The sequence below is a fragment of the Nostoc sp. genome (genome assembly GCF_036917275.1).
Taxonomy (GTDB): Bacteria; Cyanobacteriota; Cyanobacteriia; order Cyanobacteriales; family Nostocaceae; genus Nostoc.
Genome location: NZ_JBALDF010000060.1, coordinates 115,343 through 171,949 on the forward strand (window position 1 = coordinate 115,343; position 56,607 = coordinate 171,949).

The window sequence follows — 56,607 nt, forward strand, 5'->3', positions numbered from 1 at the left end:
CTATTCCTACTTGGAGAGCTAAACTAGGCAAAGCACTCTCAACATCCCGTCCGGCAAGCACTTGGAAAAAAAAGACAAATGCGCCAATCGAGCCAGAAGCACCGAAAGCGATGTAGATAAATTGTCGGAAGCCGCGATAAGGAGCAGCTATTTCTGCTTTGAGGCTGGCATATTGTTCAGGATTAAGGCGATTTTTGGGATTTTTATCTACCATGATTAAATCATGTTATACTCTTAGATTGTGTACGCCGATGTGGCTCAGTGGTAGAGCAGCTGATTCGTAATCAGCAGGCCGTGGGTTCAAATCCCATCATCGGCTTTGATCAAAGTATTACTCAATACTCAAGTTTGACATAAATCAAGTGTACAGTGACTAATTATTTCTCGTCGGTGACAGATTACAGCTATTTTCAGGTAAATAGACCACACGGTAGGGGCACAGCATTGCTGTGCCCTTACGACAGATGTGGTTCAAATACATGAAAACTGCTCTAATGTCGTTGTGACAAATTATTGTCATCAAACCTAGTAATTTGCTTCCGTATGTATTGGTGACAAATTATCAAAACAGAATTCAGGAGTCAGGAGCCAGAATGGGCTAAACCTTAGCTATCCGCTAACAGAATTGAATTCTGTGATTTAACACCCCTACTCCCATTTTCAAGCTAGGTGGATTATTGCAGCAAAGGAGTTGTGCCATTACCGTTAGTTGAGGCATTCGCAATTGCAGCTTGGGTAGGTTGAGTAGTAAGAACCGCTACAACTGGAGTAACTTTTGAACTAGATTGTTTACTTCGTTTTCGATTAGAGCCGCCAGCCTTGGAATACTTTATACTGTTTCTGCCGTAGACAGTTGCAACTCCACTTAGCATTCGTTCAGACATTTCACAGAGAGCTTTAAATAACAAATGCGATCGCAAAAGCTATAAATGCGAACGCCGAAATAACAATTGCGTTCGCAAAAGCTATAAATGCGAACGCCGAAATAACAATTGCGATCGCAAAAGCTATAAATGCGAACGCCGAAATAACAATTGCGTTCGCAAAAGCTACAAATGCGAACCCCGAAATAACAATTGCGATCGCAAAAGCTATAAATGCGAACGCCAAAATAACAATTGCGTTCGCAAAAGCTATAAATGCGAACCCCGAAATAACAATTGCGATCGCAAAAGCTATAAATGCGAACCCCGAAATAACAATTGCGATCGCAAAAGCTATAAATGCGAACGCCAAAATAACAAACGCGATCGCAAAAGCTATAAATGCGAACAAGTTTTGTAGGGTGTCTTGTCGCCAAGCGCCGCACCACCAATTTGCGGTGCGTTAGGACTAATATCCATAATGCTACCGAACTCTTTGCGCCTGTGCGTCTGTGCGTGAAATCAATTTATCTCCTAATTTTTCAGAAATTGAGGATAATACTGTTGAAGCTTCATTAAGATGCGTCTAACTACACCTGCTCATGAATGAACAGCGTCCACAAGATTATTACCAGCTAATCGAAAGCCTGCTAAATTGCCCAAATGGGGAAGAATCAGAGATATTAGCGGCGAATACAGAATTGGTTGATGCTGGTTTTTTGCAGGTGTTGGCAGCAGTAGCAGATGATTTTGCACAGCAGGGAGAAGAAAATACAGCAAACTGGTTGAGAAACCTAGCAACATATCTCACCTCGGAAACTACCCCCATCACCCTAGAGGATATGGAGACTTACAGGCAATTTTTACTAAAAATACTGCAAGCAACGGCAGATAGCAACGGCGATGCTCAAGTAATTTATCCATTGCTGGCAGCAAATACCGATAAACTCAATGAGATTTTTGCAGAATTATTGCGCCGTTGGGCAACAAATACTCTAGCAGAAGCGGAAGTAGATGCAGCAACATCCATCGCCGTAGTGATTGTTAATTTGAGTAATCGGATTAGCAATTTTCCCTTGGGTAGCAAAGCCAACAACATGGAAATTGCTATTACTGGCTACGAAATCGCCCTCACTGTTTACACCCGCAGCGCCTTTCCAGTAGATTGGGCAATGACGCAAAATAATCTGGGGATTGCTTACCTTTACAGAATATTAGGAGAACGAGCCGAGAATATTGAATTAGCCATCGCTGCTTATAATCAAGCACTCGAAGTTACAACCTTAAGCGCCCTTCCAGTAAATTGGGCAACGACGCAAAATAATCTGGGGAATGCTTACGGTGACAGAATATTAGGAGAACGAGCCGAGAATATTGAATTAGCGATCACTGCTTATAATCAAGCACTCGAAGTTACAACCTTAAGCGCCTTTCCAGTCGATTGGGCAACGGTGCAAAATAATCTGGGGATTGCTTACGGTAACAGAATATTAGGAGAACGAGCCGAGAATATTAGAGCCAGTGCGTAAACGTATTTTGCAGCAAGGATAGCGTAGTTCTCTTTAACGTTTTGCAGGAAGGGGAATTACGCGATATTAAATAAATTCATATTCTCAAGTAATCACTTTGTTTACCTGAAGTTATTGCATTAATTTGTTTGTTGTATGGCTGCACTAGTAGAGTGACGTTTGTGCCTGAGTGCTGCAAATAAAGTTACAATAGCACCGAACGACAAAATAGGAATGCTTGAAGTTGGTTCAGCTACAGAGACAGATGAGGTTGGTGTCAGGAGGAATGCGTGTAATTCACCATTAACTGCACCACGACCAACAATTTGTCCATTATTATTAATAGCAGATGCTACTGTCAAAGTAAAGCCAGGGTCTGAACCAGGAGCAATCAGGTCATTCAGGTCGTACAGAGTGTTATCACTATAAAGAAAAGCCCGCAAACCATTGCCATCTGTTGTAAAAAAGTTATTGTTAGTGCCAGAAAACCCGACTACTTGACCTAAATTATTGATCCCCAAAGCAGCACTGAACAAATCTGTAGGACGTAACCTACCGAGGTTTTCGAGTCCCGTGCTGGAACTGTACAGAAAAGCATGACCATATATACCTTCTCCAGTGAGTCCAGAATTACCTACCACTTGTCCTGAGTCATTAATATCATTTGCTACACTGTACGCATCACCTGGCAAAGTTCCCAAATTAGTAATTTGGCCGTTTTCGTACAGAAAAGCTGTGTTTGAAGTGAGAATACCTACTACTTGTCCCAAGTTATTTAAACTGGTGGCAACATTAGCAGAAGTTCCTATACTGGTTGCTATCCCATTACTGTATAAAAAAGCCCCAACTTCGCTTGCTTCCCCTACTATTTGGGTGCGATCATTAATCGCATAAGGAAAAGCGTTTTGGATAGAGAGGGGTTGGGTGATGCCATTGCTGTATAGGAAAGGGTTATTTCCAGTAAAGTTATTGCTATTAGCCGAATTACCAACTACTTGCCCCAAGTTATTGATACCAGCTAGTCCAACTTGATTATCGCCAGGCAGGGGACTAATTTTTTTAAGTAAACCATTGCTGTAAAATAAAGGACTCGTCAAAGAATCAATGGCTACCTCACCTGAGTCATTAATGCCTGTAGCATAAGTGAAGGCTTGTCCGGTAAGAGCGCCTAAGTCAGTAACTGAGTATAGAGATACCGCCAATACCGACTTGGATGCAGTAAGACTGATTGCGGTCAATGTTAATGTTATTGCTGTTATACAGGATTTCCACTTAAGTAAAAGCATGTGGGGAGCATCTCACTTTTTGAAGAGGGTTAAACCGATAATAATCCATTGAGGTAAGCAGAGTGATGAGCCAGGACTTGAGGGACATTTTCTCGTTTCCATTGTGCCCCAGAAATCTTTGTTCGACGGTCAATCTGTTTAACGGCAGATTCAACCGAACCAGAACCAATTGAACATCTCGATTGGACAGTCGCTTTGTTTCTCCGTATCGCATTGGTGAAGCCAATTCATCTCAAAACTCTCTATCCTACCATAAAATAATTCTGCAAGAGGTCTATTTTATAAAAGCGCCAATATTGACGGAACACCAACAGATAAAAACTTTCTTTGGAACACTGGTGATGAAATAGTTGACATAACTTTACACCAAGATTTACATCTGTCCCAGCGGATTGATGTAAATAAAGAACCAAATAGCCCTCGTGTAGATTTACTCAAAGATACAGAAGTTATCGATGAAAACTACGCTGTCTCTTTTGACGGTATTACCCAAGACCAAAATCAAAACTTACTAATTAAAGGTTTTGCTCATCCTTTACGACTTTACGACAGCTACAGTTTATGGCTAAATCTACGTCGTCCAGAAAAAGAAAATAACAATCATACAGATGATGTAGATATCTCATTTCTACGTAAATTAAATCCAGACAACTGTCTTACTATTAAAAATAATCCTTTATTTATTGGTCAAACTCTGCTAATTACTGGTTGGTTAACAGGTGCAAAAGACAAAAAAATTATCCAACAAATAGCAAACGAGTGTTTAAAATCTGTATTTCCCGATCACTATCTTCTACCGCAATTTAATCGCCAAGGTGAATTATTTGGCAGTCCCATATTTGAATATGGTTTATTTAGTCAACTATCTAACTATCAGCACGTTTTAATTTGGTTATTTGCCAACAAACAAGCAGATGATAAATTTAATCAATGCTATCAAGAATTATTAGATTTATTTTTCTTCCGCGCTAAAGCCGTAAAAGCTTACAAAGATAGTAGAAAAATTTACAACCAACTAGATTTTGCCTATCGCGATATTGAAACAATCATTGAAAAAATACCTAAATTAGATAATACTCAATCTACCAAAACAGTAAATTTAACCTATTTAAAAGACCTACTAAAAGCTTTACCCCAATCATCATTAACATACACCCGTCTGCTGCGAAATATAGAAGAATATAAAAATACTATTGCGATTAATACCTATAACTACGCTGAGAGATTGCAGCAGATTCATGATATAACAGGTGAAAACATCAAGTTTCTAGAAATCTTCAGTCAAAGAAATTGCCTCTTCTTTCAACAACAAATTAATGCAGATTTAGGTTATTTCCGCCACGGTTCGGAATTATTGAGTAAAGCCATAGACTCAATTCGTGGCATAGTAGAAATAGAACAAGCCGAACGCGATCGCTCTTTAGAACGCACCATCCAAGTACTAGGTATAGCCTTTGGTGGCGGTGCAATAGTTTCTGGTGTTGTCATCCAACACATAGATAAACCCTTTGCACCACAGATAAATTTCAAGTACCCAGTTCACCCCTTGGTGTCATCTTTACTTTGGAGTGTTTTAGCTACGGCGATCTTTGGTATAGTGGCCTGGTGGGTTACTCAACCGAAAGCAAAGAGAAATAAACAGAAGTAGGCATTAGAGCAAGTTATCTTACTCACGCCACATCAATAGTAAGAATAATCTTGCTGTTCGATGTCTACGACGGGCTACGCCTACGCGCATTTTCGACAACCAGAAAAATTCACTCAAACTCAGTTTCGCAGAAAGCTTTTAACAAATCAATACAATTTGCGATCGCTCCTAAATGAGCAATTTCATATCCATGTGTATTTTGGGTAGGAAACGCCAAACATGCAGCACGCCCAACATGACCAAATTTCATCGCAATTGAAGCATCACTACCAAACTGACTCAGTATCGCTAGCTGCACTGATATATCAATTTGCTTGGCAGATTGGCGCAGTTGTCCATTTAACCCCTCATCATATATTCCATAAGCATCTTGAGATAAAAGTACAGGACTTTCCCCATCTTTAACAGGATATTCCTCAGATAATGGACAAATTTCTAAAGCAATTAAGGCATCCAAACGCTGATTTTGGGTGAAAAATAGCGCCCCAATTGCTCCTACTTCTTCTTTCGCCGACGCTACTAAATAAACATCAACAACTGGCTGCTTGAGATTTTCAGCCAAAGCTAGCAAAATCGCAACAGAAGCTTTGTTATCCAAAGTGTAACCAGCAATATGATCCTTTAACCGAATTGGACGCTTGCGATGTTTGCCAATCACCATTTTAGTTCCAGGCCGAATACCAGATGCTTCTAATTCAGCAGATGTGAGCTTGGTTTCGATCCAGGCATTTTCCCACTTAACAGTAGTATCTTCCTGCTGGACTTTTTGGGGTGATTCGTGGGAAACGTGGCGGGAACCAAAGCTGAGAATACCGTTGATGGTTTCGTTATCTCCCAGTAAATCTACAACGCCTTCGCCATAAACCCACGGGAAAGAACCGCCAAGTTTGCTGACTTTGACACGACCTTCATCACCAATACTCTTGACAATTGCGCCAATTTCGTCTTTGTGTGCTGTGATAGCGATCGCTCGGTCTGGATTTTTCCCTGGAATCTTCGCAATAATATTATCAGCGCGATCGCACCAGACTTCTACATCCAGCGCCGCAAATCGTTGCATCAACAACTGGTTAATCTCAGCTTCTGCACCACTAGGAGAATGGTGCATGACCAATTCTTCAATAATTTCAAATAAGCGATCGTAATCCCACATCAATACAGTTAGTTTAATTTTCAACTATTATTATGGGACAATTGTGCATCAACAACCCGACCTGCTAATATAAGTGCTGACCTTTTTTGTTGACGCTTCAGCACTCCTACCGCACCAAAAGCACCAAGCGCTAAAATTTATAAGTTTATTGAGGGTTCAGGAACAGACTTAGCATCAATCGCCACCAGTGCAGCATCTGCTTCTTAATAAAAAATAGGTGCATTAAAAAGAAATAACAAAGTTTGCATCCTAGATATAGAATTGCCCACTTTTATGCAGGCTGGCTATCAACCTAACCGCAAAAGAATTGCGTAACCCTTCGTAGACATCGCTTTAACTTCGCTTCAATTTCAAAGCCTCAGCAGCCGATACACCCTCACCCTGAGTGCCGAAATACCACAATACTGTAGCAGCTTCAGCCCGAGTTACTGGTTTTTTGGGTTGAAACAGAGTCGTATAACCAAATACCCGCCGAATATTTGATTGTTCGCCATTTTGGTAATCAACCAACACTGCTCTTAAAGCCTTAGGGTCAATTCGTGCTGCGTCTTGGAAACCCCACGTTTGTTTGACTGCATCTAAGTTAGCAGAGGGTAAAGCTTGGCGAGTATCTAGGGGCAATTTCCACAGCAGCAACGCCTCCCGCGTTAGGGGTGCATCAGGACGAAACAAAACTGCTGTAGAATCTCCAGACAAAGGACTGGGAATTAACCCAGCCTCGGCTAATCCCTGAATTGCTGTAAAATCAGGGTCTTTTGCGGGCACATCACTAAAAGCTGGTTGAGTACTTTCTGATGCCAAGCGAATTTGTTTAGCTGGATTGCTGGGATACATAGCATTGTTAGCAGCAATTAGCCAACGGGCATATTCCCGATGTGTAATGATTTTACTGGGTTCAAACTGCTTAGTTGTGGTAGTAGAGTTGCTCTTAGTTTCCTTTGGCTCTATCGATAAAACACCTAATGCAGCCAAGTCTTGGATGTGTTGCCGCCATTCTTGCGGTATCTTATTGAGATCGTTGAATTCCTGAGATTCGGGTGTGGCTGTAGGAGTTGTTTGGTTATTAGCCGTACTTGGTGGCTGTGCTGCCAAGTTTGCAAGTGGTATCGGCCCAATGAACTGTGACTCTCCGGGTTGGGGAATGGCGTTAGTAGTTTCGTTAAGATTTGTAGTTGGGGTAGGCTGTGCCGTAGCGGTACTATTCGGTACGTACTCAATCAGTAATTCAGTGGCTGTTTGGGGTTGATTAGGTGTGGCGTTAGTAACTGATTTAGGCTGAATAGAAACCTTCAACAGCAAATCGTTACGACGTGCCTCAAAGACATCTGCCGCATTATTTGTTGGCTGTTGCAAAATCTGCCAGTGATTTGTTTGAAACTGGCTGCTATAAAAGCTAGCAATAAAGTTGCTGGGATCAGAACTCAACCAACGAGTTGAGACTCTGTTTTCTGAGCCGCTAGCAGGTGTAACTTCCTGTAGTTTGGCATTGGAATATAGTGGGATATCTTTGGGAAAATTAGATGGTAACTGAACTGTTGATTGGTTTTGCTGTGCTTGTGGTTGGTTACCCTGAGATTCTCCAAAGACAACTGGATTGCTTTGCAGCTTAGGATCTGCCGCCAAAGATTGCTCAAAGTTTTTGGCGACTGGACTGTTAGCACAGGCTGTTAACGAAGTCAGTAGAACAGCCCAAATTAGAAATACAGCTGGACGTTTACAGGGAAGCACAGGAAATCACAAATTGAGTTTCAATTCCTACCCTAGCGCAGACTGTTCATTAAATGGGTATGGGGGATTAGGGACTGGAATATTGAAAAAACCCCATTTCCTCTGCCTCTGTGCCTCTGCGGTTAATTTATTTTTACAAATGATTTAGAACTGCTATAAGTTTGTTTATTTAAATGTCAACTAAGCCCTATCTCTAAAAATGAGTAAACGGTAGCAAAAGCTACCGTATTGTCTTTGTTTTACAGCCATTAGGTTTTGATAATTCCCATGCTTATTTATAGAGTTCCCTAAAATTCTGGCAAACTAACACTTTGGGAAAAAAAACATAAATAAACCTGAAATACTTGCTAGATAAGAGTTTTATAATTTTGCTCCTCAAAGTTAGTAGTTCACCACACCAAGTTGGATGGGTGAATCAGTTCGTAGTCGGGACTTTAGTCCTTGATTTGAGTGCTGAAATTGTTGCCTTACCAAAGCACTAGATTGAGAATCAATTTTTTAGATAGTTGTGGAAATATTCAGTTGACAGGGTGGATAACTGATTGAGAACTCGCCAAAGAACAGCATAGCTAGCAAAAGCTTTAAGCTCCTTCCAGATGCAGTAGTTGCAATGCGATGCCTACGGCGGGCAAAGCCTACGCCAAGCAACTGAAGTGATAGACTAGGACTAAAGCCCCCTTTAGCCTCACCCAAGAAATGGAAATAGATCAAGTTCGCTAACGTTCGCTTACAATCGATTTTGGAGATTATTCATCTGACGATGGTAAGCTGAATAAGGCAATAGATGGAAAATGCCAATGTTAAGCAATTCCAGGAACTTAGCGGCGTAAGTTTGTGGTTCTTGGCGACTGGGGTCATAGGCAAGGCAGTCAAGTGTCGCAGCAGTTTCCCTAATATCTATAAATTGATTTTCTAGGGAAAGTGCTACCTGTAATGTAGCCACGAGTTTATTGGCAGCCTCGAAAGCAGTGAGTGCTGACTCTAAAAGTGCGTAGTTTACCGCCGTAGGCATCGCCTCTATGTTATCTAAAGCTTTCTCTTGAGCAATCCATCTCCTGTTCTTCTGGGATAGGACAGGGGCTCTTTCAGGAAAGGCTGGGCACAGGGTGCGCTTTGCAAGTTATAGAGGCAGTACATAGTCAGCTATAGCTGTTTTCATAATCCTACTAATCATTGGGTAGAGGCAAAAAAGACACTTCATCGGATGCACTGGCGGTTGAGAAAACCCTCTACAAACTTGGTCTGAACAGTTAACAGCTTCCTGATAGATTTAGATACAATTAGCATCTGCGTTTGGTACAGTGATCACTAGTTCAAGGCGAATAATCAAATTGACATGCTGCTCAACTAGCCAATTTGACATAGTATTAAACCTTTCTACCTGTTGGTTCTGGCGAATATTTTTGATTAAGGGCAAATTAAGACTTATATTATTCAAGGGCAAAGGTGTTTCTTGGAGGTGAAGTTAGCCAAAAAGGGGCAAAAGGCTGAAAAAGATATGTCTGATGTCAAAAACGCAGATCTAATCGGAGTATGAATGAACAAAAAACAACGATCATCGACAACCGTCAGTCAATTTTACTTTCTGTAAAACGTCGCTAGGTTGTTACCAGTGCTGAAACACGATTACATGCAAGTCTCCCAGGATCAGCCTATTTATTCTGAGGCTCCACTCCAACTGTTACTATTTGTCGATGAACGCCCAAAGTCCCGACAACAGGTGCAGCGAATACGTGCTTACTTAAAAGAATTGCAGGCTGAGTATACTTTTGAAGTTCAAATTATCGATATTGGACAACAACCTTACTTAGCAGAACACTTTAAATTGATCGCAACGCCAGCTTTAATCAAAATTCATCCGGAACCACGACAGATCTTAGCTGGGAGTAATATAATAGCACAATTGAAAAACTGGTGGCCTCGCTGGCAAGCCGCTGTAGACGCTTACTTAAAATTACAGGAAGACTTGCAAGAACGTATAGAGGACAAAGCTAGGGCGACATTACCCAAATCCACTATCCATTCAGTTGCTGTTTCTGCCGAACTAATCAGACTCTCAGACGAAATTTTTCGTTTGAAACAGGAAAAAGATAACCTCCAAGAGCAGCTACAGTTTAAAGACCGGGTGATTGCTATGCTGGCACACGATCTTCGCAATCCCTTAACTGCTGTCGCGATCGCCATAGAAACTCTCCAATCTAATTACAATTTAGAGAAAGGGGAATTTCAGCGCCTCAAACCATCGATGACGGTACATTTATTAAAACAAGCCCGTAATCAAACTAAGATCATTGATCGGATGATTGCCGACCTTTTGCAGGTAGGTCATGGGAAAGATACAGAGTTTCCCATTATACCACAAAAGCTACAGTTAGGGAAACTGTGCTTAGATGTATTAGAAGAATTGTGCGATCGCTACACCGCCAAATGCCAAGAGCTAGAAACAGATATTCCCTATGACTTACCATATGTATATGCTGACCCAGAACGCATCCGCCAAGTGCTAGTAAATTTGTTGGATAATGCCATCAAATACACCCCAGAAGGTGGCAAGATTAGTGTTGCCGGATTGCACCGTACTACCCAAAAAGTTCAGTTCAGTATTGGCGATACTGGACCTGGTATTCCTGTAGAGAATCGCGATCGCATCTTTGAAAACCACTTCCGCCTGCAACGGGATGAAGGTACAGAAGGTTATGGCATTGGTCTTTGTTTATGCCAACGCATCATCCTGGCACATTATGGTCAAATTTGGGTAGACTCTGCCCCAAATAATGGAGCATGGTTCCACTTCACACTGCCAGTTTATCCTTCTTAGGGATTGGGCACTTGTACTGAGCATCTCGACTTCTCTACGAGACGCTACGCGAACGCTCGATGGAGCCGGCGTCTTAAAGCCTGCGGCATAGCTACGCTTAGGGCGCAGCCTTTCTAAGGGTTGTATTGGGCATTGGTCAAAGCAGAACTAAGAACTTGAGACAAAGCGATCGCGCCCCCCGGCTTTAGCTTCGTAGAGTGCTTTATCTGCCCGCACAATCAAATCTAAAGGTGATGATTCCCAAGTGGGGACAACAGTCGCCACGCCCATACTGAGGGTGACATACTGACTCATTACAGACCCGCCATGAACAATTTGCAAATCTTTGATTCCAGCTTGGATCATTTTGGCAACGTGAACTGCGCCAGATGCAGCGGTGTATGGCATAATCACAGCAAATTCTTCGCCACCATAACGCGCTACTAAATCCTGATGTTTTTGTACCTTAAAGCTTAAAACAGCACCCACCTTTTGTAAACAGATATCCCCAGCAGGATGGCCATATCTATCGTTATAAAATTTAAAAAAGTCGATATCACACAAAATCATTGACAAGGGAGACTCCTTTTGTGCGAGATTAATCCACTGAGTATTGAGATAATGGTCAAAGCGGCGACGATTAGCCAACTCAGTTAAGCCATCTACATTGGCGAGGTGATCCAAAGCTTGGTTTGTAGCCTCTAATTGCTTGTATACTTGCGCTTGCTTTAGCAGTCCACGCAACCGATGGCGCAATACAGGCCAGTGAATTGGCTTAGTGACATAATCTGTTGCCCCTGCTTCAAAAGCACGGTCTACGGATTCTTCATCGTCCAAGCATGTGATCATCAATATAGGAGTGTAATCCCACATTGGGATTACAGTATTGTTAAGGCTAGAGTCAGTATCAAAGGTTTCAACAGCTGATTTTAAATTATTTTTGGCAATTTGGAACAAGTACTTACAGCAGGTAAAGCCATCCATCACAGGCATTACAGCGTCTAGCAAAACTATATCTGGTTTAATAGTCTCGTAAGCATCTAAACATTGCTTACCATCATTGACCTCAACCACTCGATAACCTTCTTTTTCCATAGCTTTACGCAAGAATACTCGAACACTCTTGTCATCATCAACCACTAAAATCAGGGGTGGTTGCTGTGGTTGCTGCTTAGAATTAGAAAATGGGCTTATGCCTGACATGAGTTGCCTTCCACTTGCGGGACTATCCTGAAAAAGTCAGTGCAACTTGATCGCATGGCGGCGATCGCTCTTTTCATCAATGCCAGGATTTGCGGCAAAGGTGTGTCGGGCTTCACAATCAACTGTTTTTTGACACTAGACTGTTCAATATTAGTGAGCCAAGCAAGCGGTAGATAACTAAGTTGCATAGACAATCTATAATTGGAACACGAAGGCAATTATTACCTTTTTGTTCGGCTATGGTTATGGAAAGAAATGTTACTTTTATATTTCCCCATTCTTAAAGTCAAATTGCAATTTTATTGAAAATTGCAAATGCACACCTTAACTATTGAGTTCTGTAGTTAGTTTAGAAACCTAGTGAGACAGGGCAAAGCAATTGCCAAAGCGTGCTCAGAAGATAGCTAATAATAAAGACTAATATCACCTGGCTTAAATTTATTTAGTCTATTCACAAGGCTTGGAGAGATTTAGTATAATTACATAAGATTAAGGTTAAGCTTAGTGCAAAGCTTAATTCTCAAGTCTTTCTGAGTGAATAACTTAAGTAAGAATTCTCCTTGAATTCGATTCAATATATCTAGTGATATTAAAAAATAGTTTGTTTTTTTGGAAAAACAGCAATTAGTCATTAAGGTTATATTAAATATAATAAATAAAAATTAATATTTTTAACAAATAAACTCTATAATTGGTTCACAGACAGCAGATAAAACCGCCATCTTTTTGATGATAGAAACAAGAAGTTTTTATAAAAAAATCAAAATTTATTTACGGTTACTAAATCTTTAAAATGCCAGACTCATTAATGTATCAGCAGGATCATTTTGTTGTTCTAGAAACAAATCAGCCAGAACAATTTCTTACACAATCAGAGTTATTAGAAAAGCTCAAAAAAACTCTCCAACAACTCATAATTCAAGATTTGCCGCCTGACTTGCAAAAGTTTGATTCTGTGGAAGCTCAAGCACAATATTTACTCGATACCAGCTGCGAATTAGATATTGAGCCTGGGCAATATTTACAGTGGTATGCAGTTCGTTTAGAAAAGTAACTTTTTGGTCAGTTGTTTAGCAGAAAAGGAGTTAACGAAGAAGCAGCTTCCGATGCTCAATGACTCCCCAACGCTGCGTTATCCGTTGGTGTAGCCTGCACAACTCTTAGAGACGCTCTTGCTAGCAAGATTTTCGTAGGGGTACGGCATGGTTCGACTGCGCTCACTACTTAGTGACCACTACAGGCATCAGAACTTCTCCTGACGGAGACACTGCGCGAACACAGGAAGCAGGAGAGAAACCCTATACTTGAAAACCTTGTCATTACCAATATAGCAAGGGACTGGGGACTGGGTGAAAAGCCTTTTTGTGTCTAAGTTTTATCATCTGTTAATGTCCTAACCACCTTGGCTGTTGCTATATCAAATAAATCTTCCACTTCGTTGTTATCCCGCCTTGAAATAAATTCTGAGGCTAATAGCTTGTGTTCCTCTCAAAAGGAATAAATACAATATTTTAAGCGATGTATATGGACATTTTTTGTGAAAGTGAAAATTGAAGTTCACGCTTAGTAAATAGAAGCTACTAGTCTAGAATTTAAGTTATGGCTGGGATGTTAATTAGTGCAGCACTTTGACTGTTAGATAAATGTGGGTAACGACAAGCCATAAAGGCATGGCGTTTGGGTAAGGATAATTTTTGTTCTTGACTATTGACTACTGACTAGTGACTCTTTTTTAGTATTGATCAGCGCTAACTCAATTGTATTTTCAGATGGCTGCATTATTTGAATCTCCAATCCAGGGCCAAAATAGTTGGTCATTTTTTCATGCTTTTTTTGCCATACATCAATTGGTATTAGCGGAGAATCAAATTCCAAAATTAGGGCATAGTTGCCATTAACTTCTGTTTCTCGCAACCCTGTGACTGTTGGTCGTTCCTGGTCTGTGGGACTCAAACCTAGAAAAGAAAGTGTTGTATCTAGATGAGCATCTTGACCGTAGCAATATCGGGTGATGTCTTTGCGAATTTTATTTTGAGTATCAGTTGCTTGCTGCTGGCGCAGTATCAATGCTGACGGTGATGTAGTTTGGCTAAATGGTACTGGCTTAAGTTCATTAGCTTTCAGCGCTAGCCCTCCTAATAACAGAGGAATCCCATAAAAAAATCCAACAAGATTGAGTGTGGCATTATTACCAGCATAGGCAACGAAGCCAATGATGGTTAATATGCCACCGATAGTTAAACCGAGTGTTCCCAAAGAGATTTGGCGTAGCATGAGCTTAAATTAGTATAAAGTCTGAATACCTCAGTTTTATTATCATCGGTTATGAGTAACAAATTAGGGAAGAACATCGTCCCCAGGTGGTAATATTCAACCAACTCAAAATTCCCAGATTAGGACTGACACAAAGAGAAGTCAAGAGCTTCTGGCTTGATTTCTCCGATGAGAGACGCTCTTGTTAGCTGGCTTTTGAGTAGCGGTACACCAGACACGGAGAGTAATGGCGGAAAGTTAGTGTAGTGGACTACTAAGGGCGTATAGTGCCCCAGAATGTTGGATTTTGAGTTAACTTTAAATTTAAAGGTAGTTAAATAAGGGAAAAAATAATGGATGTACAGACTATAAAACAACGAATTGTCGCAGTTCAAAGCAAACGCGAGTACCTGTTAAGCTTACTGGAGCAACCTAACCTGGGAACTTTGAGAGTTGACGTAAATCAGGCTTTGGAAGAACTGGATGAATTAATTGATGAATTTAGACGTACCATTCCGGTAGAGTAGAAATTATCAAAAACTGCGTCGGTCTAACCGTTAACTTCAGGCTATACCGACGCTCCTTAGTAGGATCATTTCCTCAAATCCCCAGAATTGAACTAAGCCGGAGTTGACAAAGCAACATCGCTCATTATTTATCCGTCTACTGCACGTTGACCTAACTGCCTAACTAAGGCAATAAGTTCGCTTGTAGATACATCTTTCTTACAAACGTCATCAAAGCTAGAGATTGCCTTTGTCCCGTGAAAATTTACATCTTCCACTGAGGAGTAAGCAAGGATTTGGGTGTTTGGAGATATAGCTTTAATGTGACTAGACGCACTCCAGCCATCCATGACTGGCATCTGTAAATCTAGAACAATTACGTCTGGATGGCAACGTTTAACCATTTCTATAGCTTCTTCACCATTACTAGCTAAACCTACTACTTGAATATTTTCCTGGCAAGAAAAAACTAATTGTAAGGTTAAACGAGTCAGTTCGTGGTCATCAACTACTAGAACACGCAAGGTAGAAAGCTCACAAGATAACATTAACATTTAGAAAAAAGACAATTTTATTTAAAATAATGTCTCCAGTTTATGGGAACAAGTGCCAGCACTTACTCTATCCTATGGTTGAATAACTTGTGTGAACCCATGACAAACAACTTAGATAACTTCTCAAAAAACTAAAGTTTTCTAAAAAAAACTAAGTTGAGTTAGTTGTCAAGATAAAAGTAACTGATTTTTTAATCAATCAGGTTGAGGCTACACCAGTTGCACGTAATGCCATATTCATGAGAATTTTTTGTGAATTAGCTTCTGGAGAATCATCATAGGGACGGCGTTGAATGTAAGTGCCATCAGCTTGTAATTCCCAAGCTTGGCGATTATCTGCGAGCATAATTCCCATAATTTCTTGCAAATCTTTCGCAATATCAGGGTCTTTCACTGGGGTAATTACTTCCACTCGGCGATCTAAGTTGCGGCGCATCCAGTCGGCACTGCCAATATAGATTTCCTCCTGTGTATTGTTATGAAAATAAAAAATCCGAGAGTGTTCTAAAAAGCGACCGACAATGCTGATTATGTGAATGTTTTCACTAATGTCTTTGAGTCCTGGGCGCAAACAGCAAACACCCCTGATGATTAAATCGATTTGCACTCCAGCGCGGGAAGCTTCATATAAAGTGGCGATGATTTCTGGATCAACTAGGGCATTCATTTTGGCAACAATGCGCCCAGAAAATCCATTTTGAACATTTTCGATTTCGCGGTGAATTAGTGCCAAAAAGCGATCGCGCATATTCACAGGCGCAACCAGCAACTCTCGATAAGACTTTTGCAGGGAGTAGCCTGTCAAGAAATTAAATAAATCTGTGATGTCAGCAGCCAATTCTTCACGGCAACTAAACAATCCCAAATCTGTATACAGCCGTGCCGTTTTCTGGTTATAGTTACCTGTGCCAATATGCACATAGCGACGGATCCGGTCTTTTTCCCGCCGTACCACCATGACGGTTTTACTGTGGGTTTTCAGTCCCACTAAACCATAGACAACATGAACTCCAACTCTTTCTAGTCGTTTTGCCCAGTAAATATTATTTTCCTCATCAAACCGTGCCTTTAATTCCACCAGTACAGATACTTGCTTGCCATTTTCGGCAGCGGCAATTAAGGCGTTGACAATGGGCGAGTCGCCAGAAGTCCGGTAAAGAGTCATCTTGATGGCTAACACATTCGGATCATAGGCAGCATGGGTAATAAAGCGCACCACTGTAGCCGAAAAGGATTGATAGGGATGGTGTACTAGCAAATCCTTTTCCCGAATCACAGCAAAAAAGTCTTTTCCTTCGTCCGTCTCCAATGAATCTGGGTTTAAACTCGGTTCCCTCAACCTTTGCAGACGTAATGGTACAACAGATTGGCGTGGTGGATCTTTGAGTTCCGGCAGTGGTAATGCCATAAAATACATCAAATCTCGCAAGCCCAAAAGACCGTCTACTTCATAAAAATCACTTTCTGTTAATTCCAAATCATGCAATAATCGCGATCGCACTATTTCGGGAGTTTGGGACTGAATTTCTAGCCGGAGTGGACTCCCACCTAGCCGCCGTTTTCGCAATTCCTGTTCGATAGCTAACAACAAATCATCTGCTTCATCTTCTTCTAATACCAAATCGGCATCACGGGTAATGCGGAACGGATGATATTCTTGAATATTCATCCCTGGAAATAGAGATTCCAAGTTATGAGCGATCGCTTGTTCTAAAGGAACTCCAGTCCAGTGGGCAGGTTTTTCGTTGTTCTGATCTCCCAATTCAGGCGGTATCGGTAAAAATCGTGGTAGAACACTAGGGACTTTAACTCTGGCAAAGAATTCTTCTTCGGTGTCTGGGTTTTTGACCACAACAGCCAGATTTAGACTGAGATTGGAAATAAAAGGAAAGGGATGACTAGGATCAACAGCCAAGGGAGTCAAAACAGGAAAGACTTGTTCCTCAAAATAACTGTTGAGATGAGTTCGCTGTTTCTGATTTAAATCTATGTAATCCAGGATATGGATGCCTTGATTTACAAGTAAAGGACGAAGTACTTGCTCAAAATGTTGATGCTGTTTCTTTACATGAGGAATTAGGGTAGACCTAATATCATCTAGCTGTTGTTGTGGTGTCCGACCATCGGGAGTTAACAGGCTGACTTTTGCCTCTACTTGTTGCTTTAAAGCAGCAACACGCACCATGAAAAACTCATCCAAATTAGAGTTAAAGATTGCCAAAAACTTGAGGCGTTCGAGAAGGGGCGTGCGATCGTCACAGGCTTCATGTAACACCCTGCCATTAAATTCTAACCAGCTTAACTCTCGGTTAAGATAATATTGTGGATCGTTTAAATTGATGGGATTGGCGCTTTTCTTCGATTTTGCCATAACGATCTTAGGGTAGCCAGATGTAGCCTATACAGATGGATAACAATACATATAGTAAATTAAATCGGGCATCCAAGTGAAACGGTTTGTCCCTAATTATCACTTTTATCGGTTTAAAAAATTAAAATACCAAAATAGTTATTTTTCAGGAGTTTCTTTTTTCTCCTCAGTTTTCTTAGCTGCGGTGGCAATTGGCAATTGCAGATTTTAGTTGTAGACTAACTCTTTGTTAACTGCTACTTCTAAATTGCGTAAAGTATCGCTGTTAGTGATGCCATTTTAAATAGGAACCCGTTCAACAAGATAAACTCCTTGTGGCAAATTCCCTAACTCGCTTATTTAAAGCAGTTTCTTCTGCATTGTAATATGTTTCAAACTACTCGTCGCCGTCTTGCCGTCTGGTATACTGCTATCACCGCTGTATTACTACTATTATTCGCCAGTGGAGTATATTTATATGTCCGCAGTACATTAATCGAGCGGATTGACGATACCCTCAATCATGTAGTGGAAATTGTAGAGCGATCGCTTGTAGTTGAGCCGATCAATGATGATGTTGACAAATTTCGCATTAATTTAGAAGCCAGTTTTCGTGATAATGCTGATACTGTAGAAGATGACCATATTGACCTAGAATGGTTTAGTCGCACTGGCGAATTACTTTGGTCAACGCTATCCGAACCCTTAAATATTCCCATTCGTGCTAACCGTACTGGCGAAACTGTACGCGTAGTCAAGCAAGAGAGTGAGAATTCAAAATTCCTCACTCAAAATTCCTCACTCAAAACTCCTCACTCAAAACTCAAAACTGAAAACTCAACACTGTTATTACGACAAGTTACCCAACGGGTGGAGGTGGGACGGCAGGTATTAGGATATCTGCGTGTAAGCCATCCCTGGTTTGAAGTCACTAAACCCAGTCGCCAATTAATTTTTGATTTGGCGCTAGGTATTGGGTTAATGGTGCTTTGTGTAGGCGCAAGTGGTTGGTTTCTTTCGGGTAAAGCGATGGAACCTGTAGGTGAGTCCTACCAACGCCTTAAACAATTTACTGCTGATGCTTCACACGAACTTAGAAGTCCCATTACTTTGATTCAAACCAATGTACAAGTCGCCCTTGCTGACTTGGATTTAGCAGAGACAGAAGCAACAACTTCTATGCAGTATCGGCAACAGTTAAAGGTGGTGGAACGGTTAACGCAGCGTTTGGGAAAGTTAGTCAATGACTTACTGTTTCTAGCACGGCAGGATAGTGGTATTAGCAAAGATATTTTTTCACCTTGTCCGTTGGATGCCCTGCTGATGGAAGTGGTTGAAGAACAAGAATTGTTAGTCACTGAAAAAGAAATCACCTTTTCTCTAAATTTAGTTGACCCTCCCGCCTCAGAAACAAGCCCCGAATTACTGGAAAATTGGTTTACGCTTATGGGCAATTGGGATCAACTGGTGCGGCTATTCACAAATTTGATTGCTAACGCCTTGCATTACACTCCAGCAGGTGGACAGGTGAAAGTGGAATTGGCGCGGATAGAGGGAATAAATCGCGTTTCTGGACTACGTTACACGAGTGCCCAGTTACAAGTTAAAGTGAGTGATACCGGAGTTGGAATTCCAGCAGAAGCACTACCACGCTTGTTTGACCGCTTTTATCGGGTAGATCCGGCACGGACTCATTCAACTGGGAATACAGCTACAGCTAGCGCTACAGGTTCAGGATTGGGATTAGCGATCGCTCAAGCTATTGTCGAACATCATCAGGGTCATATTCAAGTTGAAAGTGTCCAAAGCATTGGCACTACGTTTACTGTCACTTTACCAATAACTCTTGAGTCTTAATTCGGCAATAAATATTTGTTTCCTGTGATAGATGTAGAAAAGTAAATAAATTAACTACTTTATATAATAACAATTGCAATATTTAGCCGCATTAAATTTGCTGTTTAAAAACTATTAAAAAAATAAGTGTTTTTCTAGGAGTCCACAAAGAATATGAAGTCTCAAAATTTTCGCAAGTCCGCTGAGTTATTTGGCGCTATTTGTGGGGGATTAGTGATTAGTCTGCCAGTAATTCCTCAAGTAGTAGCACAGCAGTCTCCTCCCAAGGTTAATCCTTGTCCAAGAATTTTCTACGAAGAACCACATAATAATCAGGTTGTGGTGCCGCCGGGATGTCCTCCTAATGCCCTAACTAAAAGACTAGCTGCTCAAGGGCTTCTTCCCGCGCCTGCTACCCCATCACCAGAGCAAACAAGATTGAGTGTCGGCGGTGAAGCTCCAGAATCAGGTGTCACAACACCACCCCCAGTTCCTAGCGAGCAAACTCAACAGCCCTTACCAGGGGCGGTTTCCAGCGACCAACCACAACTACTACAACCACGGCAAACCCCCAGCGCTACGATCGCCCTAACAAATGGTACAGTTAATATCAAGTTGAAAAATGAGACTGCGGCTAATGTAACTTTCCAAGTGATTGGCGATACAGCACCGCGATCGCTACAAGGTAAGTCAGATGTAACATTGCAAGGTCTAAAGGTACCAACAACGGTGACATTTGAACGAGAAGATCACGGACAGTTGATAGTGACTCCACAACCTTCTTCAGAGCCAGGAAGTTTGGAAGTTACATTTAAGGAAGCCACGGATGCAACTCAAGGCAGAAGTACTATGAGAATTGAACGAAACGGTTCTGTCTTCTTGAATTAGTAAAGGCAGGGCGTGGGTTAAGTTCTAGCTGTTCTCAATTCAGTCAACTTAAGCCCTGGGGAATAAAATTCGCGGCTACACAAACAGAGCTTTTCTCCGTGGGCTAAGAGAAAATAAAGCTTTTTGGAGGTAAAGTCTCGTGTAGACGCGGTTTCTAACCACCGATTTCACGTTAAGTTGACACCAATGTACAACTGTGCGCCCCTACTCTCAACGATGCAAAAGATTTCCGATGCCGTCCTCCTACTTCATCTGAAGCATTTCAGTTAGCTGATTTAGTAATTGCACTTCTTGTTTACTGTCTTCCAATGTCCGCGCCAGTATAATCGCCCTTTCGTAAAAATTGCGGGCAGTGAGGTAATTACCTTGCTGCTTGTATAATTGAGCATAAGACTCAAAAGATTTTAATTCTTCTCGCAAATTTTGCAATTCTTCAGCGAGTGCTAAACGTTGCTCTAGCAAGTCAAAGGCCCGTTCGTAGCGTCCTATAGCACTGTGAGCTTTCACTAAACCGTCAATTGCCCGTAATTCATTAGTGCGATCGCGGTTAGTTTTAGCAATCTGCATTGCTGTACCATAAGTGGCAATGGTATCCTGATAATTTCCAGATGCTAGGTAGGCATCACCTAAATTATTCAAGGTATTTGCTTCACCGATGGCATCGCCAGTCTGACGGCGGAAAATTAAAGCATTTTCATCCAATTTAATCGCCTTGTTATAATCTCCTAATCTGGCTGCTACCAGACCCAAATTACTCAAAGATAGTCCTTCTCCTTCAATATTTTTGACATCGTGAGCAATTGCGAGTGCATCTTCAACTGTTTTACTAGCAGCAGCAGATTCTCCTTGTTGCAGGAAAAATGTACCGATATTATTCAGCACAAAAATCTGAGCTTGGAAATCTTGAGTATCACGAGCGATTGCTAATCCTCGTCGGAAAGCATCTTCCACCTCTTTTAAACTACCAACCTGGACATAAGCCTTAGCAAGTAAATTGTAAGTTAGACCTTGTGCTTTTAGGTCGCCAATTAAGTGATATAGTTCCAGTGCCCGCAAGCAAGATACAATTGTTTTGTCGGCATATCCTGAGGCGTATTGTTGTTCACCGATACTCAGCAAGCTGTCTGCTTCATCTCTTGATTGTCGCCCAACGGAACTATTTATTGGGCGGTGGAGTTGTTGCGTAATATCAACCGCACCCGCAGCTATGGGACTCAGCAAAAAAGTAAACAGTAAAAAGCTGTGTAAAAGTATCTGAGTCCGAAAAATCGCACTTACCCAAACTAAGCCTACCTTTTGCCTTGGTAATACAAGTCCTTGTTTCATAAAACTTACCTGTAAAGTTGCAGGTTTAAGTAGAAGGTCTAAAAAGAAGTTTTAAATTATTAAATTAAAGACAATTAATCTACGCATTTATCCTTAAGTCAAGATTGCTCTAAATCTTCCCCAAAGTAAATAGTGCGAATATCTGTGGGTAATTTTTCCTCTAGCATACGATAGCCTTTCTGGAGAGAATTTGCTACTTCACTAGGGGCGATCGCTTCTCCTTCGGCTTGTAAATAGGCGGCGATTCTAGTTTCGCTCCAGTGGAAAGTTTGAGCCATTAACACCATCAATCGCAAAACAGGTGGTAATTGGTCTAATGCCTGTTGTACATAGCACCATAGTGGCGGCGAAGTTGTTTGAAGAGAATAATGAATTGCTTCTGTAGGTGGTAGCTTAATCTCGTTAATACAGAAAGCTGTCATATTAATTAACCAATTTTGCATGGTTAAAGCTTCCTTACCTGATTCAGAGTCAGTTAAATTTAGTCCACCGAGTTCGTAGTAAATATGCCGCCAAGTGAGGGCAAACAGATAATCTGCTTGCACAGGCGATCGCGCTGAATGCCGAATTAAGGTATACACTATGGGACTATAGCGGCAAAAAATCACCGTAAAGTACTTTCCGGCATCTGGATAGCGCTGAAATAAAGTTAGTAGTTCATCGTCGCTGTGATGGAACAGCGACTTCACCAGCGGGTGATTAGCTTCGGGAAAATGAGGAATTTGCACAAGTCTTTGAGTTGATAGTTGTTAAAATAGTTTTGGGAATTGCACTCCCGTAGTTAATCGCATAATATCTTGGTGTTGCCCAGTTTGTAGCCCAGACTCAGACTACTAGAGTATTGATAAACTAGAAACAAAGACTTAATTTTAGTCTTAATCGACAATCATAAAATCGGCTCCCTTATAGAATCCTTATTTGTTCATGGTTATAGCAGTTAGTGTGATATCGTTCCTGCTCAGTCCCCTTACCTTAGGCTCCTTTCTCCCTTCCTTGCCCTTAGATAGCCTGTTCTCCACCCAAGGCATTATGGTGATGCTGCTAGCAGCTTACGCTGGCGCAATGTGGATGTTCCTCACCAGTGCCCCAAAAGTACACACTGTAATGGTGTCTGATTTGGAGATTGCCCGACAGTTGTATGAAGGGCTGCTAGATTTGCCCGCAGCTGAGGTGCCCTTGCACTATTACTACAACTACGAACAAACTATAGGCGCAACTGGCATTGATCCACTATATATGTCTACTGGGCCGAGCTTGTCTAGCAAAATGATGAATAATGCCACAGATGGGCTATGGTATCAATTAAAGAAAAACACCCAGTTACACATTATTACTGGCGCGAGTTTAGGTAGCAAAAATCAGCAACGCCACGTTTGCTTTGACCATGATTGCCTAGAAATGATTTTAATGCGAGTCGAAATGCGCGGTTTGAAATTGAAGATTCGCAACCACAAGCCCCTGAATTTTTTGGTCAAGGACTATGAAGGGCGCGTTATCGAAGTAGCAGAGGTAGCGAATTAGTCATTAGATTTTAGATTATTTTAGGTTGGGTGGTGCGTAGCTTGCTGCCGTAAGCATGGCACCACCCAATATTTTTTTATATAGCAGGTGAGGCGTAGCTTGCCGCCGTAGGCATCGCTCTACTATTGATTATTTCAACTCATTATGGGGTTTTGCTAAATAAAAGCTTATGACACTTGAAAAGATGTACACATCTCATCTATATGAAACAGATTTCTATACTTGGACTCAAGAGCAGGTTAGCTTGCTCAAAACTCAACAGTGGGATCAATTAGATACTGTTAACCTGATTGAAGAAATTGAAACTTTGGGCAGAAGAGAACGCCAAGAATTGAGAAATCGTTTGGGGGTATTGCTAGGACACTTACTGAAATGGCAATTTCAATCCGAAAAACGTAGCAATAGCTGGTTGGGTACAATTCGAGAGCAACGTGTTCAAATTAAGCTGCTTCTGCAAGATAGCCCTAGCTTGAAACCTTATTTAGATGAAGTTTTCTTCACTATTTATGAACTTGGCTTGGCTTTGGCAATTCGAGAAACTGAGTTAGATGAACAGGTTTTTCCAGAAATATGCCCTTATACTTTAGGCGAAACTTTAAATCCTGAATTTTTACCAGATCCAAATCAGGTTGATGAGTAAGCGAGTAATCGTCCCAATACTATTTTATCACCGTAAACCGTGACAAAGAAAAGCAGCCCAGTAACTAGGCTCTGAAAAGGGAAATTGCTGAGTAGAGTTTTCAATTTCTTTAATTCGTCTGTTCAATTTGGCACAGGGAAGGTTATCTTCGGCATCTTCCACAGTTCCATATTGTAGAGATATTTTTTAAATGCACTACCTACCACTAACACACACTGCTTAAGAGCAATTTGCTCAATATCAAATTAATCGACTTAGCTTTTATTGTCATCCTAAAAATCTGCCAATTTCTCCAGCAATTCTTCAGCTAAATCCAATAACTCAATTTCATCAACTTCATCACTAGTTCTGCGATTACTTTCTCCAACTGCCACATTAGCAGCCAAAACATTTTTGACAGCAAAAATCTTATCTTCTTCTTTAACTAAACTCAAACATTTTTCCAACTCTACAGCAATTTCTTGGATTGTCCTTGAACCTAAACGCTCTCTGACTTTCATTGCTACCGAATCGTCACTTTCCAGCAGTTTTACCAAAGCTATTCTCAGTCCATCATCCTCGCTGGAAAACTTTTCAATTGCTATACGCACATATTCCCGCACGCTGATGTTTGCCGCTAATGCCTTTTGTGCAACTACATCTGGTACATCTACCAGCAATACACCTTCGTTATCGCTAGCTTGATATAAGTCCTCCCCTTGTTTTACGGCTACCAACAAATCTGCACCCAAAGCGTGTAAATAGTGCAACAGTGATTCCAACTCATGTTCCTTTAACGCCGACTCCAATTTGGACACCGCAGCTTGCTTTACTCCCAGTTTTTTCGCTAGCTGCGTCTGAGTCAATCCTGCTTTATTACGTATTTCCCGCATGGCATCGGTGAGATAAAGGCGCAGGTACTCTAACTTCCCCGCCAGGATCACCTCTGGTTCGTCGCTGACTTTCTGCTGTAACCAAGCTTGAAAATTAGGCTTTTTCATCACTGTTCCCTCTGCTGCAATTCACGCAATCTCACTCTTGCAGGTTCTTTGTCTCTATCTTTGATAGCGTTGTCGTATTTCTTCATAAAGGCGTGTAGCACTAGAAACCTCTGAGGAGTAGCAGCCGTTAAGATAAACCGTGGATTATGTTCGCTCTTAGTCATCCGTAACTCATACAAATCATCTTCCAGTTTCTCAAGGATGCCACTGGTAAGTGATGCGAGTCCTTTGTCGCACAGGTAGCCAAGATTAACTTGCAAACGCCTGGTTTCGGAAGCACTCAGTAATGGTTTTGGTGGATTTTCTGGTTTCTCCTCTTCGGGAATCATCCTGATGAAAAAAGCAAGTAAATCTTTGGGGATTTCCCCATTGACATCTAGATAAAGTTCCCAAGTCCAGGCCACTTCCTACGTCACAGCATAGTATTCCTTATAAGAAATGTCAATCATATTATTCTTTTAAAGGAATATTATATAGAATAAGTGAGTGCAACTTAGGTAATAAAATGGTGCGTTATGACTTTGCCTAACGCACCCGACTGTTGAACGGAGTTGAAGCTTTAATTACGAATTAGTAATTATTTTTGAATGGTACTTACTTAGCTCAACTCAACTGTTCAAATTTAAATTTACCTTTAATAAACTTGTTAAAGTATTGACCTTTAGACGGTGCATTGTCTAAATCTTCCTTGACACTAGGAAGTACTTTGAAATACTCGTAAACACTTCCACTATCAAATTCAATAGTCAGTGTTTGAGTTTTTGGCTCATAGGTAAATTGCTTAATAACACTGCCTTCGGGCTTGAGTAGAGGGAAGGCGATCGCATCCCGAATACTGGCACAATCAGTTAATAACATTACCAACCGATCAATCCCAATCCCTAAACCACCTGTAGGCGGCATACCGTATTCAAGGGCTGTCAAAAAGTCTTCATCTACACCTTGGGCTTCTAAGTCACCAGCAGCTTTTCTTTCAGCTTGGGCTTCTAGGCGTTCTCTTTGCTCGATAGGATCGGTAAGTTCTGAGAAGCTGTTCCCAGTTTCTCGCCCTACTATAAATAACTCAAATCTTTCTACCAAACCAGGTTGAGAACGGTGGGGTTTTGCTAGAGGCGAAATTTCTACAGGGTAATCAATTACAAAGGTAGGTTGAATTAAATTAGCTTCTACTTTCTCTTCAAAAGCTAAATTCAGTAACTTACCAATTGATTGAGCTTCATCTACACCAGGAATTGCAGCATTTTTACTTGCTGTTTTTGCTTCTTCCAAAGTTTGGAAAGAATTAAAATCTAAACCCGTAGATTCTTTAACTAAATCGTGCATTGTCACCCGCCGCCAAGGTGGTGTTAAATCTATAGGTTCCCCTTGGTAGGTGATTTCCAGCGTGCCGAGTACCTCTTGGGCGACAGTGGTAATAATCCCCTCAGTCAGCGCCATCATATCGTTGTAGTCCGCGTAGGCTTGGTAAAGTTCAATTGTCGTAAATTCGGGATTGTGTCGAGTCGAAATTCCCTCATTGCGGAAAACCCGCCCCAATTCAAACACCTTTTCAAAACCACCCACAATCAACCGCTTGAGATGAAGTTCTGTGGCAATTCGCAGATATAACTCCATTTCTAAAGTGTTGTGGTAGGTGATAAATGGACGCGCATCTGCACCCCCTGTTTCACTTTGCAAAACAGGTGTTTCAATTTCCAAAAAATCCCGTTCTTCTAAATAACGACGAATACCGGCAGTAATTTGGGCACGACGGCGGAAAGTTTGCCGCACTTCTGGGTTAACAATCAAGTCAACGTAGCGCTGACGGTAGCGCTTGGCAACATCCGTTAATCCATGCCACTTGTCGGGTAGGGGCAACAGAGATTTAGTCAGGATAGTATATTGTTTAACGTAGACAGATAATTCGCCCTTTTCAGTCCGTTTAATAGTACCTTTGGCTCCCAGGATGTCACCTGCATCTGTGAGTTGTTTCAAGTGATTAAAGGCATCAGCATCAATATCTGCCATGCTTTCTTGGATGCGATTTTTATCCAGATAAAGCTGAATTGTGCCGGTTTCATCTTGCAAAGTGAAGAAAGCCAATTTACCGAAAACACGACGCGCCATAATGCGTCCAGCGATCGCAACTTCTAAATCAACTTCTTCACCACTGGCTAAATCGGCAAACTGTTCTTGCAACTGCGCTGCATGATGGGTAGATTCCCAACGATAGGCATAGGGATTAGTCCCTAGCTGCTTGAGTTGTTCTACTTTCTCCAGCCTTGCGGCTCGGATATCTTCTTCCGACATGGTAACGAACTAAATAGGGCAACATTAATTATAGATGCTGCAATCAAGTGGGGCGATTATCTGCAATCTTTACAAACTTCAGATTTGGTGTCGCCATCAAACACTACCAAAAATTTGCCATCGGGTATTAAACGGTGAATAACCCGTAAATAACCATCAGCATCCGATTATTTTCGGAAACGAGCCACAACAACTCGTTGCATGTCAAGCAAATACACTAACTACCTATTGAGATCGTCTCGACAGGGCATAATAGATAAAGTCTCCATTGAGAATGAGCCAGGTAGTCAGAAATGAAGGTGTTAAAAGCAATATTGCTTAGTTAATGGGTAGTCGTCATGCTCAATAGGGCAAGATTAATTTATAAATACTGTAAAAGTTGGCAGTGATAAATATTTGTCATTGAGGGCGCGTGCGATCGCCACTCAAAAATAATTAGGCGATCACTTCTCTTAAGCAAAAATTGCAGAGAACATATCATTGATTATCTTTAACTATAATTAAAGATTTTACTCTGTAAGTCAAACCTTTATTTTTCCTCCACTTTTAGCGAATGCCTAGATGAAATAGCTTTCATTTTCAAGTTAGTAAATTGCACGATCGCCTTTACCAACTCCTGCTGTTCTGGTTGCAAATGCAGTTTTTCTAGGGCTTTATTGATATTATTACCAGCCCGGAGATTGTGAGTAAGTTGGGCACGTTGTGATGTGTTTAAAACTGCCTCAATTTCTCTATTTCTTCTTTGACGCACAGCCTGGAGTTGTTGGTTTTGTAAGGGAGTCAGGTTAATCTCCGACGAGGTGGAGTAGCTTGCAGTTTTAGTAGTTTGGGTGAAAATGACACCAGAAGTAGTATGGAGTTGAACGGGTGCAGCTAAGGCAATTCCCGGCATGAAAAGGACAATAGCTAGAATAGCAGCGAACACAGAAAGCTGTTTTGTCAAGTGAATTGCCATATTGAGAAATGCCTACATCTAATTTAATGCTGAGATATAGTTAAGCAATTTTCAAGTCTTTAATTTTGAATCTTAAATTTATCCCACCCCTAAGAGGATGGTAGTTCAGCTAAAAAATATTATCCGCTTTAAGTGAATCCAAAAAAACTAGAGTGGCAAACTTAACTGAATTACTTTTGCTAAAATCCAGATCCAAATTCAGGTTTGTACAAAATTCCTGCTTGACTGCTCATTTATATTCATCTGTCAATGCGTAAGTCCTGGTAAAATTTGGTTGCTGAAATTCCTAACAACCACAGAAGTATCAGAAAATGAAAAAAATAGCTAAAACTCTTGTAACTACCTTGGCGTTTTATCTATGCTTTGGTGGAGTGGCACAGGCTCGGAGCATTACTAGCATAAGTCCGCCTACGGGGCCAGGTCAGGGAGATATATTATGTACACAGGTTCAAACTCCCGTTAATACGCCATTTCCTAATAACAACAACAGCATAGCTGCAAGCCAGAATCAGATTCTCAACTTCCCTGGCTTATCTTGTACTCCCAAAACCTTTCAAGCTATAGCCCCGATTGATACTCAATTGTTCGCTGAACTTTCAGGAGGGACAACAGAGTATTTTTTTACCGAAACAGCTGTAAATAATACTAACTCTACTTGGAACGGGTTTAGCTTTAAGATTGGCTTCGGAGTTAATGATAACTTCGGACCGCCTGAATTGATTTTAGTCCCCTATGGCTTTGCGATTCCAGATTTTGACTTCAACGTTTCAAGCTCTGACCCTCAGCCTACCTCGTCTAAATTCACGCAACTGCTCCAGGATGGTTCTTTCAATTTGCAGTGGTCTGGGGGATCGGTTGCTCCTGGCGAGTCCGTCGATTTCACGTTTTCTGTTGATGTTCCCGATGATTTAGACGGAAACGATTTCTCTTCTTCTTTCACAATTCGTGAACTTCCTAGTGCTAAACCTGTTCCTGAACCCACTTCCATTAATGCCGCTCTAATTCTATTAGGCATAGTTAGCTCAAGGTTAGCTCTCAAACATAAAAGAAAGTAGCAATCACCGAACAAAAGTAGTGTTACGGAGCGTGTAACCTATTGGATAAGCTGAATATGGTGCGTTAGACAAGCCTAACGCACCCTAAAATAATCTACTCAGACCTTCTTATTCTGTCGATTTCTCGTTGTAATTCTTCAATTTGTCGGCGTAAAGCTTCTGTTTGATTTGCGGAAGATTCTGCTGAAACATTTACTGATCCCGAAGCAGGCGATCGCTGATAATTTCCTCGGCGGATTTGCTGGTATTCTTCGGATACTGCCCACGCCCGTAAGTAATGTAAGCGTTCAACTGGGAAAGGATGGGTTAACATCGTACCCTGAGCGCCATTGTATATCAAAAATTTATACAACTGATTCAATCCATCTTTATCCAGTGCCTGATAATTTTCTGACTGCTTGATAAACTCTTGTAAACTACATTCATTGGCATATTTGTTACTACCGCCAGAGAGTTTCATCATCGTTGACATCACGGGATTCAAGTCATCCGTCACTAGAAGTGCAGCGCGATCTGATGATAACTCGGCTTTCCGCCTCCACTCAAAAAAGGCGTAAATTAAACCTTGTGTTACAAGATTACCAATGCCGAAGGTCAATTCTCCCAACGCAGAAGCAGCACTCATTGCCCACATCGCCATTTGAATTAAAATAGTATGACCACATTTAATATGCCCCAGTTCATGGGCTAGCACCGCCCGAATCTCAACTTCGTCTAGTAAGTCTAGTATCCCTGTATTTATGACTATGTAAGGATTCTCTTGCCCCAGCGCATAACTATTTGCTTGGGGATTTTGCGAGACAAATAGTGTAGGTTCTGGGTAAATGTCCAAATCTCGGACGCATTCCCGAAATATCTGGTAAATAGTGGAATATTGACGCGGCCCAACTTGGATGGTGTTACCCATTAGATAGACTAATTGAGGGCGTTCGTAGATAAATTCCACAAATTTACGAGCGATTAAATCAAATCCCGGTAAATTTCGTAAAGCTTGCTCGGCTTGGCGATCTAGTGGATGCCTGAAGGCTTCGCTGGAAATTCCTGTGTAAGTTGGCATAATTCAGGGTATTGGGTGATTGGTCATTAGTCATTGGTCAAACACAAAGGACAAATGACAAATGACAAAGGACAACATAATAGAAATGGGGCAATTGGAAGTAAAAGTCACTTTGTATGGAATTAAAAGCGTGTGATTGAGGCAGAAGTTCATTTGTCACTACATAACTTTTTGCGATCGCAAGCGGGGTTCCCTTCCTGGCCCCATCATTTGACGATGGCACGGTTGGTAGCACGCGCCCTGCGCCTGGGACGTAGTGCCCTAATTCAAGTAGGGGCGGTTTGTGGCTATCAAGGGCGGTATCGCACCAGTTTCATAGCATCAGCCCTAATGTGGCATGGTCCTGTAATTATTGTTGCTCAAGAAGCGGTGCAGCAACTTCTGCTACAGGTAGAAATTCCCCGTTTACAGCAGTGGCTACCAGCCAATAAATCGATTAGAACAGGTGACGCTTGGCCTGATGCTGAGTTTCAAGGGCTACTGTTAATCTCCCCGGAAGCTTGGTTAAGAGGACAATTTGCTGGTGGCGATCGCTTTCCCCAAGGTATCCCTACAATTATTGATGGGGTAGATGATCTCGAAGATTGGGTGCGTCATCAACTTACCCAAGATATTCAACCCCATGATTGGGATCAACTCATGCTAGCTTGCCCAAATCAAGCTGAGGCAATTAGCGAAGCACGGGTACAACTAACACACGAACTTTTTCAGCATCCTGCCAATCCTTATGAGTGCTATCTAATTTCCCAGCCAGAAATAGAGATTTTAAGCCGTCTCTATTCTGTTTTAGAGTCAGTACAAGCACTACCAGAACCTTGGAAACAATTCTGGCAACAATTACAAATCCTTGATGAAAATCTTTCCCTCGCTGCTTCACGGCAGTTGCTACAACGCGGGGAACCGCAAGGGCGTACTGCCTCCCCTCCTCTCTTCTGGGCGACTATTGCCCATCGACAAGGTTTATTTTCTTTGCACTACGCCCCAATGGAATTAGGAGAAATCCTCTCGCCTATTTGGCGGCGACAACCAGTAGTTTTAATTGGCAGCGCTATAGAACCGGAAACTGATGCTCCTCTTTTCCAACAGCGCCTGGGTTTAGACGATTTAACTTGTTTAAATTTCTCTTCGGAAAGTCAAGCAGAAGCAATTCAACTGTATGTACCCTATAAATTGCCTCTACCTAACACACCAGAATTTCAAGCGGCATTTATTCACAAAGTCCGCACACTGGTTTGTCTAAGTGCTACAGCACCAGGATTAACGGTTGTCTTGGTGGGGGATGTACCACTCAAGTCTCAAGTGGCAACAATTCTAGCCTCAGAGTTTGGTTCGCGGGTGCAAGTAGAAAAAACTTGTTTGGATGAAAATGGGATTTTGATTAGCGGTTGGGAATTTTGGCGAGAACATCAACGAGTTTTGCCGGCACCTCATCTGTTAATTATTGCTACTTTACCTTTACCATCTTTGGAGAATCCCCTAGTAGCTGGTAGGGTAGCTCGTTATAAGCGATCGCATCAAGATTGGTTCCGTTTATATTTGTTGCCAGCGGCCTTGAATGAATTACAAAGAGCGATCGCTCCAGTCAGAGAAAGTCAAGGCATTGTTGCTTTACTTGATAGTCGTGTAGTTAATCGTAGCTACGGCGCTCAAATTCTTGCTGCCTTAAGTCCTCTGGCACGGATTAACTATCTCGATCCAAGCCTGTTTTCTAATACTAGTGAAGAAAATTCCGCTTAAGGTCATTTGTTACGCAATTTACATTTTATGAAGGTAATGCGATTCATTGCCTCTCTATAGCCATGATTCCTGGCAAGATAAATTTAGAACCTAAGTAAAATTTGAGTTGCTGATTATGGGTGAAGCAAAGCGTCGAAAAACCGCACAAGGGGAAACATACGGTCAAGAGACTCGGATCTTGCCTTGGGTTCCTATCACAAAGGCTCAATCCGAACTATTTGTCAGTTGGACTACTCGTGGTGCCTGGATAGGCATTATCCTTATGGCTGTAGGATGGGCGACTATCCGTTTTATCGGCCCAGCCTTCGGTTGGTGGCAAGTAGTATTCTAAATCTTGCTGTTAGCCTTCTGACTCAGAGAGACCTTGAATCTTACTCCCCACGCTAGGAGGGAACGAGCTGCTCTTGTTAGGTCTCTATTTGGACTCAACTGAGAAACGCTATAGAAATATACCAGATAAGGGGTTTGGCTTCAAACTGATGCAAATTAAATGAGCCATCGCTTGTTTATACTTCAATCCGCTTGGATTAAGGCTTGATCCTCCCTAACTCAAGCGGATTAGTTTATCTTGCTTGCTGATTAAAATCCTAACGGGACTGCTTGCTACTTACTAGTACAGCACGGCGTAAATAAGTAGACCATCGAAAAGCCCTAAAGAGCTTATTCCATAATACTTTTGACTTTTGACTTTTGACTTTTGACTTCCGCCTTGCGGTACTAGTACCCCAGCAGGTACTCTTTCCAATTGGAAGCTTGCAGGTTTAGTCAGTGTATGCTCCAGTCTTAGGTCTATCTTTGTAGTATGTAAAGAAGCACTTTTGACCTGAGATTATGCCCTCCTCTAAAAAACCCCTCACCTACCCATCCAGCCACAAGAGTAATCAAGTCGATAGCTACCACGGGACTTTAGTTGCAGATCCTTACCGTTGGTTAGAAGATCCTGACTCTGAAGAAACAAGGATTTGGATTGAGGCACAAAATCAAGTTACTTTTGGCTACTTGAGTGAAATTCCTACCAGGGAAAAAATTAAACAGCGCCTCACCAAACTTTGGGATTATGAAAAATATGGTATCCCTTTTAAAGAAGGTGAATCTCTGCAAGACGGTTCCACCGAACGCTACTTTTATTTCAAAAATGACGGACTGCAAAATCAAAGTGTATTCTACACCCTAAAAACCCTCGAAGACCAACCCAAAGTTTTGCTCGATCCCAATAAACTTTCAGAAGATGGCACTGTTGCTCTTTCAGGATTGTCTATTAGCGATGATGGCAAACTTTTAGCATACGGTCTATCCGCCTCTGGTTCTGATTGGCAAGAGTGGAAAGTCCGCGATGTTGAGACAGGTGAAGACCTGCAAGACCACCTGAAGTGGATTAAATTTTCTGGTGCATCGTGGACACATGATAATCAAGGTTTCTTTTACAGTCGCTACGATCAGCCGAATGAAAAAACTCAATTAGAAGATGTCAACTATTATCAAAAGCTCTACTATCATCAACTAGGTAAACCCCAATCAGAAGATGTACTAATTTATCATCGTCCTGACCAAAAGGAATGGGGTTTTAGTGGTGGTGTTACTGAAGATGGAGGCTATCTAATAATTTCTGTTTGGCTGGGAACTGACTCCAAGAATTTATTTTTCTACAAAGATTTGACTAACCCTAATGCGGAAGTCGTAGAACTAATTAACCAGTTTGAGGCAGATTACAGCTTTATTGACAATGATGAGCGCCTGTTTTATTTCCGCACGGATTTAAATGCACCACGGGGACGAGTTATTGCGATTGACACCAAAAACCCTGCGCCAGAAAATTGGCAAGAAATCATCCCCCAATCAGCAGAAACGTTAGAAAGTGTAGGCATACTCAATAATCAATTTGTTGCAGATTACCTCAAAGATGCTCACAGCCAAATTAAAATTTTTGACCTCAAAGGTGCGTTTATCCGCGAGGTAGAACTACCTGGACTTGGTTCAGCCGGAGGTTTTGGAGGAAAACGTAATGATACCGAAACTTTTTATATTTTCACCAGTTTCACCACACCAGGAACTATCTATCGCTACGATATGATAACTGGTAAAAGTACCATCTTTCGCCAGTCAGAAGTAGATTTTAATCCTGATAATTACGAGACAAAACAAGTTTTTTATGATAGCAAAGATGGTACTAGAGTGCCAATGTTTATTACGCATAAAAAGGGCATTAAATTAGATGGAAATAATCCGACTTATCTCTATGCTTATGGTGGTTTTAATGCCTCAATGACACCTAGTTTTTCTGTGAGTCTTTTGGTATGGATGGAGATGGGTGGTGTCTATGCTATGCCCAATATCCGCGGCGGTGGAGAATACGGCGAAGAATGGCATCAAGCAGGAATAAAGGATAAAAAGCAGAATGTCTTTGATGACTTTATTGGCGCAGCTGAGTGGCTGATTGCTAATAAGTATACTAAGACTGATAAGCTGGCGATCGCAGGTGGTAGTAACGGCGGCTTATTGGTGGGTGCTTGCATGGCACAACGTCCTGATTTGTTTGGTGCAGCCTTACCAGCAGTCGGGGTGATGGATATGTTACGGTTCCACAAATTTACCATCGGTTGGGCTTGGACTTCCGAATATGGTTCAGCAGATAATCCAGAAGAGTTTCCAGCGCTGTATGCTTATTCGCCATTGCAAAATCTCAAACCAGATACAGCTTATCCAGCAACCTTAATTACCACAGCCGATCATGATGATCGCGTTGTCCCTGCTCATAGTTTCAAATTTGCCGCAGCTTTGCAAGAAGCTCACACTGGTGATGCGCCAACGTTAATTAGAATTGAGACTAAAGCTGGACATGGTGCGGGTAAACCCACAGCTAAAATCATCGAAGAAGCCGCAGATAAATGGGCTTTTTTGGTGCGTGCTTTGAATGTTGAAGTTTAGAATAATGTAACTGATTATCTCACGCAAATATGCCAAGCCGCTCAAATAAACTTTGCGTTTTTGCGTGAGTGTTTTTGCTATCAATCAACAGTAAATATCAGCAATGATAGGAGACTCGATATTGATGAGTTAAAATTAAATCAATCACTCTAGCCAAATATTAACTATGAGATGGGAAGAAGTTTGTGAACACAAACAATTACAAGATTTACCCTTCAAAATTGAATTAAATAAATGGGGTCAAATCGTAATGAGTCCAGTCAAAATTAAACATTCTTTTTATCAAGGAAGAATTCAACGTTTATTAGAATCTTTATTAAATACAGGAGAAGTAATGCCAGAATGTGCTATTAACACATCAGATGGTGTGAAAGTTGCTGATGTTGTCTGGTGTTCAGAAGAACGATTTTATAAAATTGAAGACGAAGTATCAGCATCTATTGCACCAGAAATTTGTGTAGAAGTTAAATCCAGTGGTAACACTTTGGAAGAAATGGAATTTAAAAGAAATTTATATTTAGAAGCTCAAGCTGTGGAAATATGGTTATGTAATGAACAAAGTCAAATGAAATTTTATAATGAGCAAGGGGAATTAGGGCAATCTTTATTAGTTCCTAACTTTCCTAAGCAAATTAAACGGTAATTAAACCCTTAACTGAACCGTATTGGTCTATGAAGGCGATCGCTCATAAAAATCACAAGGAAAGAAAATCTGTTTTAATAAGCTATTAAGCTACTTCTAAGCTTTTGATCAAAAGATGTTATCACCCAGATGCCAAATTAAAAGGGAATCAAGTTAAGCAATAAGGGTGGAGAGAAACAATTATTTTCCTTCACCCTTACTGTTTTGCTCCATCTGAGCAAGAAGTCTAATTTCTATATCCCTCTTGTGCTTAAAACACGACAAATCGGGCTGTACCCTTGAGATTGATTATTGTATAAAGTTGTTTCTGCTGCTGGTTGGATTGAGGAATCGTAGAAAAACGATTCAATGTTGTGATTCCGTTGGTTACAATTTTTACTTCCTCGCCCAATCCAATTTTTACACGGGGTATGAGCAAGCTAAATATGGTGTACTCACCATTTAGCGTCTGTTTAATAGTCACAGTCACTAGTGTACCAATTTCCGTTTCTACGGTACGGATTTGCTTTTCTCCTTCAAAGTTTAATGTCTGTTTTTGGTCTTTATATTGGAAAGAAGGCTTGCCAATAAAGCTTGTTGTTGAGTAATTAATACTGAGTTTCTCACCTTTTAAATTATACCCTGTGAAACTATACACGTCTGGTGCGTTTTCTTCTAAGGCATAAGATTGTGATACAGGTATTGCTGCTAAAGTTATACCTAAAGTGAATGATGCAATTAAGTTTCTTGTTTGCATATCTCAAAAATTTATTGCTAGTTTGATCAAGATATCTACCCTGATGGGATGACAATAAGAATTAAACCAATTATAAAGGTGAATATTCCGAAAAACTTGTCAAATCGAACACATTGCAATCGTTGTTAATATACTTGTAATAATTTGTAATAGTGCGTAAAGTTACATATATATTGAAAATAGGGAATAAGTGGCAATAAATAGGGAAAGGGATTTTTATACCCTTGTTGTGGGCTATTGCTCGTAGCTATCTTGCAAATAGATAAACTTGAAAACCGACTATTACAGCATGGCGAAAATAAAGCTACCATTGAAAGTGGTAAAAAAACTGAAAATATAAGTCTTTTGACTTTTTCAAAACGGTACTAGAATTTTGTTTTATAATTAGAGATTTTGAATTTTGCATTGCTTATGAAGTTACGCTCATATATGCTTATCGGGTTTTTACTTAGCCTTCTCCTAAGTATTGTGCCTTTTTCGAGGAATTTTACCAATGCTGCAACACCAACAGCAGCCGCACCTGTATCTACTCTCTCGTTCACCCAAGGGGTGAAAAAAACGGTATTGGACAACGGCTTAACAGTGCTAACCAAAGAAGTCCATACCGCTCCAGTAGTCAGCGTACAAGTCTGGTATAAAGTTGGTTCACGCAACGAGGTTAAGGGAGAGAATGGCATTTCTCACCAGCTAGAACATTTGATGTTCAAGGGTACAACTGACCGTCCAGTGCAGTTTGGAAGGTTGTTTAGTGCCTTGGGTAGCCAGTTCAATGCCTTTACTAGTTATGACGAAACAGCTTACTTTGGCACAGTGCAGCGAGACAAACTCGAAGCATTGTTGACACTAGAAGCCGATCGCATGGAAAACTCCTTAGTTGGGACTGAACAACTCGCAAGTGAAAAGCGGGTGGTGATCTCCGAGTTACAGGGGTACGAAAATTCACCAGGCTATCGTCTGGATCGGGCGGTGATGCGAGATGCTTTCCCTAGCAGAGCCTATGGCTTACCTGTGGGAGGTACAAAAGCCGATGTAGAGAAATTCACGGTGGAGCAGGTGCGGAATTATTACCAAACCTACTACAGCCCAGAGAATGCCACGTTGGTGATTACTGGGGATTTTGCCACAGAACCTGTATTGAAAGTTGTTAAAGAAACTTATGGGAAGTTGCCAAAACGAGCCAAGACGGCTGTGGCTAAAAATTCTGCCCAGGTGAGTGCTTCAACCTCTGCTAAAAAAGCAACCATTGTCCTCAAGCAGCCTGGAAGTGCGGCACTACTGCAAGCGGTGTATCCGTTACCAGATATCAAGCATCCTGATGTGCCAGCAATTGATGTGATGGATGCCATTCTCACAGGCGGACGTAGCTCTAGACTTTACCAAGCATTGGTGGAATCTGGACTTGCTAGTTCGGTGAGTGGCGGTGCAGCCGAACTCATCGAACCAGGTTGGTATCAAATTGATGCTACGGCGGCAGCCGGTCAAGAGTTAGGGAAAATTGCCCAGGTGCTCCAGGAATCTTTAGCAAAATTGCAACAGCAGCCAGTCACTACAGAAGAATTGAACCGAGCGAAGACGCAGCTGCAAGCCTCGTATATTTTGGGTAACCAAGACATCACTAGTCAAGCTAGCCAACTGGGATATAACCAAACTGTGGCCGGCGATTATCGTTATATTGAAAAGTATCTGGCTGCGATCGCTAAAGTCACCCCAGCCGAGGTGCAGCAAGCAGCAAAAACTTACCTAAATCCGGCTAAACAAACCATCGGCTTCTTTGAGCCAACTCAACCAGATGGTAAACCAGGGACTTCTAGCGCTGGTTCTGGTCGGACAGTGGAAAATTTCAGCCCCGGTAAGCCTGTAGATCCAGCAGAACTGGCTAAATATCTTCCACCTGCCACATCAGCTACAGATTCGGGCAAACAATCACTACCAGAAGAGTTTACCTTGAATAATGGTTTGCGGGTTCTGCTCTTGAGCGAGCGCAACCTCCCCACGATTAACCTGAGTGGACAAATTGACGCCGGTAGCGAGTTTGACGGCAATCAAAAAGCTGGATTAGCGAATCTGACTGCGACTAACTTAATGAATGGGACGCAGACTAAAAACGCTCTTACCCTAGCGAAAACCTTAGAAGACCGAGGAGCCGATTTGAACTTCGGTGCTAGCCGCGAGGGAGTTAGCGTCAGTGGTGAGGGACTTTCAGCGAACCTGCCGATATTGATTCAAACTCTGGCAGATGTGTTAGAAAACGCCACTTTCCCAGCCGACCAGTTAGAACTGAGTCGCCAGCGGGCGTTGATAAGTCTCAAAGTCCAGCTAGATGACCCCAGAGGACTGGGACGACAAGTATTTCAGCAAGCAATTTACCCAGAAAATCATCCATTCCATAGCTTTCCCACGGCCGAGAGCTTAAAGAGCGTTACTCGTGATGATTTGCTTGCCTTCTACCAGACACACTACCGACCAGATACCACAACGATCGCTTTAGTAGGAGACTTTGATCCAGTTAAGGTAAAAGCTTTGCTGAATCAGGCGTTTGGTAAATGGCAAGCCACAGGTAAGCAACCTGTTCTTAAAATAGCGTCCGTGTCATTACCGCAAACTTTAACACGTCTAAACAAACTAATTCCCGGTAAGACAGAGGCTGTTACTTACATCGGGTACAACGGCATCGCTCGGAAAGACCCACGTTATTATGCGGCACTAGTGCTAAATCAAGTTTTGGGTGGTGATACCTTATCAAGCCGCTTGGGTACGGAAGTGCGCGATCGCCAAGGTCTAACCTACGGTATCTATAGTGGTTTTGCCGCCGGAATCAATCCTGGCCCGTTCTTGATTCAGATGCAGACTGCTCCTGGAGATACCCAAAAAGCGATCGCCAGTACTCTCGCTTTACTCAAACAGTTGCGCGAACAAGGTGTAACTGAGGCTGAATTCAACGCGGCAAAACGCTCAATTACTAATAGTTACCCCGTGGATTTAGCTAATCCCAGTGATGTATCAAGCATCATTTTGAGTAATGCTGTCTTGGGACTTTCACGAGCAGAAATCCGAGAGTTTCCCCAGCAGATTCAAGCAGTCACTATGGCTCAGATGCAACAGGCAATTGAGGATTTAATTAAGCCAGAAAATCTGATAATTGTCACCGCCGGGCCTGGAGATACTGTACCCAAGATTGGATCGTAATTTCACTTGAAGAAGAATACAGAAGTCAGAATACAGGAGTCAGAATAAAAAATTGGTTGAGGATTCTGACCCCTTCCAATTAAAGACTCCCAACAAGGGAGGGGTTTTAGACCCTTCTACTCAGAAGCCAGGAGTCAAAAAAATATGAGCGTTCTATCTTTCTGAATTCTGACTTCTGACTTCTGATTTCTGACTCCTGACTCATGACTCCTGAGTTCTTCTTGATAAGGGACTTCCAGTTAAAAAACATCGCATCCCTGCGGGACGCTCCGCGAACGTAGGGGCGCAAGGCCTTGCGCCTCTACAGATGTACAAATAATTTTGGATAATTTATTTTTGGTCAGTCCCTAAAGGTGCAAAGCACATCTTTGCACCTTTGCATGTTGGTTGAGATTAGACCTTTTGCTTTTATTAATATAGCTTGAAATATTAGCACCGACTTACTCATTGCCATATATTACTAATTGCGATTGCCTAAAATTTATCAAAACTTTTTTTATATTAAACTCTAGTGAAGAATTCAAAATTTAGTGAGTAAATTAAGTAATTAAACCGTAAACCAATCATTTATATAAAGTTATTATCAATTGATAATTTTTTAATGTAAATATCAAAGACTGAGCTAGACAATTGGGTTATTCTGATAACGACGGCATCTAGTCAACCACAATTATGAAAAGTCTAGAACATATTGACCCTATTTTTGAAGGACTTTTTTCTAAAATTAGTCCGAAAGTAGCAGCCTCTTTTACTGATGAGCAATTAAAAGCTATACAAAGGGGTTTTGGCTCTCATGTTTGGACTCGTCATTCTATAGATATAAGAGTTTCATTCCCGATTCAAAGACTTCGATTTTATCTAGTTTTATTAGCAGGTTCGGAATATCTTTCGCAACAGGGCTTGCAATCTAAAAAAGGTAGATATCCTCTTTTAAATCCAGGTAATTTAATATTATTAACAGTATTTGCAACCGTTCTCTTGAGTTGTGGCTTCACTATCTTCTGTTTTTTATGGTCTTCAGTTATTTCACTTACTTCTATTTCAACTTCGCCTTACCCTACATCTATTCCTTGGATTTTTGATAAATCTGAATGCGAATATACTAACAGAACTTGGCGTAATGATAAGTGTTGGGATGATAAACACAGTTCGATGTTTTAAAGCCTATTCACCTCGACAATAAAAATAATATGCCTAAAAAGCATTTAACTAAATATTCGTCCAAAAGTGGCACTTTTCTACAACAGTTTTTCGCCTGCATTCCTCCTCAAGTAGCAGCTACCTTTACCGATGTTCAATTGACAGAATTAGAAAAGGTATTTATAAAGCGGGTTAGCAAGCGCTCGGCTGTGGATATCAGGCTTTATATCCCATTTATTAAAAAGCGTTTCTATGTAGTTTTTTTACTTGGCAAGCAAAACAGGTAAAAAGAGAACTGAAAAGATTTAATCCTCACACCTGTAAATACAGCACTTTCGGCAGCTATGAGGTACATTCTCAAATCTGAAAGCTTTGATAGGAGACGGCAAGGAGAAAAACTGTATTGCATAATAGCCGGAAGCGCTGTAACGCACAGTCAATTGCCGAAGCTTCAGCTTTTTGTCCCACAATTTCAAACAATTTTTCATTTAGAAAAATACTGAGTGCTTAAAGTTTTCAGCGAATAACTTCGCAGTTATGTACCGCAAGCGTTGTATAACGCACAGTCAATTGTCGAAGCTTCAGCTTTTTGTCCGACAGAAGAGCGATCGCAAAAAGCTTTATTTAGCCCAGTTTCAAAAAGCAACGTTATGATAATTAATGCATTAATCGAGCTTGCGTCTAATAATAAATAAGTTGGCACAAATAAACCTCCAGAGTACGGAGACGATTAATCGCCTTTGTAAAGCTGTTAGGTGCTGCGCCCAACCAAAATCAGCCGTTGTACAAATTTCCACAAGGATAATTGAAGTGACTAGGACTAATTCAGACTTTCTTACCTCCTCTGATCCAGCGATCGCGGAGTTAATCAACGACGAACTACAGCGTCAGCGAGACCACTTGGAGTTGATTGCTAGTGAAAACTTTACCTCCGCTGCTGTACTGGCGGCTCAAGGTTCGGTACTGACAAATAAATATGCCGAGGGATTACCTGGTAAACGCTATTATGGCGGTTGTGAGTTTATCGACAAAATCGAACAACTGGCGATCAACCGAGCTAAACAGATATTTGGTGCTGCTCACGCAAATGTACAACCTCATTCTGGCGCCCAAGCTAATTTTGCAGTGTTCCTATCCTTGCTGGAACCAGGTGACAAAATTATGGGGATGGATTTGTCTCATGGGGGACATCTCACCCACGGTTCACCTGTAAATGTTTCAGGTAAGTGGTTCCAAGTTAGCCACTACGGTGTCAGCCAACAAACAGAACAACTTGACTACGACCAAATTCGGGAGCTGGCGCTGAGGGAGCGTCCTAAGCTGCTGATTTGTGGTTATTCGGCTTATCCCCGGATAATTGATTTTGAAAAGTTCCGCAGCATTGCTGATGAAATCGGCGCTTACTTACTGGCGGATATTGCCCATATCGCTGGTTTGGTTGCTAGTGGTCTTCATCCTGATCCCATTCCTCATTGTCATGTAGTAACAACAACTACACACAAGACTCTACGCGGCCCTAGAGGTGGCTTAATCTTGACCAGCGACGCAGAACTAGGTAAAAAGCTAGATAAATCTGTTTTTCCTGGTAGCCAGGGCGGGCCATTAGAACACGTCATTGCTGGTAAAGCAGTAGCTTTTGGAGAAGCTCTGAAGCCTGAGTTTAAAACCTATTCTGCCCAAGTGATTGAAAATGCTCGTGCTTTGGCAGAACAACTGCAAAACCGGGGCTTAAAGATTGTGTCAAATGGCACTGACAATCATTTAATGCTCGTGGATTTACGTTCTATTGGCATGACGGGTAAGCAGGCGGATCAGCTAGTCAGCACCGTGAATATTACTGCTAACAAAAATACTGTTCCCTTTGATCCACAATCGCCATTTGTTACCAGTGGTCTAAGATTAGGTTCGCCGGCAATGACCACAAGGGGCTTAGGAGTAGCAGAATTTACCGAGATTGGAAATATTATTAGCGATCGCCTGCTTTCTCCAGATTCCGAGGTAGTTACTCAAGATTGTCGGCAAAGGGTAGCAGCATTGTGCGATCGCTTCCCCTTATATTCTCACCTGGAAATCCCTGTCCCAGCACTAGCATAATTGGGCATGGGGGATTGGTAAATAGTTCCCAATTCCCCATTCCTCATTCCCAATTCCCAATTCCCCCATTTCCCATTCCAATGAGTGCAGAAATTATTTGTGTTGGTACTGAACTGCTGCTAGGAGATATCCTCAACGGCAATGCTCAATTTTTGGCGCAACAATTAGCGCAACTAGGTATCCCCCACTACTATCAAACAGTGGTTGGGGATAATCCAGAACGGTTGAAGCAAGTTATAGAAATTGCTATTTCCAGAGCGCAAATTCTCATTTTCACTGGTGGACTCGGCCCGACACCAGACGACCTCACCTGCGAAGCGATCGCCGATTTTTTTAAAGTCCCCTTGGTAGAACGCTCTGACATCATCGAAGACATAATCCAGAAATTTGCCCAACGTGGTCGGGTTATGTCACCAAGTAACCGCAAGCAAGCTTTGATTCCCCAAGGTGCAGAAATTCTACCCAACCCCACTGGAACAGCACCTGGTATCATTTGGCAACCTCGTCCTGAAATCACGATTTTTACCTTTCCTGGTGTTCCCAGTGAAATGCATCCGATGTGGGAAGAAACAGCCATCCCATTTCTCAAAAGTCAGGGTTGGGGTAAAGAAATTATTTATAGCCGGAGTTTAAAATTTTGGGGTATTGGTGAATCTGCTTTGGCGGAAAAGGTTGCTTCCTATTTGAAGTTGCCAAATCCCACAGTAGCCCCTTATGCAGGTAAGGGGGAAGTAAGATTGCGAGTTTCTGCTAAAGCAAATTCAGAAGCAGCCGCAGAAGCCTTAATTGCGCCCATTGAGAAACAGATTAAAGAAATCGCTGGACTAGATTTTTACGGCGTTAATAATGATACTCTCGCTTCCGTGGTCGGTCAGTTATTGCTTGCATCAAAAGAAACACTTTCCGTAGCAGAATCTTGCACTGGTGGCGGACTGGGGCAAATGTTGACTGAGATTTCAGGGAGTTCTGATTACTTTTGGGGTGGAGTAATTTCTTATGACAATTCGGTGAAGGTTGGGCTGCTGGGGGTTAACCCAGAAGATTTAGATAAATTTGGAGCGGTAAGTGCTACCGTTGCAGAGCAAATGGCAATTGGAGTTAAAACCCGCCTTGCAACAACATGGGGATTGAGTATTACTGGTATTGCCGGTCCAACCGGAGGAACAGATACCAAGCCAGTGGGTTTAGTTTACGTTGGTTTGGCTGGGCCAAAGGATGAAGTGGCAAGTTTTGAGTATCAGTTTGGTACAGTGCGAGGGCGCGCTCTAATTCGTCATGTGAGTGCAAATGCAGCGTTGGATAATCTGCGCCGGAAGTTGTTGACAAGATAGGAAATATGTTAAGTTTGTCATCCGATTTGGATGACAAGCGTATCTAACGATAATTGGTTTATATAAAATATTAAGATTTTAAAACTAACTTGCAGAATGTGGGTAAAAAGTTATTATCTTGTTTATATCTTGTTAATAACTTATCAATATCTTGTTAATAGCTTGTTAATAACTACAATATTATATTTTTTATCATGTTTTCCTGATTAGTTTATTGTTCGTACAGTTTCATTCACAGGTATTGCGTTTCAACAACGAAATCTCATTTGGTAGGAAAAACTTCTTTGTCCTCAAAATGTCTAGAAAATCAGATCGGTACTGCTTGGTATTTTGTAGATAGTTACAATCCTTCATTAGTAATTTTGTACTAATTAAAAGAAGGCTGAGTTTTTGTGAGTCAGTCTCAACCCCTTCTTGAAAGATTAAGCTCATAATCAATTTGTCAATAAGTAATAGTAGTTAATTTACAGCGTAAATACTATTGACAAAATTCATTTTATCTTAATCTGTCAAGAATGGCCTCAACATCATAATTTCCACACGTATAGCGAGGTCTTAATGATACCCTCAAATGGTGCATTAGCAATGTTACTAGTGCTAATTTTGATGCTTTTTTGGATTTATTTAAGGTTTAAAACTAAAACCAAAATAGTATCAAGATATTCACGCCCTCTGGCAATTTTCGTCATAGTTTCTCTGGCGATCGCTGGTGGAGGCATTGTATCGGCAGTAACACCAAACCCGGCTCCCCTAGATAACATAACCAGTTTACCTCCGGCTACAACTGGAGACCCTAACCCGGCGAACCCACCACTCCTGACAGCAGTGGCTCAACCAAGCAATCTTGCAGACTTTGTTCAAGACCAAACAGCCCTACTCAAGCTAGGAAAATCCCTATTCTGGGATATGCAGCTTGGTAGTGACGGCGTTCAGTCCTGTGCTACTTGTCACTTTCATGCAGGAGCTGATAATAGATCAAAGAATCAAATCAATCCTGGTTTTTTGGCATCACTGAAAGATACAACTTTCCAGGTAGGTGGTGGTGCAAACTATCAACTCACGGCGGCAGATTTTCCATTTCACAAGCTGGCAGATCCTAATGATCGAACCAGTACAGTTATTTCTGACACTAACGATGTCGCCTCATCCCAAGGTGTGTTTAACAGTGTTATTAATAACACTGTTCCGGGTCGACCAGAGGATTCGACTACATCTGTGCCAGATCCAGACGGCTTTCAAGTCAATGGAATTAATGTGCGTCGAGTTGAGCCACGTAATACCCCAACGGTAATTAATACAATCTTCAATAAACTCCAGTTTTGGGATGGTCGCGCCAAGGAAACCTTTAATGGGGTGAATATAAAAGGAGCAGCAGACTTTAATGCTAAAGTTTACATAGCTACAACATCAAGGCAACTAACTCCTGTTTCCATTTCGCTCAACAATTCCTCTCTAGCTTCCCTAGTAACCGGGCCACTATTGAGTCCATTTGAGACATCTGCTGGTGGTCGTACTTTACCTGAAGTCGGTTCTAAGTTTCTGCGGAAAAAAGGTCAGAAGCTCAAAAGCCTCAGACCCTTAGGTAAACAACTTGTAGATCGGCAAGACAGTGTTTTAGGATCTAATAGTCGATCCCGTAAGCCCGGTTTGGATATCTCATCCTATGATCAGCTGATTCGGCAAGCCTTTAAAAAGCAATGGTGGAAGTCAAAGTCAATCATTCAAGTTGACAGTAATGGAACACCAACAGTCCTCGGCAAAAATGATGATGGTAATGAGAGTGAGGAAGGACTGACTTTACCTAAAAATCAGTTTTCGCTTAGGGATTGGAACTTCTCCTTATTCTCTGCGTTAGCAATGCAAAAGTATATCTCTACTCTTGTGTCTGACCAGACACCTTTTGATAAATTCCAAGCGGGAAATATTAATGCTCTCACAGATCAGGAAAAAAGCGGTCTGACTGTGTTTGTCAATACTCCGGCTAATGGTGGCGGTAATTGTAACGTCTGCCATACAATTCCAGAATTCACCAGAGCTTCGGTGAGAAGAACCGCAGGAGTAGCTTCAACTGATTCAACTGATCCGCTAATTAATAATCCAACTAACGGCTTCTTCCCTAACTACGGTGTCAGACCTGCCTCTGATGACCCAGGAGCCGGAAATACTACCACATCACTGTTCAAAGCACCTGCCCTTCGTAACATCGGCTTGACAGCTCCATATATGCATAACGGTGGGAAGGCAACTCTGGAGCAAGTAGTAGACTTTTACAATCGTGGTCGAGGTGACGACGGTGGACTTGGTGCAGTACCGTTGAACTTAACCGATGCTAAAAAAGCTGATTTGGTCGCTTTCTTAAGAACCGGACTTACTGATCAGCGAGTCCTCCTTGAACAAGCACCCTTTGACCATCCGCAATTGTTCATCCCCAATGGACATCCCGGCAATCAAAGTTCAGTGACTGCCAGTGGCAATACTAATGGAACTCCTACTGCTACAGATCAGCTAATAGAAATACCTGCAGTTGGTCGTATAGGTGTCAAGACTGCCCAGTCAAATTTCTTAGAGTAAGACTCTAGACTTGAAACGTAACCATCTGCCCTTGTTGCATTGCTTTATCCAAAGTAGCAGCAATGGGCAGATTTTCTAACTTAGGGATGAATAAGCTGTTACGTATACAACTTGCACTATCAGGGCGGGCAAGATGCCCACCCCACAATCATATTGAAAAAATATTAGTGCAAATTAAAGGCGCAACAGCTTAACACTAATATTCAGGTTATTTGATTGCAGCTAAATCACGGTTTAACTTTTTGTTAATCGTTTCTAACACCTTAGCTTCTTCTGGCGTAATTACCCCGTCTAAATGAGCAATTTTTTGACATTGAGCCAGTAAAGGTACGGCAAAATCACTATTAATTTGCTCAAGTAAAGTTTCTAAAGATGGTGGAGATTTAATATGAGAAGCGATGGCATCGATTGAAGCAGGACTAAGGTTAGCAGCTTGTAATTCTGGTAAAATATCTTCCCAAGACTTATCTAGATTACCTGCTAAGACAATGTGAACCAAAATTTGATCCATAATTTTTTCTTGAAAAATAGCGGCTTCGAGAAATTTTCCGCTCTCTAGTTGAGCATCTACTAATGTTGCCTCTAAAGTTAATGGATTCTGTTTTGCTTCATAAAACTGACAAGCCGCATAACCTAATGCATAAATCATGACTGCATTTGAACTAGCACCAATTACGGCTCCTGCTATTGGCAGATTTCGTAGTAAACCCAAACCTGCTTTGATTGCTGTTTTTCCACCCAGCCCTAAACCAAAAATTGCTACTGCTTCCGCTTTGCGATCGGAATCTTCTAAATCCATGCCATAGGCGGCAGCAATTTGGTAAACTAACTCTACCGATAACGCAGATGTAGCAGCCCAATCCACCATAAACATTGCAGCTGCTTGTCCTGGTGCAAGACTACTAGCAAGCCCTGTTCCTCCCGCTAAAACAGCTTTTTCCAGCATGAGATAATGGGCAATTTGCGCTGGTTCTTCATTTGGGTGTTCTTGCTGTAACTTTCTGACAGAAGCCTCAGCTTTCACTAAATCAACCTGTTGAATTAAAGGATTTAACCAATCTTGATTTAGAGATTTTATTGCTACTTGTAATTGGGGATTATTGCCAACAATTGCTAGTGCCTGCCCTGCTATTTGTGTTCCCTGAAAAGCTGCGCTACCAATAGTCCCACTCATGCCTATAGCTGCTCCTGTAGCAGCTTGTCCACCTTGAACAGCAGCACGGCTAACAACTCTGGCTGTTCCTGCAACAGCTTGCCCAGCTTGAACGGCAGCACCTCCAATAGTTTCACTCATGCCCATAGCTGCTCCTGTAGCAGCTTGTCCAGCTTGAACAGCAGCACCGCCAACTACTTCGGCTGTTCCTGCTACTGTTTCAAACAATGAATCCCAAAAAGATGGTTTTTTTACAGTTAATTTATTATTTGTTGTTTTAGTAATGGTAATTGAAGATTCCACTTCAACATTTGTTTGAGGTCTTAATCCAACTGAATTTACTAGTGCTTCTAACTCAATTTCTTGTTGCCAATCTGGAAAATCCTCGCCTGTTACTCTACCGTATATTTTGACATTTTTAAAAGATTCGATGCTTAAATTAATTAATCCATCACAAATAAGTGGGACTACCAACTGTTGTACTGGAACTTCAAATGATTCCAGCATTATCTGTAGAGAATTTTGTTTGAAACTAGTTTTTGGCGTAATTATGGGTAAATTTAACCACTGACTTACCAAAGTGTTAATCGCATTTGTATCGCCCTGCTTGGCAAGTTCTAGAATGTTTAGCTGTATCATACTTAGTACTGGTGAGAATCTTAGCAATAACTTAGTTCAATTATTCCCACTCGCTATACGAAAGTAACATTTGACACATTAGACTTATAACCATCAGCAATCTCATACCTATCCATCAGTACAATTAATCACGGGATCGCTTGCTGTATTCTTCACAGTTTGTTACAAAAGTACAAAGAACTTCTAGAGACCCAAAACCACATGTTCGGCGGACTTACTGGTTTACAAAATCCTAAAGGCACAGATTGGGGAGAGCGAATGCTCAACACAGTTGCCAGCCAAACGATTCGCCACCTGTTTACCCAAAGCGAGTCAGTAGAAGTTTTTGTGCGCTGTTATCCCTCCAGCAAACTGTTGCAAGGCAGCATTGATAGCTTCAAAATGAGCGGTAGTGGCTTGGTGATTCGCAGAGATTTCGCAGTAGAGGAGATGTCTTTTGAAACCGATGCGGTGGCTATTGACTTCGGCTCGGTTTTAAAGGGCAAACTCAGTCTTAAGCAACCCACTCAAGCGATCGCTCAGGTAATTCTATCAGAAGCAGGTATCAACCAAGCTTTTAATGCGGAACTGGTGAAAAAGCGCCTGCTTAATCTCTCAGTACCATCACTGACGGCATTATCTGGCGGTGAACCAGTTTCCTTTACGGAAGTTCAGGTACAGCTATTACCTGAAAATCGCTTACAGCTCATAGCAAAAGCAGATTTAAACAATGGTGAACTTGTACCCCTGAGCATGATTCTAACTATAGGCATTGAAAGGCGGCGGCGAGTTTCTTTCAAAGATCCGAAAATTGAACTCGACCAGGTGCCAGAAGCCCAACGGGAAATCTCGCAAACCTTAAGCCTGGCTCTGGTAGAAATTTTGGATAATATGGTTGATTTAGATCGCTTTGACCTCGATGGAGTGAAAATGCGGCTCAACCGATTAGAAACTGAAGGTCAAAAACTTATTTTCAGTGGATATGCTGAAATTGAGCGTATTCCAAGTAGCGCTTGACATGAAGCTTTCACGTAAACAAAGAAAGTAAAGTTTTTTTAATATGAGTTCGGCGAACCTCTCCCTGCCTTGAACTAAAGTTCAAGTCTGTCCCTCTGTCCTATCGAAGAGGGATGGTTTTATATAGTAAAATCTCTTAAAGGTATTTTGATTAAGCTAATTAGACGGACACTATATGAGCCGTAAAATTCACGTTTTTTCAGCGTATTTGCATCTTTGGGCGAAGCTCTAAAATTAAATACCGCCTAAAACGTTTTAGGCGGTATTGTAAATAAATTTTTGGGTTTTTAAGAGAGTTAGAGTTAGCAATTAAGGATTATAGCTTGTAAGTAATTCTTATCCATCATTGATTACTCATAACTCCTAACTATCTATCTTCCCACGCCTACATATTGGAATCCAGCCCGGATCATTGCTTCGGGGTCGAGGAAGTTACGACCATCAATGATAACGGGGTGAGCCATCAATTTTGCCATCTTCACATAATCCAGAGTGCTGAATTGCTGCCATTCGGTGACGAGTACTAAAGCATCGCAGCCGTCAGCAAGTCTTTCGGCATCGGTTTCTACTAGTACACCGGAAAGCCCATGACGTAGACCTGTTTGGGAAACAATCGGGTCGTAGGCCTTGACTTTGGCTCCTAGTCGGTTTAGCTGCTCAATTAGGTTGAGTGCTGGGGCGTCGCGTAAGTCGTCGGTATCTGGCTTGAAGGTCAGTCCGAGTAGTCCGACTGTTTTGCCTTTGAGAATTTTCAGAACATGTTGGAGTTTCTCCAAAGCAATCAACCGCTGACGTTCGTTGACACTGACAGCGGATTTCAGTAGTTGGGCTTCATAACCATAGTCATCAGCAGTGTGAATCAGGGCGGAGACATCTTTGGGAAAGCAGGAACCGCCCCAACCAATACCAGCTTGTAAAAACTTGTTACCAATGCGGGAGTCTAGACCAATACCTTTAGCTACTTGGGTGACATCAGCACCGACGCGATCGCAAATATTAGCAACTTCGTTAATAAAACTAATCTTAGTGGCTAAAAAGGCATTAGCGGCGTATTTGATCATCTCCGCCGAACTCAGGTCTGTTGCCAAAATTGGCACAGGGGGTAAAGATTGATCCTCAGCATACTTACGTTCCACAATTGGGGCGTACAGTTGTTGCATCAAGGCTACAGCCCTTTGACTATTGCCTCCTAGTACAATGCGATCGGGGTTGAAGGTGTCGTGAACTGCCGAACCTTCGCGCAAAAACTCTGGATTGCTGATCACATCAAACTGGGCTGCAATCTCAGGTAATTTCTCATCACTCAACACCCCACCTGCGGTTACTAGTGTTTTCTGCCGTTCAGCTGTACCATCTAGAACAAGCATCCGCACCCAGTCACCTGAGCCAATAGGGACTGTAGATTTATTCACTATGACTTTATAACCACCGTTGAGATTTTCCCCAATCCCACGGGCTACAGCTTCAACATAACGAGTATCACTTTCACCAGTGGGTAAAGGTGGTGTTCCCACAGCAATAAACAGAATTTCTCCGTGGGTAACTCCAGCAGCGAGATCACTAGTAAAATGAATCTTCTCTGTTTGAATGGCAGACTGCATAATTTCTGAGAGTCCCGGCTCAAAAATTGGGGACTGTCCAGACTTCATTAACTTAACTTTTTCTTCGTTATTGTCTACGCAAATTACATCATGCCCAATATGAGCCAAGCAAGCACCTGTAACTAAACCAACGTAACCAGTACCAATCACGCAAACACGCATTTTTTAACTCCTCACTTTTTTGGAATTAGTCTTCAAAAAGAAGTTCTCAAACACTTATACACAGCCAGGAAACTCAACCACTAAGGATATTAGTTATCGAGAGCGAACCTGTATGAAAATTCCGAGCGACGCTAGGCGCTTTAAATAGTTGAATTACTGACATCGCTTTGAATGCGATCGCGAAAATCTTCTATTGTTAGTTTTAACCCCTCTTGCAAAGGAATTGTAGGTTCCCAATTTAACCAAGTTTTTGCCTTTGTGATATCAGGCTGGCGACGCCGAGGATCGTCCGAAGGTAGTGTCTCGAACTTAATCTGTGCGTCCGGGCTGATCATATTTTGCACTGCTTGTGCTAATTGTAAAATCGTGTATTCACCAGGATTGCCCAAATTTACTGGGCCAATGTACTCGCCATTCATCAGGCGGATGAATCCTTCCACTAAATCGGAAACGTAGCAGAAACTACGAGTTTGCGAACCATCACCGTACACGGTTAGAGGATTACCTCGCAAGGCTTGAACTATAAAGTTGCTCACCACCCGACCATCGTTTTCTAACATTCTTGGTCCGTAGGTATTGAAAATCCGAGCCACTCGAATATCAACTTTATTTTGCCTGTAGTAATCAAATGCTAGAGTCTCAGCAATTCTTTTGCCTTCGTCGTAGCATGAACGTATCCCAATGGGATTGACGCTACCTCTGTACTCTTCGGGTTGGGGATGAACTTCTGGATCTCCGTATACTTCACTAGTTGAAGCCAAGAAAAACCTAGCTTTCACACGTTTAGCCAGCCCCAACATATTTAGTGTTCCCATCACGTTAGTTTTTACAGTTTTAACTGGGTTGTACTGGTAATGTACCGGAGAAGCAGGACAAGCTAAATGATAAATTTGATCCACTTCTAACCGAATTGGTTCGGTAATATCGTGGCGGATAAGTTCAAAGTACGGATGACCTAACCATTTAAGAATGTTGCGTTTGTGACCAGTGTAAAAATTATCCAAGCATATTAATTCATGCCCATCAGTCATTAGTCGGTCGATGAGATGGGAACCAATAAACCCAGCACCGCCCGTCACCAAAATTCTCATAGTTTCCCAGTTACTTACAAATATTTTCAGTAGCTATTGCACTTACTTTTAGATTACCCAGCTTGAGGACAAAATACAAAACGAAAAAAAGAATAAGGTTCAATCAAAAAGTGTTGTTGAACTTACTTAGGTTATAGTTTTGTGATGTTTTTACCTGCTTCCTTAGTAATTTAACTAGCAAAATAACAAACTTAGTCTCAAGATTGTTATTTTGCATCTCAAGTTCATCAAATCTTCAATAATATAAAGTGTTTTTACGGTTATTACTGTTCTCAGTTGGATGCAAAGTAGCACAGAGGAGGTTGACTAGAAATGTACTGCACTATCGCCCCTGGTGTCTCCCCTTCTCCCATTCGTGAGAGGCCAACGCCTGCCGTAAGATGCCCAAAGGGCTGTAGAAAGAAGACCGCGCTGCTGCACCAAAATTCAAAATCGTTCGACTGAGCGTAGCCGTACCACTTCTCTACGAGACGCTCCGCGAACGTGGAAGCAAGCTACGTGTAGCGTTCCGCAGGAAAGTCCAAAATCAAAAATTTGATAGAGTGAACTCTGCCTCGTATCATACAGCAGATGTAATGCTGGTAACCGGGTTAGACATAACTATATTTGTGGTTTGAGTGCTTTGCGGTTCTCCAAGCATGATAATGGAGCAGGTGAGTTGTCTAGCTAACTGGGTTGTGACATCGCTAATGGCTAACCCTCCAGGACTGGTACGATTACGTATAAAAGGTAAAACTACTAAATCATATAATCGTGCTGCCTGCAAAATTGCTTGGGCAACATTTTCATGAGCGATAATTTGAATTTCTGGGGTATTGGCCAAAGCTAATTTAGATACCAGTAAGGAGAGATGCGATCGCCTCCAAGCAATTTTACTGGAACTAGTGCGGCGATCGCACACATTCAGCACAGTAATGTGGCTCTGATTTGCCTCTGCCAGCATCTGGGCAAATTGCACAGGCTGTAATGTAGGTGCTGTTAAGTTTTCTACTGGTACTAAGATGCGCTGAATTTTTTTCGGTGATTCTACTAGACGTGTCACCGCTACTGGACAATGGGATGCCCAAAGCACACCATCAATCACATTCCCAAATAAACGTGCTCGCAACCCAGTCCGTTTACCCCAACCCATAACAATTAAATTAGCATTTTGTTCACGAGCAGCTCTGCTAATTCCCTGAGCAAAGGCATCATCAATTCGGAGCAGTGGTTCTGCGGCCACACCCAATACTCGACTTTGTGCCGTGGCTTTGGTCAATAACCGTTCACTCCGTTGTAGAGAGGCTTCTAACTGCGGTGCATCCATCTGAGCAGCAGCAGCAGCGATCGCTAGTGGTACAATTTTGCCCTGAGACTGACGCGCTAATAGTGCCGCCATTTCAATCAAATACTGCTCGGTCTGAGGATTATAAACAGGTACGACTATAGTAAAAGCACTGCCTGTTTCTGGTGCGTTTTGGTCAGGTAGGGGTGCTGGATCTTCAGCTGGTGAGGAATTTAAACCAACAGCTATTCTACTAGTTATCAACGGCCCCAAGGTTGATGTGACAAGCATTAAGACAATGACACTGTGTAATACTTCTAATGGCAGCAAATCAGCCCGATATCCCACTAACGTTGCTGCTAAGGTTGTAGCAACCTGGGGAAGTGATAGCGACCAGACGGTTAGCATTTCTTGCCACTTATAGCGGTAAACCAGTTTTGTCAACAAAGCTGCAATTAATTTACTGACAAGCAAACCGACTATCATCAACAGCGTTAACTTGAGCGTGTCCAGGTTGTTCACAAAGGCAGGTAGATTGATCAGTAAGCCAAGGTCAACAAAGAAAATGGGAATAAATAGCACACTGCCAATAAATACCACCTTTTCTTTGACTGGGCCTTCACCCACAGCTTCATTCACCGCCAAACCCGCTAAAAAAGCACCAACAATTTTTTCTACCCCAATCAATTGAGCGCCCACAGCCGCCAAAAACATAGAAAGCAACACAAACAAAAACTTGTTTCCTTCGTCGTCTCCAGATCGTTTGAAAAATTCTTTGCCTGCCCAATCAAAGCCTGTGACAACAGCAACAGAGTAAATAGTTAACCAACCCGACAAGGTGAGTAGTTTAGCAAAGCTGAATGCTCCAGCATGAGTGATGCCTACACAAACACCCAATATCAGCACTGCACCAATATCTGTAAAAATCTTAGCTCCAATGGTGACAGTAACAGCATCATTGTTTACCACTCCCAAACGGCTGATTATGGGATATGCCAAAAGGGTATAGGAAGCGAATAAAGAGCCAATTAAGATTGAAGTATTCCAGCCAGAGCCTAAAATTAGTGCTACTAAGGTTCCCATCACCAGGGGTACACTGAAAGTCAAGCTAGCAAACCCAAAGGCACGACTTTTCTGGCGGCGGAACTGCTCTAAATCAACTTCTAATCCTGTGACAAACAGCAAGTAAATTAATCCAATGTCGGATAGCAGGTTAATCAGCGGCGAGTCAGACTGAAATAGATTCCAGCCTGAGGACCCAAGTACTACCCCTGAGAAAACCAAACCCACTAATACTGGTAATTTTAGCCGCTCAAAGATGATGGGTATAACTAAGATGACCACCAGCAAAATAGCAAAGGGAACAATTGGTTCCTTGCCAAGAACTTGGGAAGTTGGTTCCAGAACAAGAACTTGTGATATGAGTTCCATAGGTAGGAATTGAAGGGGCTATGGTAAAACTGCGATTACCTTGGGGCCGATCACCTGAGCGATATAAATGTAGAAGCCACCTGACGAAAAATCAAAAATATTAACTTGCACTAACTAGGCAATTGTTTAAGAACTAACTACCTACGGATGGATTTGACTCAAAATGAACCGCAAGCGATCGTAGTCGTCTTTAAGTAACACGCTCAGGCTACGTCCAGCTTTAATTAGCCATTCTCGGTCAGCTTTGCGTAACTGGTATACATCTCGAATGGCAGCTGCACTCAAAGACTCTACTGGCGCACCGTTTATAGAAAGCAGTGTCCGCAAAAAATCTAGTTCTTCAGTAAATTTAATGATTGCTTCTGGTTCGCACCGATAAACAGCTTGATGAATTTGCGGGGGACGGGGTGGTAGATACTGATATATTCTTTGGTTATAACCTCGATTTTGGGAAGACTGCTCAAATCCCACGATCGCAGCCCGGAATTCAGTTCTGAGCATGGCAAATATTTGGGGTTGTTCCTCGCGTAAGTCTTGCAATGACAACCCCAAAGCTCTGGCCCGGTGTACGGAATCTATGGGCATAGTTGTGGCATAATACACCACAGCAAAAACTTGATTGCCAGATTCTTCATCTACAGAACAGACCCAACTACCAAAAGGTGGCATGGAAGGAAAGCTCAAATCTTCCGGTTCCAAACACTGGGCCAAAAATTCGGTACTATTAGTCTCAATCACCTCCGCAATGTGGTTGGGATGGCGATCGCCAGTAGCAAACTGTGGTAGGGGGAGGCGCATGGGAGTGCTAAGTGCTGTTAGCGGATAGCTATGGTTGAGCCAGTGCTGAGTGCTGAGTGCTGAGTTAGAAGTATATGAGTGATGAGTTGAGGAATCATAACTCCTAACTCCTAACTAATCTTATTTGGCTTTTTTACGTCCGGCTGTGGTCTCTACGAGTGACAATTCGCTCAGGCGGAAGGTAACTAATTTATCCCAGTTCCCACCTTCAAATAATACGGCTACTTTGCCATCACTCACCCGTTGCACGAGTCCTTCGTAGCGGTAATAGGTATCTGCACGATTGTTGACGCGAACAGTTGCTCCAGGCAGAATCATGTTTTTAGCCTCGCTTGTTTCCTGTTATATAGCTTAATACTTTTGACAGTCCCCAGCCTAAATGCTTGTCATTACCCATATCTTTTTAATCTCTGGCTTCGTTGCCAACCCGCCTTGAAATAAATAAAGAACAAATCCAAAAGACGCTCTCTTACGAGACGCTCTTGCTAGCAATATCCCCGTAGGAGTACGCAAACTCTCTAAGAGTTGCCATGCCGCAGGCTTTACGCTGCGCTATCGTCAATTCCATTATCCAAAATTGGTTGACCTTGACAAGAAATAACACGATTTGCCGACAAGCTCAGTGTCTTAAGACCTGAGGTGCGATTCGTTCACTCGAAATGAGTATAAATATTCAGGGATGAGTGACATTTGAGAGATAACCCCATTGGGTT

The 56,607-nt window shown here is 41.8% G+C and carries 47 protein-coding genes, 1 tRNA gene and 1 pseudogene (1 of these 49 running past the window's edge); 21 read left to right on the forward strand and 28 right to left on the reverse strand.

Translation table 11 applies throughout. The features are described 5' to 3' along the window. Positions 1-214, reverse strand: the 5' portion of a protein-coding gene (locus tag V7K35_RS23795) for a DUF3493 domain-containing protein (RefSeq protein ID WP_334724710.1). It extends 80 nt beyond the left edge of the window; 214 of the gene's 294 nt are visible here — the first part of the coding sequence; the start codon lies at positions 212-214; its stop codon lies off the left edge, out of view. 33 nt (positions 215-247) lie between these two features. Here V7K35_RS23795 and V7K35_RS23800 point away from each other — a divergent pair. Beyond that, positions 248-319: transfer RNA gene (locus V7K35_RS23800), tRNA-Thr, on the forward strand. Positions 320-674: 355 nt separating this feature from the next. Here V7K35_RS23800 and V7K35_RS23805 read toward each other — a convergent pair. After that, positions 675-884, reverse strand: a complete 210-nt coding sequence (locus tag V7K35_RS23805; protein WP_335082218.1) for a hypothetical protein — start codon at positions 882-884, stop codon at positions 675-677. A 13-nt stretch (positions 885-897) separates the two neighbouring features. After that, positions 898-1,275 carry a hypothetical protein gene (locus V7K35_RS23810; RefSeq protein WP_335082220.1) on the reverse strand — a complete coding sequence of 126 codons (378 nt, stop codon included), beginning with the start codon at positions 1,273-1,275 and terminating at the stop codon, positions 898-900. A 190-nt stretch (positions 1,276-1,465) separates the two neighbouring features. Here V7K35_RS23810 and V7K35_RS23815 point away from each other — a divergent pair, with 190 nt between their 5' ends. After that, complete coding sequence (locus V7K35_RS23815) at positions 1,466-2,392, forward strand: hypothetical protein (RefSeq protein ID WP_335082222.1); 927 nt, start codon at positions 1,466-1,468, stop codon at positions 2,390-2,392. A gap of 119 nt (positions 2,393-2,511) precedes the next feature. Here V7K35_RS23815 and V7K35_RS23820 read toward each other — a convergent pair whose 3' ends face one another. Further along, the gene (locus V7K35_RS23820) at positions 2,512-3,609 is read right to left on the reverse strand and encodes a DUF3466 family protein (protein WP_335082224.1); all 1,098 of its coding nucleotides are present in this window, start codon (positions 3,607-3,609) and stop codon (positions 2,512-2,514) included. Positions 3,610-3,686: 77 nt separating this feature from the next. Next, positions 3,687-3,833 (reverse strand): annotated as a pseudogene (locus V7K35_RS23825) (ISKra4 family transposase); the annotation flags it as partial. Between the two features lie 1,049 nt (positions 3,834-4,882). On the opposite strand from V7K35_RS23825, the gene V7K35_RS23830 reads away from it, so the two are divergent. Beyond that, positions 4,883-5,305 carry a hypothetical protein gene (locus tag V7K35_RS23830; RefSeq protein ID WP_335082226.1) on the forward strand — a complete coding sequence of 141 codons (423 nt, stop codon included), beginning with the start codon at positions 4,883-4,885 and terminating at the stop codon, positions 5,303-5,305. Between the two features lie 109 nt (positions 5,306-5,414). Here the strand turns inward: V7K35_RS23830 and V7K35_RS23835 are convergent, their stop codons facing one another. The 3 genes from V7K35_RS23835 to V7K35_RS23845 all read right to left on the reverse strand — a co-directional run bounded on the left by V7K35_RS23835 (position 5,415) and on the right by V7K35_RS23845 (position 9,198). Further along, the gene (locus V7K35_RS23835) at positions 5,415-6,458 is read right to left on the reverse strand and encodes a M42 family metallopeptidase (RefSeq protein ID WP_334795429.1); all 1,044 of its coding nucleotides are present in this window, start codon (positions 6,456-6,458) and stop codon (positions 5,415-5,417) included. Between the two features lie 333 nt (positions 6,459-6,791). Then, positions 6,792-8,186, reverse strand: a complete 1,395-nt coding sequence (locus V7K35_RS23840; RefSeq protein WP_335082228.1) for an S-layer homology domain-containing protein — start codon at positions 8,184-8,186, stop codon at positions 6,792-6,794. A 727-nt stretch (positions 8,187-8,913) separates the two neighbouring features. Continuing rightward, a complete protein-coding gene (locus tag V7K35_RS23845) occupies positions 8,914-9,198 on the reverse strand; it encodes a hypothetical protein (protein WP_335082230.1) in 285 nt (94 codons plus the stop codon). A 600-nt stretch (positions 9,199-9,798) separates the two neighbouring features. Here V7K35_RS23845 and V7K35_RS23850 point away from each other — a divergent pair. After that, the gene (locus tag V7K35_RS23850) at positions 9,799-11,004 is read left to right on the forward strand and encodes a histidine kinase (protein WP_335082232.1); all 1,206 of its coding nucleotides are present in this window, start codon (positions 9,799-9,801) and stop codon (positions 11,002-11,004) included. Positions 11,005-11,151: 147 nt separating this feature from the next. On the opposite strand, the gene V7K35_RS23855 is transcribed toward V7K35_RS23850, so the two are convergent. Together V7K35_RS23855 and V7K35_RS23860 are read right to left on the reverse strand one after the other, a co-directional pair. Further along, the gene (locus tag V7K35_RS23855) at positions 11,152-12,186 is read right to left on the reverse strand and encodes a PleD family two-component system response regulator (RefSeq protein ID WP_335082234.1); all 1,035 of its coding nucleotides are present in this window, start codon (positions 12,184-12,186) and stop codon (positions 11,152-11,154) included. Further along, positions 12,174-12,374 (reverse strand): hypothetical protein, encoded by a 201-nt coding sequence (locus V7K35_RS23860; protein ID WP_335082236.1) that lies wholly within the window; start codon positions 12,372-12,374, stop codon positions 12,174-12,176. Before V7K35_RS23860 ends, V7K35_RS23855 begins: the two co-directional genes overlap by 13 nt. 605 nt (positions 12,375-12,979) lie before the next feature. Between V7K35_RS23860 and V7K35_RS23865 the strand changes: the two genes are divergently transcribed. Next, complete coding sequence (locus V7K35_RS23865; protein ID WP_335082238.1) at positions 12,980-13,240, forward strand: chlororespiratory reduction protein 7; 261 nt, start codon at positions 12,980-12,982, stop codon at positions 13,238-13,240. Between the two features lie 650 nt (positions 13,241-13,890). Here V7K35_RS23865 and V7K35_RS23870 read toward each other — a convergent pair. Beyond that, a complete protein-coding gene (locus V7K35_RS23870) occupies positions 13,891-14,460 on the reverse strand; it encodes a DUF2854 domain-containing protein (RefSeq protein ID WP_334795418.1) in 570 nt (189 codons plus the stop codon). 332 nt (positions 14,461-14,792) lie between these two features. Between V7K35_RS23870 and V7K35_RS23875 the strand changes: the two genes are divergently transcribed. Beyond that, the gene (locus V7K35_RS23875) at positions 14,793-14,966 is read left to right on the forward strand and encodes a hypothetical protein (protein ID WP_334795417.1); all 174 of its coding nucleotides are present in this window, start codon (positions 14,793-14,795) and stop codon (positions 14,964-14,966) included. Positions 14,967-15,094: 128 nt separating this feature from the next. Here the strand turns inward: V7K35_RS23875 and V7K35_RS23880 are convergent, their stop codons facing one another. Both V7K35_RS23880 and ppk1 read right to left on the reverse strand, forming a co-directional pair. Then, positions 15,095-15,499 carry a response regulator gene (locus V7K35_RS23880; protein ID WP_334795416.1) on the reverse strand — a complete coding sequence of 135 codons (405 nt, stop codon included), beginning with the start codon at positions 15,497-15,499 and terminating at the stop codon, positions 15,095-15,097. Between the two features lie 199 nt (positions 15,500-15,698). Beyond that, positions 15,699-17,870, reverse strand: coding sequence for a polyphosphate kinase 1 (gene ppk1, locus V7K35_RS23885; protein WP_442939756.1), 2,172 nt, complete (start codon positions 17,868-17,870; stop codon positions 15,699-15,701). A gap of 366 nt (positions 17,871-18,236) precedes the next feature. Between ppk1 and V7K35_RS23890 the strand changes: the two genes are divergently transcribed. Continuing rightward, positions 18,237-19,706, forward strand: a complete 1,470-nt coding sequence (locus tag V7K35_RS23890; protein WP_335082240.1) for a sensor histidine kinase — start codon at positions 18,237-18,239, stop codon at positions 19,704-19,706. Between the two features lie 153 nt (positions 19,707-19,859). After that, entirely contained in the window at positions 19,860-20,573 is a 714-nt protein-coding gene (locus tag V7K35_RS23895; RefSeq protein ID WP_335082242.1) for a hypothetical protein, read from the forward strand. 243 nt (positions 20,574-20,816) lie between these two features. Here the strand turns inward: V7K35_RS23895 and V7K35_RS23900 are convergent, their stop codons facing one another. Next, complete coding sequence (locus tag V7K35_RS23900; RefSeq protein WP_335082244.1) at positions 20,817-21,899, reverse strand: tetratricopeptide repeat protein; 1,083 nt, start codon at positions 21,897-21,899, stop codon at positions 20,817-20,819. Positions 21,900-21,997: 98 nt separating this feature from the next. Then, complete coding sequence (locus tag V7K35_RS23905) at positions 21,998-22,627, reverse strand: sigma-70 family RNA polymerase sigma factor (RefSeq protein WP_335082246.1); 630 nt, start codon at positions 22,625-22,627, stop codon at positions 21,998-22,000. 196 nt (positions 22,628-22,823) lie between these two features. Between V7K35_RS23905 and V7K35_RS23910 the strand changes: the two genes are divergently transcribed. Together V7K35_RS23910 and V7K35_RS23915 are read left to right on the forward strand one after the other, a co-directional pair. Beyond that, entirely contained in the window at positions 22,824-23,420 is a 597-nt protein-coding gene (locus V7K35_RS23910) for a glyoxalase-like domain protein (RefSeq protein ID WP_273766740.1), read from the forward strand. A gap of 184 nt (positions 23,421-23,604) precedes the next feature. After that, on the forward strand, positions 23,605-24,060 hold the full coding sequence (locus tag V7K35_RS23915) for a DUF29 domain-containing protein (protein ID WP_335082289.1): 456 nt from the start codon (positions 23,605-23,607) through the stop codon (positions 24,058-24,060). Positions 24,061-24,332: 272 nt separating this feature from the next. Here the strand turns inward: V7K35_RS23915 and V7K35_RS23920 are convergent, their stop codons facing one another. From V7K35_RS23920 to V7K35_RS23935, 4 genes are all read right to left on the reverse strand, one after another. Next, positions 24,333-25,040 carry a helix-turn-helix domain-containing protein gene (locus tag V7K35_RS23920; protein ID WP_335082248.1) on the reverse strand — a complete coding sequence of 236 codons (708 nt, stop codon included), beginning with the start codon at positions 25,038-25,040 and terminating at the stop codon, positions 24,333-24,335. Beyond that, entirely contained in the window at positions 25,040-25,444 is a 405-nt protein-coding gene (locus V7K35_RS23925) for a type II toxin-antitoxin system RelE/ParE family toxin (protein WP_335082250.1), read from the reverse strand. The genes V7K35_RS23920 and V7K35_RS23925 overlap by 1 nt, the downstream gene beginning before the upstream one ends. A 199-nt stretch (positions 25,445-25,643) precedes the next feature. Next, positions 25,644-27,329, reverse strand: coding sequence for a lysine--tRNA ligase (gene lysS / locus V7K35_RS23930; RefSeq protein ID WP_335082252.1), 1,686 nt, complete (start codon positions 27,327-27,329; stop codon positions 25,644-25,646). Positions 27,330-27,858: 529 nt separating this feature from the next. Continuing rightward, positions 27,859-28,284, reverse strand: coding sequence for a hypothetical protein (locus tag V7K35_RS23935; RefSeq protein ID WP_335082254.1), 426 nt, complete (start codon positions 28,282-28,284; stop codon positions 27,859-27,861). Between the two features lie 311 nt (positions 28,285-28,595). Here V7K35_RS23935 and V7K35_RS23940 point away from each other — a divergent pair, with 311 nt between their 5' ends. Then, a complete protein-coding gene (locus V7K35_RS23940; RefSeq protein ID WP_335082256.1) occupies positions 28,596-29,339 on the forward strand; it encodes a PEP-CTERM sorting domain-containing protein in 744 nt (247 codons plus the stop codon). A gap of 94 nt (positions 29,340-29,433) precedes the next feature. Here V7K35_RS23940 and V7K35_RS23945 read toward each other — a convergent pair whose 3' ends face one another. Further along, positions 29,434-30,396 carry a M48 family metallopeptidase gene (locus V7K35_RS23945; protein WP_335082258.1) on the reverse strand — a complete coding sequence of 321 codons (963 nt, stop codon included), beginning with the start codon at positions 30,394-30,396 and terminating at the stop codon, positions 29,434-29,436. 132 nt (positions 30,397-30,528) lie between these two features. Between V7K35_RS23945 and V7K35_RS23950 the strand changes: the two genes are divergently transcribed. From V7K35_RS23950 to V7K35_RS23965, 4 genes are all read left to right on the forward strand, one after another. Continuing rightward, positions 30,529-32,133, forward strand: a complete 1,605-nt coding sequence (locus V7K35_RS23950; RefSeq protein WP_335082260.1) for an ATP-dependent DNA helicase — start codon at positions 30,529-30,531, stop codon at positions 32,131-32,133. A gap of 115 nt (positions 32,134-32,248) precedes the next feature. Next, positions 32,249-32,464, forward strand: a complete 216-nt coding sequence (locus V7K35_RS23955; RefSeq protein WP_334795401.1) for a DUF2839 domain-containing protein — start codon at positions 32,249-32,251, stop codon at positions 32,462-32,464. A gap of 500 nt (positions 32,465-32,964) precedes the next feature. Further along, a complete protein-coding gene (locus V7K35_RS23960) occupies positions 32,965-35,058 on the forward strand; it encodes a prolyl oligopeptidase family serine peptidase (RefSeq protein ID WP_335082262.1) in 2,094 nt (697 codons plus the stop codon). A 166-nt stretch (positions 35,059-35,224) separates the two neighbouring features. Further along, positions 35,225-35,701 (forward strand): Uma2 family endonuclease, encoded by a 477-nt coding sequence (locus V7K35_RS23965; RefSeq protein ID WP_335082264.1) that lies wholly within the window; start codon positions 35,225-35,227, stop codon positions 35,699-35,701. A 250-nt stretch (positions 35,702-35,951) separates the two neighbouring features. On the opposite strand, the gene V7K35_RS23970 is transcribed toward V7K35_RS23965, so the two are convergent. Continuing rightward, on the reverse strand, positions 35,952-36,437 hold the full coding sequence (locus V7K35_RS23970) for a hypothetical protein (RefSeq protein WP_335082266.1): 486 nt from the start codon (positions 36,435-36,437) through the stop codon (positions 35,952-35,954). Positions 36,438-36,866: 429 nt separating this feature from the next. On the opposite strand from V7K35_RS23970, the gene V7K35_RS23975 reads away from it, so the two are divergent. Continuing rightward, positions 36,867-39,623 (forward strand): M16 family metallopeptidase, encoded by a 2,757-nt coding sequence (locus tag V7K35_RS23975; protein ID WP_335082268.1) that lies wholly within the window; start codon positions 36,867-36,869, stop codon positions 39,621-39,623. A 672-nt stretch (positions 39,624-40,295) separates the two neighbouring features. Then, positions 40,296-40,784 (forward strand): hypothetical protein, encoded by a 489-nt coding sequence (locus V7K35_RS23980; protein WP_335082270.1) that lies wholly within the window; start codon positions 40,296-40,298, stop codon positions 40,782-40,784. Between the two features lie 514 nt (positions 40,785-41,298). On the opposite strand, the gene V7K35_RS23985 is transcribed toward V7K35_RS23980, so the two are convergent. After that, positions 41,299-41,466 (reverse strand): hypothetical protein, encoded by a 168-nt coding sequence (locus V7K35_RS23985; RefSeq protein WP_298904684.1) that lies wholly within the window; start codon positions 41,464-41,466, stop codon positions 41,299-41,301. 107 nt (positions 41,467-41,573) lie between these two features. Between V7K35_RS23985 and glyA the strand changes: the two genes are divergently transcribed. From glyA to V7K35_RS24000, 3 genes are all read left to right on the forward strand, one after another. Beyond that, positions 41,574-42,857 carry a serine hydroxymethyltransferase gene (gene glyA, locus V7K35_RS23990; RefSeq protein ID WP_334795392.1) on the forward strand — a complete coding sequence of 428 codons (1,284 nt, stop codon included), beginning with the start codon at positions 41,574-41,576 and terminating at the stop codon, positions 42,855-42,857. Positions 42,858-42,937: 80 nt separating this feature from the next. Beyond that, on the forward strand, positions 42,938-44,188 hold the full coding sequence (locus V7K35_RS23995) for a competence/damage-inducible protein A (protein WP_335082291.1): 1,251 nt from the start codon (positions 42,938-42,940) through the stop codon (positions 44,186-44,188). Between the two features lie 558 nt (positions 44,189-44,746). After that, positions 44,747-46,759 carry a cytochrome c peroxidase gene (locus V7K35_RS24000; RefSeq protein ID WP_335082272.1) on the forward strand — a complete coding sequence of 671 codons (2,013 nt, stop codon included), beginning with the start codon at positions 44,747-44,749 and terminating at the stop codon, positions 46,757-46,759. 208 nt (positions 46,760-46,967) lie between these two features. Here the strand turns inward: V7K35_RS24000 and V7K35_RS24005 are convergent, their stop codons facing one another. Further along, a complete protein-coding gene (locus V7K35_RS24005) occupies positions 46,968-48,551 on the reverse strand; it encodes a hypothetical protein (RefSeq protein WP_335082274.1) in 1,584 nt (527 codons plus the stop codon). Positions 48,552-48,752: 201 nt separating this feature from the next. Between V7K35_RS24005 and V7K35_RS24010 the strand changes: the two genes are divergently transcribed. Continuing rightward, complete coding sequence (locus V7K35_RS24010) at positions 48,753-49,547, forward strand: LmeA family phospholipid-binding protein (RefSeq protein WP_335082276.1); 795 nt, start codon at positions 48,753-48,755, stop codon at positions 49,545-49,547. 371 nt (positions 49,548-49,918) lie between these two features. On the opposite strand, the gene V7K35_RS24015 is transcribed toward V7K35_RS24010, so the two are convergent. From V7K35_RS24015 to V7K35_RS24035, 5 genes are all read right to left on the reverse strand, one after another. After that, positions 49,919-51,310, reverse strand: a complete 1,392-nt coding sequence (locus tag V7K35_RS24015) for a UDP-glucose dehydrogenase family protein (protein WP_335082278.1) — start codon at positions 51,308-51,310, stop codon at positions 49,919-49,921. A 140-nt stretch (positions 51,311-51,450) separates the two neighbouring features. Beyond that, a complete protein-coding gene (locus V7K35_RS24020; RefSeq protein WP_335082281.1) occupies positions 51,451-52,401 on the reverse strand; it encodes a UDP-glucuronic acid decarboxylase family protein in 951 nt (316 codons plus the stop codon). A gap of 559 nt (positions 52,402-52,960) precedes the next feature. Then, positions 52,961-55,096 carry a cation:proton antiporter domain-containing protein gene (locus V7K35_RS24025; protein ID WP_335082283.1) on the reverse strand — a complete coding sequence of 712 codons (2,136 nt, stop codon included), beginning with the start codon at positions 55,094-55,096 and terminating at the stop codon, positions 52,961-52,963. Between the two features lie 141 nt (positions 55,097-55,237). Next, positions 55,238-55,894 carry an HAS-barrel domain-containing protein gene (locus tag V7K35_RS24030; RefSeq protein WP_334794876.1) on the reverse strand — a complete coding sequence of 219 codons (657 nt, stop codon included), beginning with the start codon at positions 55,892-55,894 and terminating at the stop codon, positions 55,238-55,240. Between the two features lie 120 nt (positions 55,895-56,014). Further along, a complete protein-coding gene (locus tag V7K35_RS24035) occupies positions 56,015-56,212 on the reverse strand; it encodes an NAD(P)H dehydrogenase subunit NdhS (RefSeq protein ID WP_273766774.1) in 198 nt (65 codons plus the stop codon). Between the last annotated feature and the right edge of the window lie 395 nt (positions 56,213-56,607).

Bases quoted from the DNA above. Each gene is read 5' to 3' on its own strand.
- V7K35_RS24010 (WP_335082276.1), top strand. From the start codon at position 48,753: ATGTTCGGCGGACTTACTGGTTTACAAAATCCTAAAGGCACAGATTGG.
- lysS (WP_335082252.1), bottom strand. From the start codon at position 27,329: ATGTCGGAAGAAGATATCCGAGCCGCAAGGCTGGAGAAAGTAGAACAA.
- V7K35_RS23910 (WP_273766740.1), top strand. From the start codon at position 22,824: ATGGTTATAGCAGTTAGTGTGATATCGTTCCTGCTCAGTCCCCTTACC.
- V7K35_RS24030 (WP_334794876.1), bottom strand. From the start codon at position 55,894: ATGCGCCTCCCCCTACCACAGTTTGCTACTGGCGATCGCCATCCCAAC.
- V7K35_RS24020 (WP_335082281.1), bottom strand. From the start codon at position 52,401: ATGAGAATTTTGGTGACGGGCGGTGCTGGGTTTATTGGTTCCCATCTC.
- V7K35_RS23945 (WP_335082258.1), bottom strand. From the start codon at position 30,396: ATGCCAACTTACACAGGAATTTCCAGCGAAGCCTTCAGGCATCCACTA.
- V7K35_RS23870 (WP_334795418.1), bottom strand. From the start codon at position 14,460: ATGCTACGCCAAATCTCTTTGGGAACACTCGGTTTAACTATCGGTGGC.
- V7K35_RS24000 (WP_335082272.1), top strand. From the start codon at position 44,747: ATGATACCCTCAAATGGTGCATTAGCAATGTTACTAGTGCTAATTTTG.
- V7K35_RS23955 (WP_334795401.1), top strand. From the start codon at position 32,249: ATGGGTGAAGCAAAGCGTCGAAAAACCGCACAAGGGGAAACATACGGT.
- V7K35_RS23880 (WP_334795416.1), bottom strand. From the start codon at position 15,499: ATGTTAATGTTATCTTGTGAGCTTTCTACCTTGCGTGTTCTAGTAGTT.
- V7K35_RS23890 (WP_335082240.1), top strand. From the start codon at position 18,237: ATGTTTCAAACTACTCGTCGCCGTCTTGCCGTCTGGTATACTGCTATC.
- V7K35_RS23895 (WP_335082242.1), top strand. From the start codon at position 19,860: ATGAAGTCTCAAAATTTTCGCAAGTCCGCTGAGTTATTTGGCGCTATT.
- V7K35_RS23860 (WP_335082236.1), bottom strand. From the start codon at position 12,374: ATGCAACTTAGTTATCTACCGCTTGCTTGGCTCACTAATATTGAACAG.
- V7K35_RS23970 (WP_335082266.1), bottom strand. From the start codon at position 36,437: ATGCAAACAAGAAACTTAATTGCATCATTCACTTTAGGTATAACTTTA.
- V7K35_RS23815 (WP_335082222.1), top strand. From the start codon at position 1,466: ATGAATGAACAGCGTCCACAAGATTATTACCAGCTAATCGAAAGCCTG.
- V7K35_RS23915 (WP_335082289.1), top strand. From the start codon at position 23,605: ATGTACACATCTCATCTATATGAAACAGATTTCTATACTTGGACTCAA.
- V7K35_RS23980 (WP_335082270.1), top strand. From the start codon at position 40,296: ATGAAAAGTCTAGAACATATTGACCCTATTTTTGAAGGACTTTTTTCT.
- ppk1 (WP_442939756.1), bottom strand. From the start codon at position 17,870: ATGGCAAAATCGAAGAAAAGCGCCAATCCCATCAATTTAAACGATCCA.
- V7K35_RS23835 (WP_334795429.1), bottom strand. From the start codon at position 6,458: ATGTGGGATTACGATCGCTTATTTGAAATTATTGAAGAATTGGTCATG.
- V7K35_RS23960 (WP_335082262.1), top strand. From the start codon at position 32,965: ATGCCCTCCTCTAAAAAACCCCTCACCTACCCATCCAGCCACAAGAGT.
- V7K35_RS24035 (WP_273766774.1), bottom strand. From the start codon at position 56,212: ATGATTCTGCCTGGAGCAACTGTTCGCGTCAACAATCGTGCAGATACC.
- V7K35_RS23965 (WP_335082264.1), top strand. From the start codon at position 35,225: ATGAGATGGGAAGAAGTTTGTGAACACAAACAATTACAAGATTTACCC.
- V7K35_RS23935 (WP_335082254.1), bottom strand. From the start codon at position 28,284: ATGGCAATTCACTTGACAAAACAGCTTTCTGTGTTCGCTGCTATTCTA.
- V7K35_RS23995 (WP_335082291.1), top strand. From the start codon at position 42,938: ATGAGTGCAGAAATTATTTGTGTTGGTACTGAACTGCTGCTAGGAGAT.
- V7K35_RS23875 (WP_334795417.1), top strand. From the start codon at position 14,793: ATGGATGTACAGACTATAAAACAACGAATTGTCGCAGTTCAAAGCAAA.
- V7K35_RS23805 (WP_335082218.1), bottom strand. From the start codon at position 884: ATGTCTGAACGAATGCTAAGTGGAGTTGCAACTGTCTACGGCAGAAAC.
- V7K35_RS23865 (WP_335082238.1), top strand. From the start codon at position 12,980: ATGCCAGACTCATTAATGTATCAGCAGGATCATTTTGTTGTTCTAGAA.
- V7K35_RS23975 (WP_335082268.1), top strand. From the start codon at position 36,867: ATGCTTATCGGGTTTTTACTTAGCCTTCTCCTAAGTATTGTGCCTTTT.
- V7K35_RS23920 (WP_335082248.1), bottom strand. From the start codon at position 25,040: ATGAAAAAGCCTAATTTTCAAGCTTGGTTACAGCAGAAAGTCAGCGAC.
- V7K35_RS24005 (WP_335082274.1), bottom strand. From the start codon at position 48,551: ATGATACAGCTAAACATTCTAGAACTTGCCAAGCAGGGCGATACAAAT.
- V7K35_RS24025 (WP_335082283.1), bottom strand. From the start codon at position 55,096: ATGGAACTCATATCACAAGTTCTTGTTCTGGAACCAACTTCCCAAGTT.
- V7K35_RS23855 (WP_335082234.1), bottom strand. From the start codon at position 12,186: ATGTCAGGCATAAGCCCATTTTCTAATTCTAAGCAGCAACCACAGCAA.
- V7K35_RS23845 (WP_335082230.1), bottom strand. From the start codon at position 9,198: ATGCCTACGGCGGTAAACTACGCACTTTTAGAGTCAGCACTCACTGCT.
- V7K35_RS23940 (WP_335082256.1), top strand. From the start codon at position 28,596: ATGAAAAAAATAGCTAAAACTCTTGTAACTACCTTGGCGTTTTATCTA.
- V7K35_RS23900 (WP_335082244.1), bottom strand. From the start codon at position 21,899: ATGAAACAAGGACTTGTATTACCAAGGCAAAAGGTAGGCTTAGTTTGG.
- V7K35_RS24015 (WP_335082278.1), bottom strand. From the start codon at position 51,310: ATGCGTGTTTGCGTGATTGGTACTGGTTACGTTGGTTTAGTTACAGGT.